Origin of the sequence: Williamsia sterculiae (genome assembly GCF_900156495.1) — a bacterium.
In the GTDB taxonomy this organism is placed as follows: domain Bacteria; phylum Actinomycetota; class Actinomycetes; order Mycobacteriales; family Mycobacteriaceae; genus Williamsia_B; species Williamsia_B sterculiae.
The window spans coordinates 460,753-518,423 of record NZ_FTNT01000002.1; the positions used below are offsets into that span (position 1 = coordinate 460,753).

Consider the following 57,671-nt stretch of genomic DNA (forward strand, 5'->3'; position numbering starts at 1 on the left):
CTTGAGCATGGCCGGCGGTCTGCCGGCCACCGACCTGATCCCGTCCGATCGGATCGCCGAGGCGGCGTCCCGGGTGATCTCCGAGGCGTCGGCGTTGCAGTACACGGTCAGCGCGGGCGTCCGCCCGTTACGAGAGGTCGTCGCCGACCGTGACGGCACCCACCCGGAGCGGGTGCTGATCACCCATGGTTCACAGCAGGCGTTGTTCTTGTCGGCGCAGGCGCTGCTCGACCCGGGCGATACGGTGATCGTCGACGATCCCGTGTATGTCGGTGCGCTGCAGGTGTTCCAGTCGGTGCGCGCCGAGATCGTCGCGCTGCCGATCACCGCTGAGGGGACTGACGTCGACCGTCTGGAGCGGTTGCTCAGCGACGGGGTGCGACCGCGAATCGTGCACACGGTCAGCAATTTCCACAATCCCGCCGGGGTGACCGCGTCGGCGCGGACACGTCGGCGACTTGCCGAACTGGCCGCCGACCACGGTTTCTGGATCATCGAGGACGACCCGTACGGACAGTTGCGCTTCGCCGGGAGGTCGATGGACCCGATACCCGGCGACCGGGTGATCCGACTGGGGTCGGCCTCGAAGATCCTCGCCCCTGCGCTCCGGGTCGGTTGGCTGCAGGCATCACCGGACGTGGTGGAGCTGGTGGAATTGCTCCGCCAGGGAGCGGATCTGTGTGGATCGACCTTCGCCCAACTGATGACCGCGGATCTGTTGGGGGACAGCGACTTCATGACCGCGCACGTCAGCGATCTCCGACGCGAATACGCTCGGCGGGCCGCAGCGCTCACCGGTGCCTTACGTACCGATCTGGGCGCCGTCTGTGGGGTCGAGTTCATCGAGCCGGAGGGCGGCATGTTCTGCTGGCTGCGTCTACCCGGCCTCGACACCGCGATCCTTCTGGACCATGCGGTCCGCGCAGGGGTGGCGTTCGTGCCCGGAGCCGCATTCGCCGTGGACGCAGGTCTCGGGGACCGTCTGCGACTGAGCTTCGCCACCTTGTCCCCGGATCAACTGACCGAGGCCGTGCGCCGCCTGGCGACGGCGGTGCACGACCTCGGGCGTGGCTGATGCGGCACACCCACCCGAAAACCGCAGCAGATCCGATCTCCCGCAGTTGTCGTGTTCTCCCGCCGAAGCATCGCCAGGAAGTCGGTGAAACTGCGGGAAACTATTCGGCTGAGCGCGTCAGCGGGTGACGACGACGATCCAGGTGCGACCGGAGTAGAAGCCCCACTGGTGACGCTTGACGTCGAAGTGCGGGGTGACGCGGACACCGCGGTAGACGAACGGGCCGTAATTGGGACGATGTACCACGATCTGTTGCTGCACGGGTGCGCGATGGATGTTCTGCTGTGCGTGGGGTGCCGGCTGCGGCGCGGCCGACGCGGTCGCGGTACCCAATCCCAGTGCGGTCCCGGCCATCGCTCCAGCCACCACGACCGACATCGCGAACTTCTTCATTGTCACGGTCTTCTCCCTGTACCCAGTTGTCCTGCACCCGGTGTCATCATCGGGTTGCGGCTACGGCGCTTTCCGAGCCAGTAGGAAAAGTACGGATGATTCCTGTCAGAAGGATCGGCGAAACACTGTGCGGGAACTGTCAATAGAATGCTGCGAGTGCGGTGGACGGACGCTGCGGAAACGCTGCGCTTCAGTGCTCTGAGTCAGGCCAGGTCGAAGCTGTGTCCGACCGCGGTGTCCCATCCGTCGAACAACTCGTCGCGACGTCCGGTGGACATCTCGGGTTCCCACGTCCGGTCCTCGGCCCAGTTGGCCCGGATCTCGTCCTCGGACTCCCAGTAGCCCACGGCGAGCCCCGCCGCGTAGGCGGCACCGAGGGCGGTGGTCTCGTTGACCACCGGTCGCACCACCGGAACCCCGAGGATGTCGGATTGGAACTGCATCAACAGGTCGTTGACGACCATCCCGCCGTCGACCTTGAGAATTTCCAGCTCCACCCCGGAATCGGCTTGCATTGCCTCGATCACCTCGCGTGTCTGGTACGCGCTGGCCTCCAACGCCGCCCGCGCCAGGTGACGGCGATCGGCGAAACGGGTGAGTCCGACGACCACCCCACGGGCGTCGGGCCGCCAACGAGGCGCGAACAGCCCAGAGAAGGCCGGGACGAAATACACCCCGCCGTTGTCCTCCACCTCGGCGGCGAGATCCTCGACCTGCGATGCGCTGCTGATGATCCCGAGATTGTCGCGTAGCCACTGCACAAGCGAGCCGGTGACGGCGATGGATCCTTCCAACGCGTACACCGGTGCGTCGTCACCGATGCGATAACAGATGGTGGTGAGCAGTCCGTGTTCGCTGAACACGGGGTCCGTTCCGGTGTTCAGCAGCAGGAAGTTCCCGGTCCCGTAGGTGTTCTTCGCCTCACCGGGGGAGAGGCAGGCCTGGCCGAAGGTGGCCGCTTGCTGGTCACCGAGGATCCCCGAGACGGGTACACCGGCCAGTACCCCCCGTTCGCGGACGTGTCCGTAGACGTCCGACGAACTGCGGATCTCGGGCAGCAGGGCCTGCGGGACACCCATCTCCGCGCAGATGTCGGGGTCCCACTGCAGGGTCCGGATGTCCATCAGCATCGTCCGGGAGGCATTGGTCACGTCGGTGATGTGCAGGCCACCGTCCGAGCCGCCCGTCATGTTCCACAGCACCCAGGTGTCCATCGTGCCGAAACACAGATCTCCCGCCTCGGCACGGTCGGCGAGCCCGTCCACCTCGTCGAGCAACCAGCGGATCTTCGGGCCGGCGAAGTAGGTCGACAACGGCAGGCCGGTGCGTTCGCGGTATCGGTCGTCGCCGGCGTCGCCACCCAGACGTCTGCACAGGTCGGCGGTCCGGGTGTCCTGCCAGACGATGGCGTTGTGCACCGGCTTGCCGGTGGTGCGGTCCCAAATCAGGGTGGTCTCGCGTTGATTGGTCACCCCACAGGCGACGACGTCGGCCGGGGTGAGATCGGCGGACGCCAGTGCGGCGGCCACGACCCGTCGGGTGTTCCGCCAGATCTCCTCGGCATCGTGTTCCACCCAGCCCGCGCGGGGGAAGATCTGCCGGTGCTCGAGCTGTTCGCTGCTCACGGGACGTCCGTCGTGCCCGAAGATCATGCATCGGGTCGACGTCGTGCCCTGGTCGATGGCTGCCACGAAACCGTCCGGGGTGCTCACAGCCTCCGAGTCTGGCATGTCCAGGCGTACGCCCGGCCGGAATCGCGGCGTCCCGCGTCCGGAGCTACCGACGGGTAACCTGGGCGTCGGCAGCAGAGGAGGTGTTCGACGTCGTGCCCGTTCAGCATGACCGTGAATTCGACCCGGACCGACCCGCCGACATGGGGCCGCTCTACCGCGCGGAGGCCTGGCGTCGGCTCGGCGATGAGACGTTCGACATCGTGGTGATCGGCGGCGGTGTGGTGGGCGTGGGGAGCGCCCTCGACGCAGCCACCCGGGGTCTGCGGGTCGCGCTGGTGGAAGCCCGCGACATCGCGTCGGGAACGTCGAGCCGGTCGTCGAAGATGTTCCACGGGGGACTCCGGTACCTGGAGCAACTCGAGTTCGGACTGGTGCGCGAGGCCCTGCGGGAGCGTGAGCTCTCGCTCAGCGTGTTGGCCCCGCATCTGGTCAAGCCGTTGCCGTTCCTGTACCCGCTGACCCATCGGTACTGGGAGCGACCGTACGTGGCGGCCGGCATCTTCCTCTACGACACCATGGGTGGGGCCAAATCCGTTCCTGGACAACAGCATGTGACCCGGTCGGGAGCGTTGCGGGCGGCACCGGCGTTGAAACGCACCGCGTTGATCGGCGGTATCCGCTATCACGACACGGTCGTCGACGATGCCCGGCACACTCTCACTGTCGCCCGCACGGCGGCCAATTACGGTGCGGTGGTGCGATCTTCAACGCAGGTGACCGGATTTCTGCGGGAGGCCGACCGGGTCAGCGGGGTTCGCGTCCTCGATACCGAGTCCGGAGAGACCACCGAGGTGCGCGCCCACTGCGTGATCAACGCCGCTGGAGTCTGGACCGATGAGGTTCAGGCGCTGTCGAAGACCCGTGGTCAGTTCCGGGTCCGAGCGTCCAAGGGCGTGCACATCGTGGTGCCCCGCGATCGCATCGTCAGCGAGACCGCGATCATCCTGCGGACCAGCAGTTCGGTGCTCTTCGTCATTCCGTGGGAGACCCATTGGATCATCGGGACCACGGACACCGACTGGAACCTTGATCTGGCCCATCCGGCGGCGACCCGGGCCGACATCGACTACATCCTGGACCGGGTGAATGAGGTGCTGGTCAGCCCGATCACCCATGAGGACATCGAGGGTGTGTACGCGGGGTTGCGGCCGCTGCTGGCCGGTGAGAGCGAGGCCACCTCGAAGCTCAGTCGTGAGCACGCGGTGGCCGAGGTCGCGCCCGGTCTGGTGTCGATCGCCGGTGGGAAGTACACCACGTATCGGGTGATGGCCGCAGACGCGGTGGACGCCACCACCGACTTCATTCCCACGCGTGTCGCCCCGTCGATCACCGAGAGGGTGCCACTGGTGGGTGCGGACGGCTACTTCGCCCTGATCAACCAGTGCGAACACCTCGGTGAGCGATATGGACTGCATCCCTATCGGATCCGACGACTTCTCAATCGGTACGGCTCGCTGATCGACGACGTGCTCGGGCACGCTGCTGACGATCCCTCACTGTTGCGACCGCTGGCCGCGGCCCCGCAGTACCTGCGGGTGGAGGTGGTGTACGCGGCGTTGAACGAGGCGGCGCTGCACGTGGAGGACATCCTCGCTCGCCGTACGCGGATCTCCATCGAATACCCCGATCGCGGGATGAACTGCGTTCAAGAGGTCGCCGATCTCGTTGCGCCGCTGCTCGGTTGGAGACCGGAGCAGGCGGAGTTCGAGGTGCGGACGTATCGCGAGCGGGTGGAGGCCGAGATCGCTTCCCAACGACAACCCGATGACGCATCGGCCGATGCGTTGCGCGCGTCGGCCCCGGAGTTCCGTGCGGAGATCCTGGAGCCGGTGCCGGTTCCGGACTGACCGGGCGGGGTGTCCAGCGGCGCCTCCCGGTGGGTGGGGCGCCGCTGGCTTCGTCTGTGTCAGGCCGGCAGCAGTGACGGGAAGGCGATGGCGGCGTCGGCGAACGCGCCGATCCGATGCTGGAGGTAGAACCCCAGTCTCAGGTGGCGGTCGGATTCGTGACCGGGTACTTGCTCGTAGGTCTTCGGATCGATCGGGTAGACGATGTCACCCAACAGGTCTGCTTTGCCTGGCACGTTGTAGGAGGCGAACAGGGCCGGCAGTGGGAAGCCGATGATGGCATACTTGGGTGCCGCCGGATTCCCAGCACGGAGTGAGGTCACGCGTTGCAGCACCATCCCGTTGCCGTAGGGGGTCGGGGCGATATCTTGATACACCTGCACCCCGGCACCGAACGCGGCGGCGTAGGTGATGTCGTCGAGCTGACTGACCTGGTGAACCACAGTCGGTGCGACGGGTGCAGCGGTGGCGGTAGCTGCGGCGGTGGTACCGGCCAGCCCCGCGATCATGGCCGCGGCGGCCGCGCCGGCCACCCGCAGACCGATCGTCGTCACAGATTTCATGTGTTCCTCCCGCTGGATAGCGATAACGTAAGTTACGACAACTATCGTCTCGGTGCGCCGAGACGTTTAACGTCGGTGTGATTGCCGACAGGGCGAGTCCAATCGGTCGTCGCAACCCTGGGTTGGTCAAACAGCTGTACTTGCTCGGCGAAGACCGCCGCCGGGGTCGTCAGCCCAGGACCGCGGAGCTGTCGTCGGCGCGGTCAACCGCATGACGTCAGAGTCGGTGTAGCGCCATTGCAGACCTGGATGCGGTCGTCCCTCGTGTGCGATGACGCGCACACCCTCAGGCCACCCGGTCAGTTCGTCAACTCACGCCCCTGCTGATCGGTCCCGTCGCTGTCGTGGGGCTGCCGGGAGGGCTCAGAAATAGCCGTTGGCCGGGAGGGCCGTCTCGTTGACCAGCAGGTCACCGATCGCGATCGCCTTGTACGAGGTCGGATTGTGCAGGGTGATGGTCCTGATGTTGCGCCAGTGCCGATCCAGATTGCGGGTGCGACTGGCTGCGGAGGCACCGCCGACGTCGAACAGCGATGTCGCCGCGGGGAGCGCGACCCGATCGACGTGCACCTTCACCCGGGCGGCCGCGAGTGATGCCTGCTCGAACAGGTCGGTATCGATGACGCCGTCCCGCGCACAGGCGAACGCGCGCTCCACATCCTGCGCCGCCGATCGCACCGCCGCCCGGGCCACCGTTGCCGCGGCGTCGACCTCACCGATCGTCTGGAGGAGCACCGGATCGTGTCGTGGTTCAGCGGCGGGCGCATGGTCGAAAGTGCGGATACGGCCGCGGACGAGTTCGACCGCATCGTCGGTCACCGACTGCAGGATCCCGGTGATCAGGGCCTGCAGGAAGAGCTGCAGCAGCGGACCGTCGTTGGCGACCGGCGGGGCGTCGGTGGCCGCCGTGGCAGTCAGCGACAGCACGTCGGTGGGTCTCACCACCACGTCGACGAGCTCGGTCGATCCGGTACCCGTGCGATGTTGACCGATTCCGTCCCAGTCGTCGAGAACGCGCACCCCCGCACGATCGAGCGGGACGACGACGCGGGCCACCGATTCGTCGAGTGCGGCTTGTACGGCGACGTAGTCGGCGAATGCCGTTCCGGTGCTGTAGAACTTCTCACCCGTCAGCAACCATCCATCGCCGACCGGCCCGTCGTGCACGGTTCGCAGTCGAGTGGCGAACCGTCGTGTACCGGCCGTGCCGCGACGCTCGCTGGAGGCATTGCCGAAGATCTTCCCGTGGGCGATCTCGGTACTCCAGCGTTCGCGCACAGGTCCGTCGGGGAGACGCTTGATCTGCTCGACGAACCAGAAGTGTGCGCGCAGGATATGGGCGACGATGGGGTCGGCATGGGCGAGATCGACAATGAAGTCGAGGAGTTCCACCACATCCGCGTCGCCTCCGCCGTGGGCGGCGTCGAGCGACAGCGCCGTGAGCCCGGCGTCTCGGAGCAACTGGATCTGCTCGTGCGGATCCTTCCCGCGACGCTCCCGCTCCGCTGCCCCCTCACCGATCTCGCCGAGTACCGCACTGCGATCGGCGACGATGCGGGTCGCCGCCGTCATGCGGTGGCGCCCTCGAGTGACTCGGCGAAGGCCCCGCGATATCGCGCCGCGGGATGTGTGTCCGGCAGTCGATCGCGCCCGGTCAGCTTTCCCCGAGTGGTCCCCGGGACGTACTCACGGCGAGCCAAACCACGGTCCCGCAGTACCGGCAACACGTGGTCGGCGAACTCGACGTAGCTGTTCGGGATGGTCGCGTTGATCACGTTGATCCCACCCACACCGGCGTCACGCCACTCGTCGAGCCGGTCGGCGATCTGCTCGGGAGTACCGACCACCCGCCCAGAGCGACTGCGCAACTGGGCGAGATCCCGCACCGTCGGTTCCCGGTCCGGCACCGACTCGCGCAACCAGATCAAGGTGCTCTGTGTGCCCTGCGTCTCGATGTCCCCGATGGGTGTGTCGAGGTCGTAATGACCGAGGTCCACCCCGAGACCGCCCGCCGAGTGAGCGATGATGGTCGCCGGGTCGATGAGTTCGTCGAGTTCGGCCGCCTTGCGGGCTGCCTCCGCCTCAGTACTGCCGACCACGAACGACAACCCCTGGAAGAACGTCAGATCCCGCGGATCACGTCCCGCCTCGGCGGTCAGCCTGCGGGTGTCGTCGATCAATGCCCGTGCCGCAGCCGGGTTGGGCGACACGATGAACTGCGCCTCGGCGTTACGCGCCGCGAAACGCCGTCCGGTCGGCGACGAGCCCGCTTGGAACAGCACCGGAGTCCGCTGCGGCGAAGGCGAGACCAGGTGCGGACCCTCGACCCGGTAGTGCTCGCCGACGTGATTGATCTTGTGCACCTTGTCGAAATCGGCGTGGATCCCGGACTTCTTGTCCTGGATCAACGCCCCGTCCTCCCAGGATCCCTCCCACAGCTTGTAGACGACGTCGACGTATTCGTCGGCCCACGCGTAACGGTCGTCGTGGCGGGTGATGCCGTCGTGGCCGAAGTTCCGCCAGGCGTTGCTCGACAGGCTGGTCACGATGTTCCACGCGATTCGCCCTCGGGAGGCGTGGTCGAGGGTGGAGATCTTGCGCGCGAAGTCGAAAGGGTGTTCCTGCAGGATGGAACTGGTGATCGCGATGCCGAGATTCTCGGTGTGCGAGGCCAGCGCCGATGCGATCACCAGAGGGTCGTTGCTGGGGATCTGCAACCCGGAGTCCACGAACTTCTTCCAGTCACCCTGGTAGTCGTCGTAGAGGCCGACCACATCGGCGAAGAAGATGAAGTCGAAGACCGCGTCCTCCAAAACCTTTGCCAGCTCGATCCAGTGCTCCAGTGAGTTGAAGTCGGTCTGTCGTGCCTCCGGTGCACGCCACGCACCGTGCAGGATGTGCGAGGTCGTGTTCATGACGAAAGCGGAGAAACGCAGCGGTTCGGACATGCGCGTGACGTTACGACGGACATGTCGTCCGATGTCGACTTGAAATCACCTTGAGGTCAAGCGATGACCGCGGGTGGTGGCTGTCTCTACGGTGAGCCGGTCCTCCCCACCCCCCTTTTTTTCGGTCAAGGAGTCTGCGTGTCGTCTCTCGTTCGACGTGGATCATCGGTGGCTCTGTTGCCGGTGCTCGGTGTGGTGATCTGCGCGATGCTGCTAGCGGCCTGCAGTCGGCCCGAGATCGGCGACGGCCGGTCGACCGGGGTCGCCGCCCGCGCGGGTGAGGTCACCACCGGTGGTGTCATCGAATACGGTCACGAGCAGGAGCCACCCTGCGTGCACGGCGGGTGGGTGCAGAACGCCTATCTGGCGCGGCAATACCTCGACAACCTGGTTTCCCTCGCCGACGACGGAACGGTGGTGCCCTGGTTGGCGACGAGCTGGGAGATCTCACCCGACCGTCGCACCTACACGTTCCACTTGAAACCGGGGGTCAAGTTCACCGACGGCACCGATCTCGATGCGGCCGCGGTGAAGACCAACATCGCTGGTTACCTCGATCCGGCGAATCCCAACGGAACCGTTGTCTCCTACATCGGACAATATTTCGCCTCCGACGAGGCCGTGGACAAGCTCACCTACCGGTTGCACCTGAAGGCTCCGTACACCCCGTTGCTGACCGTCCTGTCCCAGGGATACTTCGGAATTCAGTCCCCGAAGGCGTTGGCCCGGGGGGCGAAGGCGAACTGCTCACAGCCGGTCGGGTCGGGTCCGTTCCGGATCGAGCGCTGGGATCGCAATCGCAGCATCACGTTCGTCCGCAACCCCGACTACAACTCGGCGCCGGCCAACGCGAAACACCAGGGCCCCGCCTACGTCGACAAGGTGATCTGGAAATTCCTGAAAGATCCGGTGCTGCGCTACGGTTCGCTGACCAGCGGATCGTCCGACGTGATCTACAACGTGCCCGCCATCAACTGGGCGGATGCGACGAGGCGCTTCCAGACCGAGCAGTACATCACGCCCGGGCGGCCCAACGCGATCACACTGAACGTCGCGCACGCGCCGTTCGACGACGAGCGCGTCCGTCAGGCGTTGGCTTACGCGGCCGACCGTCGTAAGTCCGTGCAGACCGCGTACCTCGGGGTGGTGCCCTACAACGCCAACGGCGCCCTGAGCCAGACCACCCCGGATTACGACCCGACCGCCGGTGATTACCCGCACGACCCGGCCAAGGCCGCCGAGCTGCTCGACTCGGCCGGTTGGGGCACCCGCGATTCCGCCGGGATCCGCGTACGCGACGGACATCGGTTGACCGCGCGGGTGGTGTATCCGGCGGATGCCATCATCGGACCGGAGGGCGCGGGCATCCTGCAGGATGTGGCCGCGCAGGCCCGGCAGGTCGGATTCGACCTGCAGCTCGTACCCGCGACGCAGAGCGCCTATTTCGGTGGCAACTACAGCAAGGCGGATACCTATGACGCCTATGTGGGGTACTGGACCAGCCCCACCCCTGGTCTGCTGTACATCAACTGGCGGCAACGCCTGACGCCCAGTCCGAACCCGTACAACACGGCCTTCTACAACGATGCGCACTTGCAGGGCGTGATCGAACAGGCCAATTCCGCGGCCGATCCCGCCGAGGCGGCGTCGCTGTATTCCGACGCCCAACACATCATCGGCGACAAGGCGCTCGCGATCGGTCTCTACACGCAGACGACGTCGTTGGCCACCCGACCCGGTCTGCACGACGTCTGGATCGAGAAATCCCAAGGCGAACCCGTGTTCGCGGATGCGAGGTTCGTACGATGACCGTGAGTGAGGTCACCAGCTCGCCGACCGCCGAAGCATCGGGGCCACGAAGATCTCCGACGGTCACGCAGCGTCGGTCGCTCGCGCGGTGGGCGGGCAGGGTCGGATCGGCAGTCTTCGTGCTCTGGGCGGCAGCGTCCATCACTTTCTTGCTGCAGATCCTGGCCCCCGGTGACCGCGCGACGCTGTTGCTGAACCTGTCGTCGGGATTGAGTCGGGAACGGACAGCCGACGAGACCGCCCCGGTGAACGCACAATACGGTTTCACCGATTCGATCTGGCGGCAGTACCTGCACTATCTCAGCGGTCTGGTGCGAGGAGACCTCGGCACCTCGTATCAGTTGCAACAACCGGTCACCGAGGTCATCGCCGCACAGATCGGCCCGACGCTGATCCTGACGTTCAGCGCGCTCGTCGTGGCGTGGTTGTTGGTGTTGTTCATGACCACGTTGACCGCGGGCCGCCGTGGGCCCTGGGGTGCGGTCGGATCGCTGATCGAGACGATCAGCGCCGGACTGCCGCAGTACTGGCTCGGATCAATTCTGCTCGTCGTCTTCGCCATCGGATTGGGTTGGTTCCCGGTGGAGAGCGGTACCGGGTTGCGGGGTCTGGTGTTGCCGGTGTTGACCTTGGCGATACCGCTGGCCGGCTTTCTCGGGCAGGTCGCCCGCGACGAGTTCACCCGCGCGCTCGACCAACCGTTCGTGTTGACCGCGCGCAGCAGGGGGCTCGGAGACATCGCCGTGCGATCACGACATGTGTTACGACACTCCGTCATCCCCGCGATCACCGTATCCGGTTGGGCCGTCGGCGCGCTGTTGTCCAGCGCCGTGATCGCCGAAACAGTGTTCGCGCGGGCGGGTATCGGTCAGACGCTGGTCACCGCGGCCACCTCACGCGACGTCCCGCTGGTCAGTGGCATCGTGCTCGTCGTGGCCCTGGTCTACACCGTCGCCAATCTGCTGGTGGACGCCCTCTACACCGCCATCGACCCCAGGATCGAGGTCCCGTGACCGTCACCGAGAACCCCACTGACCGAGCGTCGTCCTTCTCGACACTGCTCTCCACGTTGAGGACACGCAATCCGGTGCCGTCGGAGGACCGACGACGCCTGCCGTCGGCGGGGGTGGTCGCCGCCGCGATCGTCGTCCTGTTGCTCCTGGTGGCCGTGATCGCCCCCTCCGTGCTGGCGCCCTACGATCCGTTCGCCATCGACCTCGACTCGACCCTGGCACCACCGAGTTGGGCTCACCTGTTCGGCACCGACCTCAGTGGGCGTGACCTGCTCAGTCGCGTCATCTACGGCACCCGTGAGTCGCTCGGTATCGGATTGGCTGCCGTGGGTGTCGCCGCGGCTCTCGCGGTCGTGTTAGGCATCGCCGCCGGGCTGTCCGGCCGGATCGCCCGCGTCCTGGCCAACCGGTGGATCGAGATCATGTTCGCGTTTCCCACCGTGCTGCTGGGTCTGTTGCTCGTGTCGGTGTTCGGCCCGGGCGCGGTGACCCTGATCTTCGCGATCGGGATCGGCATCGCACCCGGGTACGCCCGCATCGTGCGTGGACAGGTACTGGCGGTGCGCACGGCTCCGTACATCGAGGCGGCCACCGCCATCGGGCACTCGCGCACTCGGATCCTGCTGCAGCACATCGCCCCCAACTCGCTGCGGCCGATGATCGTGACCGTGACCCTGGGCGTGGGACAGGCGATCATCTGGGCATCGGGTCTGGCCTACCTGGGCCTCGGCGTGGCACCGCCGGCACCGGAGTGGGGTGCGTTGCTCGATGCCGGACGCACCTACATCACCGCAGCGTGGTGGGTCGAGGTCTTCCCCGGTCTGGTCGTGGTGGTGGTGGCGTTGGCGTTCACGACGCTTGGTCGGCATCTGGGTGTGCGTCTGGGCGGTGTGGCGCGATGACCGCCCCGCTGGTCGACGTCCGCGGACTCCGGGTGTCCTTCGCAGGCCATGAGATCGTCAAGGGTGTCTCGTTGTCGGTGGCCGCGGGTGAATGCCTGGCCATCGTGGGGGAGTCCGGCTCGGGAAAGTCGGTGACCGCGCGCACATTGATCGGTCTCACCGGCGAGGGAGCCGAGATCTCCGCCGAGGCGATCGAACTCGACGGTCGGTCGCTGCTCGGTCTCGGTGACCGGCAATGGCAGGACATCCGTGGTCGGGAGATCGGGTTCGTGCTACAGGATGCGCTGGTGTCGTTGGACCAGTTGCGCACCGTGGGCAGCGAGATAGGCGAGGCGTTGACGGTCAACGCCTCTCGCGACGATGGGCGACGCCGACGTCGGCAGCGCGACGGCCGGGTTGTCGAGTTGCTGCATCTGGTCGGGGTTCCCGAACCCGAGGTGCGAGCGCGACAGCGGCCACACGAGCTGTCGGGCGGGCTGCGGCAACGTGCTCTGATCGCCTCCGCGCTGGCCCGCGACCCGAAGCTGTTGATCGCCGACGAGCCGACCACCGCCCTGGACGCCACAGTCCAGGCGCAGATCCTCGACGTCCTGCGCGAGGCCAAGGAACGCGGCAACGGACTCATCCTGATCTCCCACGATCTCGCGGTGGTGGGGGAGCTCGCCGACCGGGTGGCGGTGATGCGGGCGGGTGAGGTGGTCGAGTACGGACCCGCCCGCGAGATCCTCACCAGACCGCGGCACGAGTACACGCAATCGCTGCTCGACGCGGTGCCGTCGCGGGCGTCGAAGGGGACACTTCTCACCACGGGTGCCGAGCTGCCCGCCGTCGCGACCCCCGACACGTCGACACCGCCGGTGCTCCGGGCCGTGGATCTGCGAAAGTCTTTCCGAGGCAAACGGTCCGTGGAGCACGCCGCCGTCCGTGGGGTGAGCTTCGACCTGCAGGCAGGTCGCACCCTGGGGATCGTGGGTGAGTCCGGGTCGGGCAAGACGACCACCGCGCGCATGGTGTTGGGGCTGACCCCGCCGGACGCGGGGGCGGTGGAACTCGACGGTGAACCGTGGAGCGCGCTGACCGACGCCCAGCGGCGGTCCCGCCGCAGCAGAATCTCGGTGGTGTACCAGGATCCGTTGAGTTCCTTCGATCCGCGGTGGACCGTGGAGCGGATTCTGCTCGACGCGGTGCAGGTGGCCGGTGTGCGCGGGGCCGCCGCGCGGCAGAAGGTGTCGGAGCTGCTGGATCACGTGGGTCTGTCCGATGCATTTCGCGACCGGCACCCGTTGAAACTGTCCGGGGGGCAACGCCAGCGGGTGGCGATCGCGCGAGCGCTGGCTCCGAACCCGTCGGTGATCGTCTGCGACGAGCCAGTGTCGGCCCTCGATGTGTCCATCCAGGCGCGCATCCTCGATCTGCTGGCCACACTGCAGGCAGAGACCGGGGTGGCGTTGCTGTTCATCTCCCACGATCTCGGCGTCATCCACCACATCAGTGACGACATCCTGGTGATGCGCGACGGGGAGGTGGTCGAGTCGGGGACGGCCGACGACGTGTTCGAACGGCCCCAGCACCCATACACCCAGGAGCTGTTGGCGGCGGTGCCGAAAGTGGTGGTCTGAAGCATGTTGCGGACGAGCGAGTCTCGTCAGCGATGACTGTCATACCCCGTCTCTATAATCGAACACATGAGCGAGAGTCGTTGGGCGGGTGGGTCCCCGGTAGTCTTGGGGCTGCTCGGTGACGTGTCCGGTGTTCCGGTCAACGACCTGCTCGCGGAGATGGTGCATGCCACGGCGGGGCTGTCGTTTCTGGAGTGGCAGCGCTACCGCATTGCCGCCGAGTTGGATTCCCAGTTGGTCGGTGACGAGGTGCTCACCGACTACCGGATGATCGATTCGACCGCCTTGTGCGCCACCCGTATCGCCACCGTGTTGTCGATCAGCCAGGTGGCTGCGGAGAGGTTGTTGGCGCGGGCGGTCGCGTTGCGGGATCGGTTACCGCAGGTGTTGTTGTGTCTGCGGGACGGGAAGGTCGCCCCGCACCATATCCGGACGATCGTGTCCCGCACCGACCTGATCACCGACCCGCAGATCGCGGCCACCGTGGACCGGGAGATCGCGGCCTGTTTGCGCCGTCGGGGGTCGTGGTCGACGAACCGGTTGCGGGACATGGTGGACCGGATTGTGTACACCCACGACCCGGATGGTGTGCGGGAGCGGCGTCGGGTCGCGAGGGACGCCCGGTCGTTTTGGACGGAGAACGGTGCCGATGGCATGGGTGTGGTGGGTGCGTCGATGACTGTGGAGAACACGTTGTTGTTCGCGCAACGGGTGCACGCCGCCGCCGACCACGTCTGCAAGGAAGATCCGCGGACCAAGGCGGCACGCAGGTCGGATGCGTTGGTCGCGTTGACCACCGGTGCGACGTGGGAATGCTTGTGCGGTGACGCCGACTGCACCGCCGCCCACGGGTGGGACACCACCACGGCGTCGGGGCCGGCCACCACTGCGGTGATTCATGTGGTCACCGACCAGACCACACTCAGCACCGACCACGATGGTCGGCCGGGTTTCATGCCCGGGTACGGGGTCATCGGTCCGGATCACATCCGCGATCTCGCGGGACACCCGGACACGGTCATCCGACCCATCCCCACGTCTGCACCGGCAGCGCAACCCGCAGACCCGTACCGGCCGTCGGCCGCGTTGGCCCGGTTTCTGTGGATGCGGGATCAGTACTGTGTGTGGCCCGGATGTGACCAGCCCGCGATGCGATGCGACGGCGACCATGTCACCGAATACGAGCACGACAACCCGTCACAAGGCGGTCAGACCACCCCGGCGGACATGAACTCCAAATGCCCGTTCCACCATGGGGTGAAAACGTTCACCGAGTTCCTCGACGACCAGACCATCGACGACCTGGGCCACCCCGAAGTCACGGTCACCACCCCCGAAGGGTTCACCGTCGACGGACCCGCCAACACCGGTGTCGATCTGCACCCGCACCTCGGTGACATCGAATTCACCGCCCCACCCAACGGGCCACCACCACCCACACCTGAGCAACCGACCAGACGCCGACCCCGCCTGGAAGACAAACACGCCCGACGCCGCCACGAACGCGAACGCAACCGCCGAGCCAGGGACGACGATGACGAGTACGACCCACCACCGTTCTAACCGCTGGAGTCAGGCGTCTATGTGGTCCACCGCCTGGCAGAGCAGGCCGTCGGAACCCATCTCGGCGAGGTAGCTGCGCAGCGCCGCAACACGACGCTCGGCTTCCGCCACCAGAGCGTCGGTGATCCGGCCCCAGTCATCGGGAGCCGGATGAGTGGGCAGGTCATCGAACAGTTCGGTGATCTCCCGCACCGTCAGACCGACTCGCTGCGCCAACTTGGCGACCTTGATCCGGCAGGCCGCCGAATCGTCGAATCTGCGCTGATTGCCGGTATTTCGGCGAGCATGGATGATCCCGTGGGACTCGTAGAAGCGGACTGCCGACGGCGCGACGCCGGCCTCGTCGGCGACGTCACCGACGGTGCGGGCGAAGTCGGCGTCCTGGGCAACTGTGGTCGGCGACATGGATCCAGGGTGACACGCCCGGGGGTTGACTTCAACAATTGTTCAACCTGAAGCATCGACGCCATGAGTGAGAACACGACACTGATCAACCTGCTGGTCGTGGTGGCCAGCGTCCGCACCGACCGCGTGGGTCACCTGATCGGGAGGTGGGTCGGTGACCGGGTACGAGACAGCCTCGGTGATTCCGCCGTCGTCCGCGATGTCGACCTCCGGGAGGTCGCGCTGCCCGCCGACGCCGAGTTGGTGCCGGGTGGTGGAGCGTCGACGCCGGTGAGCGAGCGCGTCGCCGAAGCCGACGGATTCGTCATCGTCACACCCGAGTACAACCACGCCTACCCGGCCGCGCTCAAGCGCTTCATCGATTGGCATTACGCCGAATGGCAGTTCAAGGCGGCCACCGTGGTCCCCTATGGAGTGCAAGGAGGTCTGTTGGCGGGTGAGTTCCTCCGTCCGGTTCTCGCAGAACTGTCGGTGGTCACCACCCGACGGATGGTGGGGTTACGTGCGCCCTGGGCACGGATCGGCACGTCCGATGATGGCCGCGCGCGGTTCGATGCCGACGATGGAGAACGACGCGGGGTACGCGACGCCGTCGGCGAACTTGCGTGGTGGTCGGAGACGCTCCGTGACGCACGGACCCGACGGCCGTTCACGCCGGCGGGCTGAGATGGGGCCGGCTGCCGTCGAACCCGCCACTCAGCTCTGACACCGCGGGCAGTAATAGAGGACGCGGTCCTCGGAGTTGTCGTCCCCGAGGAAGGTCCGTTCGATCGGCGTTCGACACCGCAGACAGGGTCGGCCGCCACGACCGTAGACCCAGCTCTGCTGCCCACGGCGCGTGTTACCGGTGGTGGTGCGTACGGTGCGGTCCTTGTTGGCGACCAACAAGCGCTGACAGAGGTCGACCATCGCGGGCACGTCCACCTCGCCGACCGGGCGTGCCGGTCGCACGCCGCGGAGGAAACAGGCTTCACAGCGGTACACGTTGCCCACCCCGGCCATCAGGTGCTGGTCGAGCAATGCGGTCCCGATGGGGCGGTCGGGGTCACGCGTCAGGTTGGTCACCGCCGCGGCCGCATCGAATGCGGGGTCGAGCAGATCGGGGCCGAGGTAGGAGAGCTCGGTATCGGGGTCCGGGATCCATTCGCACACACCGAGCTCGAAACCCACCGCTTCCCAGCCGTCGGTGCGCAGCACGATCCTGGCCTGATGGCCCGGCCGCCGCCACCGGGTTCCCAGGGGGTGCACCATCCACGCCCCCTCCATCTTCAGATGGGAGTGGATGGCGTGATCGCCGACGTCGATGAGCAGATGTTTGCCGATGGACCGGACCGCGTCGACCCGACGACCGGTCAGGTCGACCAACGCGTATCGCGGGACCCGGAACTGGCTGTAGCGCAGCACCTGACCCTCGAACCGGCGCCGGATCCGGGCCGCAGCCTGATAGACCGTGTCTCCTTCGGGCATCAGCGACCGAGGCCACGTAGGCGGATCCCGCGTGGTGTTGCGGTGAACCCCGCGTCGACCAGCGCCGCGGCAAACGGGGTGCCGAACACCGGGTCACCGTCGACCCGCTCCACCTGTAGTCGTGCGACCCGGCCGCTGGTCACGGTCGCCGCCAGCGCAGCCGCGGACGCGGCCAGATCGTCTGTGTCGTCGGAGAACAGCAGCACGGTCTTGCCCCCGCGCTCGACGAAGACCACCAACCGGCCGTCGACCGACACCACCAGCGCGCCCGGCTTGCGACCCGGGCGATGGCCCTCGGTACCGGGCCAGGCCAGCGCGGCCCCGAACGGGTTGGCCGGGTCGGTCGCGGCGAGAACAGTGGCCACCGGGTGTTCGGGGATCTCGGTCTGCGCGCGGAGGTCGTCCACGGTGTTGGGCGCGCCGAACTGCGCGCCGCCCAACCCGTCGACGTAGTACCCGCGACGGACCTTGCCGCTGTCCTCGAATCCGGTCATGGCCTTGTATACACGGGCGAAACCACCGGTGACCTGTTCCAGGGTCACCGCGCCTTTGGTCACCACCCCGTAGCGTTCCAGCAGTTGTTCGCAGAGGCCGTGGATCGCGACCGTCGAGTCGTCCATCTCGGCGGGTAGCGCAAACCACCGTCCGCCCGCGGTCGGCGGGACGGGTGCGGTGCTGGTGGTGTGTTCGGCCAGATAGCGGGTGCTGAGTCGGTGCGCGCGCAACCGCGGTGGACGACCACGCCGTGACCGATGGGCGGGCGATGATCGTGGCCCGGCGGTCCGGCGTGGCGACAGCACGGCGCGCAGCGGACTGAGGGTGTCGTTGGAGACCTGCCCGGCCCAGGTCAGATCCCACAGCACCTGTTCGAGGTCGCCGTCCGGCGGCGGCGTCGCCACGCCGTCGGTGTCGCGACTCAGCACACCCGAGAGCTGACGGAAGTAGAAGGCGCCCCCGTGGCGAAGGTGCTCTATCACCGCATGGTGCAGCTCGGTCATGTCGATCTCGATCTTCTCGGGCAGGGTCAACGGGGCCAGATCGGCCGGGTGCAGGCTGACCCAACCGTCGGACTGGCTGATACGACCGTGCCCGGCCCAGACCACCTCACCGGCCGCGGTCAACTCGTCGAGCATCGCCGGGGTGTAGTCGCTGACCCTCGCGGGCAGGATCAACGACTCCCACGCACTGGCCGGGGCCGAGAAGCCGGCCAACTGATCGATGACCGTGGCCACCCCGTCCACGCCGCGCAGGCGTCCCGACGAGGAGATGTGTTGCCAGTCCGCGAGGAAACGCGCGTAGGTGTCCTCCGAGACGGGGGCGATCTCGGCTCGACTGGCCGCCAGCGACATCCGGCGGATCTGGCCGAGGACCTCGGTGTTGCACCACTGTTCCTCCGGTGCCGCGGTGTCGGCGGGGGTCGGTCGGAAGTCGCCCTCCACCACGCGCCGTTCGGTGGCCAATCGCGCCAGCGTGTCCCGCACCACCGCGACCCCCATGCCGAGGTGAGACGCGACCTCGCTCGCGGTGAACGGGCCGTGGGTGCGGGCGTACTGGCTCACCAGGTCACCCACCGGATCGGGTACCGGCTCGGTGAACGCGCTGGGGACCCCGATCGGCGCGGGGATGCCGAGCGCGTCGCGGAGGCGTCCGGTGTCCTCGACCGCGGCCCACCACGCCCGACCCTGGTGCCCCACCGAGATCACCCGGCCCGCCGCCCGCAGATCGGTGAGCAGCGGGAGCGGGTCGTCGCCGGTGGGCGGCACCGGATCGGCGGTGAAGCGGGCGCGGATCTGTTGGTCGGTGAGTGGTCCGAGCCAACTCAACAGGTCGGCGAGACCTTCGGTGTCGTGCGCGCGTCGATCCGGATCCAGGCGTTGCAACCGGGACTCGACCTGCTCGATGACGCCGGGGTCGAGGAGCTCACGTAGATCCACCCGACCGAGCAACTGGGCCAGCAGGGCGGTGTCCAGCGACAGCGCCGCGGCTCGACGCTCGGCCAACGGCGCATCGTCGGAGTACATGAACGCGCCGACATAGCCGAAGAGGAGCGACGCGGCCAGCGGCGACGGTGTGGCGGTCTCGGTCTCGACGATGCGGACACGCCGGGTGGAGATGGCCGTGAGCAGATCCGTCAGTGCAGGGAGGTCGTAGACGTCCTGCAGACATTCCCGTAGCGCTTCCAGGATGATCGGGAACTGTGGGTACTTCGCCGCGACGGAGAGCAGTTGGGAACTGCGCTGGCGCTGCTGCCACAGTGGCGCCCGACGGCCGGGATTGCGACGGGGGAGAAGTAGCGCGCGGGCCGCGCACTCGCGGAAGCGGGAGGCGAACAGCGCCGAGCCACCCAGTTCGGTGGTGACGATCTCGTCGATCTCACCGGGGTCGATGACGAACAGGTCGGCGCCCGGTGGTTGATCGTCGGTGTCGGGCAGGCGCACGATGATGCCGTCATCCGACGCGGTGGTCGCGCCGTCGAGTCCCAGGGTGTCGCGTAGACGGGCCCCGATCGCCGACGCCCACGGTGCGTGCACGCGTAACCCGTAGGGCGAGTGCAGGATCACCCGCCAGTCACCGAGTTCGTCGCGAAACCGCTCGATGACCAGGGTGCGATCGGTGGGCACCTGACCGGTGGCCTCGCGCTGCTCGGTGATCAGCGTCGCGAGATTGTCCCTGGCGTACTCCGACAGGCCGAGTTCCTCGGCGTACCTGTTCAACACGGCACCGTCGACCATCTCACCGACCATCTTGCCGATCGCGGCACCCAGTTCCGCGGGCCTGCCGACGGCGTCACCGATCCAGAACGGCAACCGACCCGGCTGACCGAATGCCGGTGACACCAGTACCCGGTCGGCGGTGATCTCCTCGATCCGCCAACTGGTTGCGCCCAGCGCGAACACGTCACCCACCCGGGACTCGTAGACCATCTCCTCGTCGAGTTCACCGACACGGGTTGCTTTCTCGCCGACCATGAACACCCCGAACAGCCCGCGGTCGGGGATCGATCCGCCTGAGGTGACGGCGAGGCGCTGGGCACCCGGTCGCCCGGTGAGGGTGCCCGCGTCGCGGTCCCACACCACACGTGGGCGGAGTTCGGCGAACTCGTCGGACGGATAGCGGCCGGAGATGAGATCCAGGGTGGCCTCGTAGGCCGACCGCGGGAGATTGCGGTAGGGCATGGATCGCCGGACGGTCGCGTACCACTGGTCCACGTCGAGGACGTCGATCGCGCTCGCGGCAATGGTCTGTTGGGCCAGGATGTCCAACGGGTTGGCAGGTACGCTGATCTCCTCGATGAGCCCGTCGCGCATCCGCGACACCGCGACCGTGCAGTGGATGAGGTCGGCCCGGTGTTTGGGGAACAACACCCCCTGGCTGATCTCACCGACCTGGTGGCCGGCCCGCCCGATGCGCTGCAACCCGCTGGCCACCGACGGTGGCGTCTCCACCTGCACCACCAGATCGACCGCACCCATGTCGATTCCGAGTTCCAGCGAACTGGTCGCGACCACGCACCGCAATCGACCGCTCTTGAGGTCGTCCTCGATGAGCGCCCGCTGCTCCTTGCTCACCGACCCGTGATGCGCGCGTGCGAGTACCGCCTCGGCGCCCTTGCTCGCTCCGCTGCCCATGACCAGGGCCGGTGCGCCGCCGGCCACCCGTGGATTGGACTGTTGTTCGGCTGGTTCACCGACCCGTTCGGCGTGGATCTCGTTGAGCCGAGCCGTCAGGCGTTCCGCGAGACGACGCGAGTTGGCGAAGACGATGGTCGATCGGTTCTTCTCGACGAGGTCGACGATGCCCGCTTCGACATAGGGCCACAACGACCCCGCGGTGGGCACGGCGTCGTCGAACTCGTCCGCCCCCGGTGGCGCCGGAGGCGGTGGGATGTTCGCCATGTCGGGGACGGGCACGTCGACACTGAGGTCGAAGGTCTTGGCCGCGGGTGGGTTCACCACCCGATACGGCCGTGACCCGGCCAGGAACTCCGCCACGCGTTCCGGCGGGCGCACCGTCGCCGACAGTCCGATCCGCTGAGCGGGTCGATCCAGCAGATCGTCGAGCCGCTCGAGCGACACCGCGAGATGGGTGCCCCGTTTGGTGGTGGCCACCGCGTGCACCTCGTCGATGATCACCGTGTGCACCGCGGTGAGGGTCTCGCGCGCCGCGGAGGTGAGCATCAGGAACAGCGACTCGGGAGTGGTGATGAGGATGTCCGGGGGATCGCGAAGCAATTGGCGGCGGGTTGCGGCGGGGGTGTCCCCGGACCGCACGCCGACGGTGATCTCCGGTGCGGGCAGATCGAGTTGCTGGGCGGCACGGGTCAGGCCGGTCAGCGGGGCGCGCAGGTTGCGTTCCACGTCGACCGCCAGCGCCTTGAGCGGGGAGACGTACAGCACATGGGTACCGCCGGCCCGGTCCTGCCCGGAGGCTTTGTCGACCATCAGCCTGTCCAGCGCCCACAAGAAGGCCGACAGGGTCTTACCGGACCCGGTAGGTGCCACGACCAGCGTGTTGTCGCCGTCGGCGATGGCGTCCCAGGCCCCGGCCTGCGCGGGTGTGGGGGCGGCGAACGCGCCGGTGAACCAGGCGCGGGTGGGCTCGGTAAACCGATCCAGGACGCGCCGGGCCTGCGGCTCGGGGTCGCGGGGGTCGGACATTCCTCCATGATCACCCACGGGTACGACACGGGCGCGCACCGGTGGCGTTGACGCTGGTGGTCGTCGGCCCTACGGTCGGCGACATGCGGGTCATCTCCGCGGCACGGACCGGTCCCAACCCCGCGCTGCGTTTCGGGGCGGTGCACGACGGGATCGATCAGCGCGGCCGGGCCGACTGTTCCCGGTTGCGTGCGTCCTGGACCCCCGACGGCCATGCCGGGCGGGTGCTGTGCGGGCCGGAGACATCGGTGGTGCAGACCGCCGCGGAACTCGGCTTCGCCGCCGAGACAGTGCCGGGATTGCGCACCCTGGACCTCGGTGACTGGTCCGATCGACGTCCCGACGAACTCGAGCCGGCAGTGTTGGGATCCTGGTTCGCCGATCCGGATGCCACACCTCACCGTGGCGAGAGCGTCCGCGACTTCGTCGAGCGGCTACAGGGACTGTCGCTGCCCGCGGAGGTCGCGACGATCGTGGTCGCGAAGCCGGTCGCGCAGGCGTTGCGCCTACTCGCCGACGGTGGTGACCCCACCGGGTTCTTCGCCGTCGAGGTGCAGCCGCTGCAGGTGTTGACCCTGGACGTCACCAGTTGAGTAGTCACACCCATGCGGGAGACCCGTCGGGACTGCGAGTCTCGTACGCATGGCTTCCACCAAGGTTCCCCAGACCCACACCACCGCCGCGTTCTTCCTGCAGTCCGCCATCGCCTTCGGCGTCGGACTGGTCACCGCGTGTGTCGGCATCGCCTATCTCCCCATCGATCCCTGGCAGCGGGCTTTTCTGGCGATCTCCCTGTTGTTCCTGACCACCAGCACCTTCACCCTGGCCAAGGTGGTCCGGGACAAGCAGGACGAGGACACCGTGCGGGTGCGCATCGACGAGGCGCGCATCGATCGGTTGATGGCCGAACACGATCCATTCAGCTCGGTCGCCTGACCGACGGCAGAGCTCGCCACACGCGGACCGGGTTCATCGGGATCTGGTACACGCGACCACCGGTCGCGTTCGCGATGGCGTTGCCCAGTGCCGCGGCCACCGGGTTGTACGGTGCCTCACTCATGGACTTGGCGCCGAACGGGCCGAGACTGTCGTAGGTGTCGGCGAAGTACACCTCGGTGATGGGCACGTCGGCGATCTGCGGTATGTGGTAGTTGCGCAGTACGTCGGTGACCACACGACCCTCCTCGGTGATCATCTCCTCGTACAGCGACGAGCCGATCGCTTGCGCGACACCGCCTTCCACCTGACCGCGGCACTGTTGTGGGTTCATCACCACCCCGGCGTCGGCGGCCTGGATGGACTGGAGCACCCGTACCGCCCCGCTGTCGGTGTCGACGGCCACCCGGAACGCCTGCACGTTGAAGGCCACCGACCGTGGACTCCCGGGCTGGCCGTTCTCGGCGGTGATCCGCCCCCCGGCCAGTGCGGCCACCGACGCCAGGTCGATGAACGCCGAACCCGACTGCACTCCTTGTGGACCCAGAACGCACGACTGGGGGTCCACCTCCAGCGCACGGGCGGCCAGGCCGATGATCTGCGCGCGCAGTCTCTCGCAGGCCGACTGCAGCGCCTTACCCGCCACCACGGTGCCCGCCGAGCCGAACGCACCGGCGTCGTAGGAGACCGCGTCGGTGTCGGCGAACGCCAGACGGATCTGTTGCGGCGGACATCCCAGCACGGTTCCGGCGATCTGCGCCTGCACCGTGGTGGTGCCGTTGCCGAACTCGGCGGTCCCGATCGCCGCGGTGTAGAGCCCGTCGGCATCCAGTTCCACCCGCGCCTCCGCGGTGTGACCGCGTGGCGGGATGGTCGCGATCATCGCCACCGCCATCCCCTCACCGACGACCCAGTTGGCCGCACGAACCAGATCGGCACCGCTGTGCACGCGATCCACCCGTCCGCGTCGCAGGGCCGACTCGGCGAGATCGAGGCATTGGTCGAGACCGTAGCTGCCGTACTCCAGGTCGCCGTCCTCGACCTCCCAGGTGACGAACGGGTCACCGGGACGGATCATGTTGACCCGCCGCAGCTCGAAGGGGTCCATGCCGAGACGGCCGGCCAGCTCGTCGAGGGCCGACTCGATACCGAAAATGGTCTGGCCGAGGCCGTAGCCGCGGAACGCCCCGGACGGGATGTTGTTGGTGTACACCGCTTCCGCATCGACGCGTTTGTTTGGACAGTTGTACACGGAGATGGACTCGCTGCAGGCGTGGAACATGACCCCGGGGCTGTGGCCGCCGTAGGCGCCCGCGTCCGAGAGCAGATCGAGTCCGAGCGCGGTGAGGGTGCCGTCGGGCAGAGCGGCGGCGGTCACCCCCACCCGCATGGGGTGTCGGCACGGTGATCGGGTGAACTCGTCGGTGCGGCTGAACTCGAAGGTGACCGGACGACCGGTCACCAGCAGTGCCAACACGGCCAGATCCTCGGTGACCAATTCCTGTTTGCCGCCGAATCCACCACCCACACGTGCGGCGAACACCCGGATGTCGTCGACCGGTAGATCGAAGATGTGTGCCAGTTCGGCGCGCACGAGGAACGGGACCTGAGTGCTGGAGCGCACGACGATGCGACCCGATTCGTCCCGCCAGACGGTGGCACCGTGGGTCTCGAGGTGGACGTGTTGTACCCGTTGGGTCTGCCAGCTGCCCTCGACCACCGCGCCGCCCGATCGCCGTGCCGCCTCGACACCGGAGGTCACATCGCCCACGCCGCTGTGCAACTCGGCGACCACATTGCGCTGTGGGTCGGCGATCCGCGACGTGGGTGGGTGGTCGGCGTGCAGGAGCGGAGCCCCGGGGGCGCGCGCCTCGTCGGGATCGAAGACGGCGGGAAGCTCCCGATAGGTGACCGTGATCAGCTCCATCGCACGGGCCGCGACGGTGGGGCTGTCGGCGACCACCGCCGCCACCCGCTGGCCGCGGAATCGCATCACCTCGTCGAGGATGAACCCGTCGTCGGGATCGTCGGAGCGGCTGTGGTGGCGTGCGGTCGAGAACGGTACCCCGGGGTCGTCGCGGTGGGTCAGCACCGCCCGCACCCCCGGCAGCGCTCGCGCCGCGGTGGTGTCGATGTCGACGATGCGCGCGCTGGCGTGCGGGCTACCCAGCACCGCGATGTGGCCGACGTCGGCGGGTAGCTCGTCCATCGTGTACTGCTCGGTGCCGGTGACTATGCGGGTGCCCGCGAGCGTCGGCACGGAGCGTCCGGTGGTGGGGCCGATGTCGCCGGGTGCGACCTTCTCGGTTCCCACACGTCCGGAGATGGCGTCGGCGATGGACCGGTAGCCCGTACATCGACACAGGTTGCCCTTGAGGCTGCGAGGGAGATCGTCGCGCTGATCCTCGCTCAGGGTGGATGCGGTGACGACCATTCCCGCAGTGCAGAATCCGCACTGGAAGCCGGCGGCGTCGACGAATCGTTGCTGGACGGGGTGCAGGTTGTCGGGGGTTCCGAGTCCGGACACCGTGGTGACGGTGGCGTCGGTGACCCGCATCGCGGGGATCAGGCACGAGTGGTGCGGCGCGCCGTCGACGATGACGCTGCACGCGCCGCAGTCACCGGCGTCACACCCCTTCTTGACCTCGGGGTGGCCGTTCTCTCGCAGATAGGTCCGCAGACACTGGCCCGGCCGCGGCTCGGCGTCGACGAGGTCACCGTTGACGATCACGATGCCAATTCCCCGACCGCATGACGGACCAACACCCCGGTCATGTGCCTGCGCCAATCCGCTGCACCGTGCGCGTCGGTGTAGTACGCGTCCGGTGGGATCTGCGAATCGACCTGGGTGGCAACCTGGGCGGGATCATCGGACGAGGTGGGCACGACGTACGGGCGCTCGGTGGCGCAGGTCACGGTGACGACCATGCCCTGCTCCGCGGCACGGACCACGACCACGACCGCCGAGCGACCCAGGGGCGACAGCGCGACCTTCCGCAGCGCCGTACGTTGTCGGAGTGCCTGCACCGGGATACGTATCGAACGCAGCACATCCCCGGGGTCGAGGATCGTACGGGCATTGCCCTGCACGAACTCCACCGGGCTGCAACGTGTCTCGGACCCGTCGCGTCGCCAGATCAACAGCTCGGCGTCGAGGGCGGCGCACATCGCGATCATCGCGCCCGCGGGGAAACCCAGACACAGATTGCCGCCCACGGTCGCGTTCTGCCAGATCTTCCAGGAGGCGAGCAGCGCATCGGCGGCCGCGGCGAACAGCGGGGAAGCGAGCCACTCGGACGGGTGATCGCCCGAGATCAATTGCTGCAGCGTGCAGGTGGCGGCGATGAGGAGGCCCTCGTCGTCGACCTCCAGGGGTTCCCAGCGCATACCCCGGAGGTCGACCAGCCGGCGCAGGTGGGGTTGCGGTTCGCTGAGCAACCAGGTACCGCCACCCATGAGCCCGTCACCGGCGCCGAGACCCACCAGGTCCGCTCGGGTGTGCGGGAGGACGTACTGGTCGATGCTGTGCAGATCCACGGTTGTCCGTCAGCCGGCCCTGGCGACCAGGTCGCGGTGAGCGCGGGCCACCCGTCCGGCGATCACCTCGGTGTCGGAGGTGGTGACCACCCCGTCGTCGACGATGTGTACGCCGTTGATCCAGGATCCGCGGATCGGCGGCACCGCGCCGAGGATCAGGGCCACCACCGGATCGTCGATCCCGGTATGAGAGAGGGTGTTCAGGTCCCACAACACCAGGTCGGCCACCTTGCCGGGTTCGATGGACCCGATGTCCGCCGCACGACCCAGCACCCGGGCCCCGCCGATGGTCGCGAGTTCGAGAGCGGTACGGGTGGTCAGCGCGGTGGGCCCTCCGCGAGCCCGTGCCATGAGCAGTGCCTGGTGCGCCTCCTCGAGCAGACGGGCCGACTCGTTGGATGCGGCGCCGTCGACTCCGAGGCCGACCGGAACGCCCGCGGCCACCAGCTCACGCGTACGGCAGATCCGGTTGCCGAGGCGGGCGTTGGAGGTGGGGCAGTGCGCGATACCGGTGGCGGTGGATGACAGTCGGGCGATCTCGTCGTCGGCGAACTCGATGCCGTGGGCGAACCAGACGTCGGGCCCGACCCAGTCGACCGACTCCATGTACTCCAACGGTGTCATCCCGAAGTGTTCGGCGCAGTAGGTGTTCTCGTCCGGGCTCTCGGCCAGGTGGGTGTGCAACCGCACGTCGAGTTCGCGAGCCTGGATCGCGGACTCGCGCAGCAGGTCGGTGGAGACGGAGAACGGTGAGCACGGCGCGAGGGCTATCCGGACCATGGCGTCGGGGGCGGGGTCGTGCCACGACGACACCGCCGTTGCACCCGCCGACAGGATCTCGTCGATGGTCTGCACGACGGAATCCGGTGGGAGGCCGCCGTCTTTCTCCGAGAGATCCATCGATCCACGGGTGGGGTGGAAGCGGATGCCCAGTTCGCGGGCCGCGGCGATCTCGGCACCCAGCAGGTCACCGCCCTCGGCCGGGAACACGTAGTGATGGTCGGTGGTGGTGGTACAGCCGCTCAACACCAAATGGCTGAGACCGCCCAGGGCGGCGACGTTGACGGCGTCCTCGTCGATCCCGGCCCAGATGGGGTACAGGGTGACGAGCCACTCGAACAGCGTGTGATCGGCGGCCAGTCCGCGGGTGATCCACTGGTACAGGTGGTGGTGGGTGTTGACCAAGCCGGGGGTGAGCACGCAGCCACGGCCATCGACGATCCGCGCGTCGGCGCGAACATCGTCAGCGAGGCGTCCGGGCTGTACGTGGGTGATGCGGGTGCCCTCGAAGCGCACACTGGCGTCCGACAGTTCGCGTCGTTGCGCGTCGACGGTCAGTACTGCTGCGTTCTCTATGACGACCGGGACGTCTGACATCCCACCACCGTACGTCCGACACGGTGGGTCGGCATGTCGGCGTCAGGCGCCGATCGCCGCACCCAGCTTGGGCCAACTCCGGTGCAGTTGGTCCCGCCAGTACAACCACGAGTGGGTTCCGGTCACCGGGTAGTCGAAGGTGGCGGGGATGCCGAGTGTGTTCATCCGTCCCTGCAGCTGGTGGGTGCAGGCGTTGGTCGCGGCCTCGATGATGCCACCGAGGACGACCTGGTCGACGAGGTCGCCGAGGTCGGTGGTCGCGGTGGGGGTGTCGTACCGACCGGGGAGACCGGTGGCCGCGGAGATCCAGTACGTGGGACCGCGCAACCGGGCGGCGTTGAGCACCGGGTCGTGGTCCCGCCACCCGGCGGAACCGTAAGGGCCCCACATGTTCTGCGGATCAGCGTTTCCTCGCCCGCCGACAACCGCGCGGACGTAGGCCTCACCCTGTGGTGAGGTGACCGATGCGCAGCCGCTGTAGGAGCCGACGGCCTGGAACCGCCCGGGGTGGTCGACCACCAGGTTCAACACCGCCGTCGCCGAGGTGGAGATGCCGGCGACGGCGTTGCGCCCGTTTGTGGCCAGTGTCTTGTCGATGATGGGCGGGAGCTCGGTGCCCAGGAATGTCGACCACTTGTTACGCCCACGGGTGGGGTCGTCGGAGACCCAGTCGGTGTAGTACGAGTAGGCGCCGAGCTCCGGGGTCACCACGTTGACGTTCTTGTCGGCGAAGAACTGCACCACGTCGGTGCGCTTGCGCCAGGTGGCGGCATCCTCACCGCCGCCCGCACCGTTGAGCAGGTACAGGGTGGGGTGGGGGCGGGACGTGTCCGCGGGCAACAACACCGACAGCGGGATGTCGCGGTTCATCGATGCGGAATGGACGACCAGTGACACCTGTTGGCGACCCGCCGGTGCACTGCTGACCAGCCGGGTGCCGTCCGGGGTGGCTGCGTGCGGTTCCGAATCGGCCAGTGCGGGAGCGGCGGCCAGGGTCAACGCGGTGATGACACCGGCGAGCACTGCGCCGGTGAGTGTGACGCGAGCACGCCTGACGGACAATCGGTGTTGAATCACAATTGTCACTCCTGTCGCTTCAGTAACACGATGGAGTGCACGTTATCGGGTGTTCACGTCCCCGTGCCAGGGGCGGGTTGTGTTGTCGCAGGTGACGGGACCGCCCGTCGCCGTTCTGCAACCATGGCGAGACCTCGTCGATGCGATGCGGCCTGCGGCCGCGGGCGTTCAGACCAACCAGGCCAGCTGCGGGGTCCACGCGGGACCCGATGGCGGCGCGTCGTCGCGGGTGACGGTGGCCTGGATCAGGCCGTACGGGCGGTCGTCGGCGTTGAAGACCTCGTTGTGGTTCTCCAGGCCGAACGGCGCGAGGTCGTAGACGAAGTGGTGCTTGTTGGGCGCCGACAGACGCATCTCGGCGATGGTGTCGTAGCGCTCCAGCACCGCCTTGCCGATCTCGTAGAGCGTCTGCTGCAGGGCGAGTGACTGCACCGTCGCGAATCGGTCGACGATCAACTCGAGCACACCTGCGTACACGGCGTCCCAGTCGACGTCGGTGGTGGTGAATCTCCACTTGGCATCCAGCGCGGTGGCCATCACCCGGTCGGTGGTCGGTTCGAGCACGGTGTACTCGTCCACCAGGAAGTCGTGGAACTCCGATCCCGTCGACTTGAGGATGGTGAAGTCCTTGAGTCCCCCCACGACCCAGATCTGTTGTTCGTCACCGGTGCCCTCCACGGTGACGTCGGCGGTGCGGATCGCGGGTCCCTTGCGGATCCAAGTGTGATCGTGTTCGGCGCCGCCGACGACGGCCCGCTCCCACGCGTACTCCTCGATCTCCAGGCGGGCGCCGCCGACCGGCTCGTAGTCGTCGACGAAGTGTCGAGCGAGGTCGAGGCCGTACTGCTCGATGCTCGCGATGCCCTTCTCCTTGGCGTACGCGTAGGCAGTCTGCTTCTGGGTGTCGGTGGGCAGCACCGCGCGCTGGTCGCCGTGGGTGTGAGCTGCCGCGAAGTCACCGCGCAAGGCGCTGCTGACGTTGACGTCCTTGATCTCGTGACGGGGTAGGTCACGGTAGATGCGGACCACGCGGATCTCGGCCTTGCCGTACTGGTTCTCGCCCAGGACTATCGCCATCGACGATCTCACTTCCTCTCACAGGGATGGATGGGGTGTCAGCTACCGCGGTAGGTGGAATAGGCGTACGGGCTGAGCAACAGGGGAACGTGATGGTGGCGAGCCGGGTCGCGCACCGTGAACACGATGACCACCTCCGGGTAGAATCCATCGATCCCGTTGGCGGAGAACCACTCTCCGGTGTCGAAGGTGAGTCGGTGATCACCGGGGGTCATCGTCACGCCGAAATCCGGGATCCGGCCGTCGTCGTCGGTGTCCACGGCCACCGGTGCGGCGCCGTCGGAAGGTTGCAGCGTGACCGTCAGTCCGACGACGGGCGCTCCGCGCACGGCGTCGAGAACGTGGGTGCTCAGTCCGCTCATAGGTCGACGACCTGGAACTCCGCGGCCGGCGTCAACATCTGCTGCAGCCGTTTGCGATTGATCTTCCCCAACTCCATCCGCATCACCCGACGTTCGGTCATCGGATCATTGTGCATGCGTTCGGTGAGGATCCCGAGCAGTTCGTCGGCGGGTCTGCCGTCGGCGAACACCAGGTACACGTGACCGAACTTCTCCTCGTAGGCCTGATTGCACCGGCGCAGTTCGGCCAACACGGTGTCAGCGGCCCCCGACACCCCCGACTGCTCGCGTGCCGAGGCGGGGTTGTCCGGCCGGTCGCCGATACGGGGGTGGCCGTCCAGGGCCTCGTCGAGGTCGGCCTCGGTGAGCTCGGCCAGGATGAGGTCGGCCCGGTTGAGCAGGGCCGCGTCGTCGGCGAAGGGGCGTGCGGCAGCCACCCGGACCGCCCAGTTGGAGGATGAGCAGACGTCGTAGAGGGCGCTGATCGCCTGCCGTTGGGTGAGTTCGTTGAAGCTCGTGACACCTCGCCAGTCGACGCGTCGCAACAGATCTCCTTCTCAGCTGGTGAACTCGTGGTACCGGCCGAATCGCGCCGCGGCGATGGGGTTCGCGTCGGCCACCAGCTCGTCGAAACGATAGTTGACGATCTTGGCGATCTCGATGAGTGCGAAGGCGCGCTCGCTGCGCTCCGAGTTGTCCATCCGCGCCGCGCCGTTGCGCACCACCCGCTCGAAACGTTCGGCCTCCCAGGCGCAGATCACCAACGGGAACCCGAAGTGCTGACGATATTCGGTGGCCAGGGTGACCAGATCGGTGTGATCCTCCTCCTCGAGGTGGGCCAGGGCCTTGTGGTCCACCGCGGTGGGCAGACCCGACTCGTTCTCCGCACCGAGGTCGGGGAACGCCCGGATCAGGGCGAGTTGTTCGGCGTCGTCGCCGGTCAGCATCGCCTCCTGGAAGGCGCTGCGCAGATCGTGGACGTCGGCGAACGGGCGCTGTTCGAAGGCGCTGTCGAGAACCCAGTCGACACCCTGCACCACCTCGCCGAAGGTGGACCGGAACTCGTCCCTGGTCATCGAGTTCACCTCGTCGAGATGGATCGAGCCCCGTCCGGCGACGGCGGGTCCGTGGCTGCCCACGTGGAAGAACAGGATGTTGAGCAGGATCGCGGTGATCGCGCCCATGGTGATGCCCGTGCTGAACGGGATCTGCAGTACGCCGGGGACGGCCTCGTCGACCCCGGGGATCGCAGGCACGTCGACCTTGGCGCCGCCGGAGATGACGGTGGTGGGGGTGGCGGACTGTGAGAACTGCACGTACAGCGCGACCGCGAAGGACGTGCTGGCGATGATGAGGTTGCGGTGATCGGTGAAGTCGACCGTGGTCAGCGTCTGGATGCCGACGATCGCGACGGTGGCGAACATGATGAGCGCGGCGCCGCCGAGCACCGGGGCGGGGATCGACTCCACCACCTTGGCCGTCTTGGGCAGCACCCCGAGCACGATCATGATGCCGCCGGCGGCGGCGACCACCCAGCGGCTCTTGACGCCGGTGAGGCGGACCAGACCGACGTTCTCGGAGAATGCCGTGTAGGGGAACGAGTTGAACGATCCACCGATGATGGTGGCCACCCCGTCGGCCCGCACCGTCGCGGCGATGTCCTCCTTGCGGATCCGCTTGCCGACGATCTCACCGGTGGCGAACACCGAACCCGTGGACTCCACGGCCGTCACCAGGAGCACGACGATCAACGAGACGATGGCAACGATGTCGAAGCGGGGCCAGCCGAAGGCGAACGGTGGTGTGAACCCGACCCAGCTCGCCTCTCCGACCCCGGCGAAGGTGGTGTCACCGGCGATGAAAGCGACCACTGTGCCCACCACCAGACCCAACAGCACCGCGATGGTGGCCAGGAATCCACGCAGGAACCGCTGCATCAGCACGATGATCGCGATGGTGCCGATGCAGTACATCACCCAGCGGCCGTTACCGGAGTCGTGCAGGTGGCTGCTGGGATCGGTGACCGCGTCGCCTGCGCCGACGGGGATCAGACAGATCCCGATGATCGCGATCAGTGATCCGGTCACCACGGGTGGGAAGAAGCGGATCAGCTTCGCGAAGAAGGGGGCGATGAGAAAGGTGAACACCCCGGCGGCGATCACCGCGCCGTAGACGGTCTGCAGCCCCACCCGGCCACCGCCGTGGTCGTTGGCGATCTTGATGACCGGCGCCAGGGTGGCGAAGGTGATCCCCTGCAGCAGCGGCAGTCGCACGCCGATCTTCCAGATGCCGACCGCCTGCAGCAGCGAGGCGATGCCGCAGGTGAAGAGGTCTGCGGTGATGAGCATCGTCAGTGCCTGCGCATCGAGGTTGATCGCGCGCGCGATCAGCAGCGGCACTAGTACGGCGCCGGCGTAGAACGCGATGACGTGCTGCAACCCCAGGGTGAACAAGCGGCCGACCGGGGGTACCTGGTCGACCGGGTGGCCGACCGTTCGGCGGCTGGACTTCTTCGGTGTGTCGGTGCTCATGTGACGATGTGACCTCGGACTCGGGAGCGGAGTGGGTGTGGGAGAAATGATGGACCCCCCGAGAGGTCACCGCGAGCGGTGTGGCGGCGATATATCCGACGTAGCGGACACTCGGGACGTCGGCGGACGTGCATCCTGTGCACATGCTGTGTGGGCCGGGTGTGGAGGTGAGGGACGATGACACGGGGTGTGCGCCGCGGTGTGACGACGCCGCATCCGGTGGTGGGCGTGGTGCTGGCGGCGGGTGCGGGAACCCGCTACGGCATGCCCAAAATACTTGCTGCCGAGGGTGATTGGTTGCACAGTGCGGTGCGCGCGCTACATGACGGGGGGTGTGAGCGGGTACTGGTGACACGCGGCGCCGCCACGCCGCCGGTGCCGACGGATGTCGAGCCGGTGGACGTCGAGGACTGGGCGACGGGACTGTCGGCCTCGGTGGCCGCGGGCCTGCGGGCGGCCCGCGACGGTGGACCGGTCGCCGGTGTGGTTTTACACGTTGTTGACGTGCCGGATACATCCGCCGCCGTGGTGGCGCGCGTGTTGTCGGTCGCTGCTGCCGACCCTGACGCACTGGTGCGCGCCACCTTCCACCGGAACCCGGGCCACCCGGTGTACATCGGGGCGCGCCACATCGACGCGGTGACGGCCACGCTGACCGGAGACCGGGGTGCGGGGCGCTACCTGAACGCGTCTCCGGCCACCCGCGACATCGAATGCGGCGACCTCGCGACCGGAGTGGACCACGACCGTCCCGTCCCGGGACAATCGGGTGCCTGAGGCGGAGTTCAGGGCAGCGGTGTCAGGCCCAGTGCCCCACCGACGAATCGCCGCACCGGGGGCAACGACGCCGCCAGGGCGACCTCGTGTCCGGTGCGGGCGGTGCCGGTGACGTCGGCGTGTGTGTCGTCGACGGGACGGGCCTCGATGAGTGCGACGAGCTCGCCGGTTGTCGGTTCGCAGACGGCCCAGCTCAGGTGGGTCTCCTCGGCCCAGCCGTGAGCGGTGTCGGTGACGAAGGCCGGGTCGACGACGCCGAGATCGGCCAGTGCCGGTCTGTCGTCGACGCGGTCATCGGCGCGCAGAGCTCGCAGATACCATGCGCCGGCGTTGATCTCGACCGGCTCCATCAGTATTGATCCGGTGTCGTGGTCACTTCAGTTCGAGGAGCACCGTGCCCTGGGTGACTGCCGCACCCGGCTCCACGGCCAGACCGGAGACGGTGCCGTCCTTGTGCGCGACCACCGGGTTCTCCATCTTCATCGCCTCCAGGACGACGACCAGGTCACCCGCGGCGACCTCCTGCCCCTCCTCGACGGCCACTTTGACCACGGTGCCCTGCATGGGTGCGGCGACCGAGTCGCCGGACACCGCCGCCGCACCACCCTTCGTGCGGGTGCGGGGCTTGGGCTTCTTGCGGATCGCGCCGTTGCTGCTGCCGCCGTTGCCACCACCGCCGAGTGCGAGATCACCGGGCAACGAGACCTCGACGCGGCGTCCACCGACCTCGACGACGACCTGCTGGCGCGGAGCCGACTCGTCCTCGTCGATGGGCGCACCCCCCGCGTAGGGCTCGAGGGTGTTGTCCCAGTCGGTCTCGATCCACTTGGTGTAGACGTCGAAGGTCTCTTCACCGGTCTCCGGATCGACCCGGCCGATGAAGGCGGGATGACGCACGATGTGTCGGTCGAAGGGCAGTACGGTGGCCAGCCCTTCCACCTCGAACTCGTCGAGGGCGCGACGGGCGCGTTCGATGGCCTGCTCGCGGTTCTCGCCGGTCACGATGAGTTTGGCGAGCATGGAGTCGAACTGTCCGCCGATGACGTCACCTTGCACCACGCCGGAATCCACCCGGACCCCCGGACCCGCGGGCTCGCGGTAGACGGTGATCGGACCGGGGGCGGGCAGGAAGTTGCGGCCCGGATCCTCCCCGTTGATGCGGAACTCGATGGAGTGGCCGCGGGGCTCGGGATCCTCGGACAGTTCGAGCTTCTCACCCGCGGCGATGCGGAACTGCTGGCGCACCAGGTCGATGCCGGCGGTCTCCTCGGTGACCGGGTGCTCCACCTGCAGACGGGTGTTCACCTCGAGAAACGAGACCAGACCGTCGGCACCCACCAGGAACTCCACGGTCCCCGCGCCGTAGTAACCGGCCTCCCGGCAGATCGCCTTGGCCGAGGAGTGGATGCGGTCGCGCTGTTCGCGGGTCAGGAACGGCGCGGGCGCCTCCTCGACGAGCTTCTGGAAACGACGCTGCAGCGAACAGTCACGGGTACCGGCGACCACCACGTTGCCGTGCTGGTCGGCGATGACCTGCGCCTCGACGTGGCGGGCCTTGTCGAGATAGCGCTCGACGAAGCACTCGCCACGACCGAAGGCGGCGACGGCCTCGCGGGTGGCCGACTCGAACAGGGCCGGGATCTCCTCGATGGTGTACGCGACCTTCATCCCGCGGCCGCCACCGCCGAACGCCGCCTTGATCGCCACCGGTACGCCGTACTCCTCGGCGAACGCGACCACCTCGTCGGCGTCGGCGGCCGGATCCTTGCTGCCCGGGGCCATCGGCGCCTCGGCGCGCAGGGCGATGTGACGCGCGGTGACCTTGTCACCGAGGTCGCGGATCGACTGCGGGGAGGGACCGATCCAGGTCAGTCCGGCGTCGATGACGGCTTGGGCGAAGTCGGCGTTCTCGGACAGGAAGCCGTACCCCGGGTGAACGGCGTCGGCCCCGGACTTCTTCGCGGCATCGATGATCTTGTCGATGGCCAGGTAGGACTCGGCAGAGGTCTGACCGCCGAGAGCGAATGCCTCATCGGCGAGCTTCACGAACTGTGCCTCGGCGTCGGGCTCGGCGTACACCGCCACACTGGTCAGACCAGCGTCCTTCGCGGCGCGGATCACGCGGACCGCGATCTCCCCACGGTTGGCGATGAGGACCTTGCTGAGCACGGTGCTTGGCTGAGTTGGCACTGATTCTCCTGTGAAGTGTGACACGGGTTTCTCCGTCCCCGGTGGCGTGGGATGCCGCACACTCGTGGAGTGTAAACAGGCGCCCCATGCGTGATCACCCTAGCCCACCGAGCGATCGTTCGGGGGCAGGTGTCGGGCCGGGGACGGTGCCGTAGGTGCTGTTCTCGCCGATCTGCCGGATGACCTCCGCGAACGCCGCCAGAAAGCGGCTGACCTGGGTGTAGGCGTCACCGTTCGCATCGTCGGCGGGGACGACGTCATGGGCCGGGAAACGGGCCGAGATGCGCAGCCCGGACGGTGTGCGGTTGACCCAGAGGTAGACCTCGTCGGGGGAGTAGTTGTGGCTCCGTAACACCCGCGCCGCTCCGGCGTCGGCGGCGTCCGCGCCCGGGGCGAATCGGGTGTCGATGAACGAGACGACGAACTTGGGGTCACTGCGGTGACCGAGCAACTCGGCGACGCGCAGGAACGGCAGTCCGGCGGCGATGCGGGACGACCGCAGTTCGGTGGTGGCCCGGGTGATGACCTGGTCGAAGGTGTTCAGATCGGTGGTGTCGAGGCGGAACGGCGACACGGCGACGAACCACCCCAGCGCGGTCAGCCAGGCCGCGTCGTTGCGGGTGTGACGCGGTATGACACATCGGAACTCCGGCTCTCCGCGTTCTTCTCGGTAGGCCAGCGCGAGCGCGGACAGCACGCCGGCGAACAAGCTGCCGCCCGCGGCCGAGCACACCGCGGTGAAGCGGTTGGTCTCCCCGTCGTCGAGAAGCCTGCTGGTCAACGACGACTGGTGCCGGGTCTCGGTGTCGGTCACCTCGTCGGCGTTCACCGCGGTGGACCCATCGGTGGTCGGTGACCGGAAGAAGTCGGGGAGCCGACCGCCGGCGTCGCGCAGATAGCGCTCCCAAGCCTGCACCGCGGGGTCGTCGATGTCGGCGACCTCGGCCAGCCGGCGCTCGTGCGCACTGAAGTCGACGTAACTGCCCACCGGCATCAGGGCGGGTGTGGTGCGGTCGCGGGCCGCGCGGTACAGCGCGGTGAGCTCGTGTTGGGCGAGGATCAGCGAGTACCCGTCGACCAACGAGTGGTCGGCCGCGAACAGCAGGGTGAAGCTGCGTTCGCGGGCGACGGTGGCGAAGTGGTAAGCGGGCCAGGCCAGCGGAGCGGTGGCCCGGTCGAAGGTCCCGGCGATCTGGTCGAGGAGTGGTCCGGACTCGGTGTACCAACCGATACGGCCCATCCTCAACCGGACCGATCCGGGCATGGTGCTCAGCCGCACCGGTCCGGAGTGCTTGAGCACGACGTGACTGCGCAGCACCTCGTGCCGGTCGATCCAGGAGGTCAGGGCGGATCGGATGGCCGGGACGGACATGGGTTCGTCGAACTCGATGGCCAGACCCAGCCAGGACTCACGGCCGCCCTCGCGGTGCGTGCGCCAGCGGTACTCCAACGCTCCACGCAGGTGCTGTTCGTGGTTGTAGGAGGTGGGCCGTGAGTCCGACGACCACGCGCCGAGGCCGCCCTCGGTGTGGGCCGACCACTCGACCAGAGCACCGGGTTCGATGGTCTGGTCCATCATCTGGATGAACTCCACGGGTCAGGTCGGCCCGGTGGCGCCGGTCTGATCGCGCACCTGGACTTTGATGCGGGCCAGCATGGCCGTCATCCCGCGCAGCCGCAGCGGGCTGACCACGTCGTCGAGGTGCAGGTCGTGCGGGAAGTCCGCGGGTACGGCGACGATGTCCGCCGCCGAGGCCCCGTCGAGGCCCTGATGCAGGATCGACGCGAACCCACGGGTGGTGGGCGCCTCGGGTGGCGCGCTGAAGTACAGGTGCACCGCCGCGGGATCGTGGGCGTCCACCGAGAGGAAGAGCGGGGACTGACACTCCGGGACCGGCTCCATGGCGGCGGTCTGCAAAGACTCCGGCAGTTCCGGCAACTCACGGGAGAACTCGACCAACAGCTGCACGCGGTCGGCATCCGACAGTGCGGCGAAGTCGTCGACGATCTCGGCGAGGGCGGGTGGCATCGACATCAGGCGGGCGGATCCCCGGGCTCGGCGCCGACCGCGATGGGCGCGCGGACGGTGTTGCCCCACTCGGTCCAGGAACCGTCGTAGTTGCGCACCCGATCGAAACCCAACAGATGGGTCAGCACGAACCAGGTATGCGACGAGCGTTCGCCGATGCGGCAGTAGGCGATGGTTGCCGTGGTCGGATCCAGTGCACCGTAGATCTCGTCCAGCTCGGCGCGCGGTCGGAAGCGACCATCGCCGGCAGCGGCCTTGGCCCACGGGATCGACTGCGCGGTGGGGATGTGACCGCCGCGCAATGCTCCCTCGTCGGGGTAGTCGGGCATGTGCGTGCGTTCGCCGGTGTACTCGAGCGGCGAACGCACGTCGATCAATGGTTCGCTGCCGATGACGTCGGCCACCTGCGACGCGAATGCACGGATCCGGCTGTCGTCACGGCGGACCAAGGGGTACTCCGACCGCGGGTACTGGGGCACCTCGAAAGAGGTCTCCCGATCCTCGGCGAACCAGGCGTCGCGGCCCCCGTCGAGCAACCGCACGTCCTCGTGACCGAAGAGCGTGAACACCCACAGCGCGTACGCCGCCCACCAGTTGGATTTGTCGCCGTAGATCACCACCGTGTCGTCACGGGTGATCCCTTTGCTGCGCATCAGCTCGGCGAACTGCTCACCATCGATGTAGTCACGGGTGACCGGATCGTTGAGGTTGAGGTGCCAGTCGATCTTCTGCGCGGTCGGAATGTGGCCGATGTCGTAGAGCAGCACGTCCTCGTCGGACTCGACGATCTTCAGACCGGGAACGCCCAGATGCGCACTGAGCCACTCGGTGGTCACCAGGCGCTCGGGGTGCGCGTACTGCGCGAAGCGGGGATTGGGATCGGTCTCGATGCTCAATGCTCGTACTCCGGGTTCGCTGTGGACGCTCGACGAGGAGAACGTCGCGTTCTCCCTCATGAAGAATAGTGCCAACCCGAACCGTGTCACCGATGAGCAGCGGGTGCGGCCGATTCAACCGGCGCGGTGACCCGCCGGGGTCGCGTCGGTGCCCACCCGGTCCGGTACCGCCCTCTCCGTCGGCGACACCGCCAGCCCGCGGACGAGATCGATCAGGTCGTCCACCACGGCGGTGACCACCGACCGCGCGGTCGGCGTGTCCGGATGACGGGTACGGAGATGAACACCGGTGTGATCGCGCCAGAACCACATCTGCAGCGTGTCGGCCCGACCGTCGCTGGAGACGTGGTGTGCGTCGAGACGTTCCGGCAGGTCGAACCGGCGATAGTCCAGGTACGAGACCATGAAGACGTCGTGGCGTGGCTTGCGTAGTCGGTGCCCGAAGGTGCGGTACACCGTCGACAATTCGACCTCGCCGAGCGGCAACGCATCGTGCAGGGTCTCAGTGGCCGAGCGGACGGCGTACTCGACCGCGCGCGCCGGGTCGACACAGGGGTCCGCGACGCCGTCGCATCCTCCCGTCAGGATCAGCGGAGCGTTGGCGACGAACCAGCCGACCGATCGTGACCAGCGGTCGTCGCGCCGGGTGTGTACCGGGATGACGAGCGGGAGACGGCTCGGCCCACCCAGGCGACGGGTGGCCACGGCCAACGCCGCGAGCAAGGCCGGATAGCAGCGGATGGGTCCGGCGAGGTCGGTGGCCGGCGTCGTCAGGGCCCAGGCCTCGGCGGCCGACAACACGGTGTCGACGCGGATGCGCGCGGGTGCGAACTCGCCGGGCGCCACCCCGAGGTCGAGGGGGTACTGCGGGATCGTCCAATCCGCGGCGGCCAGGAAGTCCCCCCAGGCGACGACCCGCGGATCATCCTCCGCCGGTTCGTCGGCGACAGCGACGTCGGCCTGCTGGTCGAGAAAACCGCCGGCGGCCGTCAACGGATCACCGGCGCAGGCCGTCCGGACGTCCTCCACGATGACCGCCAGCGAATGGGCGTCGATGTAGCAGTGGTCGAAGGCGCAGACGACCGTGCTGGTGGCGCCGTGGTCCACGGCCGCGAGGAGGTGCGACCCCGGTGTCAGCGCGCTGCATCCACCGATCACCGCGTCGCCGATCCGGGCCTTGGCGCCGTCCGGGTCGGGGACGTCGACGGCGGTGGGTTCGTGCACGGTGAGCGCGGATGGGGGACAGAGTCGACGCTGCGGTACACCGTCGTCGAGGACGAACCAGGCGCGCAACACCTCGTGGTGGCGGAGCACCGCCTCGAAGGCCGCACGCAGGATCGGCAGCTCGCCGGAGTCGATCTCGAAGGTGACGGCGAGCCAGCCCGAACCACCGGCAGCCACGGCGTCGAGATGGAAACGCTCGTTCTCCGACGGGCCGACCGGGTGCGCCTCGCCGTCGCCGTCGATGCGCACCGGCCAGCGATACAGTCGCCCGGCTCCGACGTCGAGATTGTCGAGGGTGGTCAGCCTCATCGCTGCACCGTCACGACTCGGCGCCGTGTCCGGCGACGATCTCGGTGACCCGCTGATGGAAGGTGCCCACCGACTCCGCGGCGGTCGGGTTGTCCGGATACAGCGACATCAGTCGCAGACCATCGGCGTCGCGGTTGATCCACAGATTCGCGTTGCGCGTTCGTCCGAGACCGGGGAGCAACCGGCCCGTCGCCATCTCCGGATTGTCGATTCCCGGCAATCGGCGCAGGTCGAAGTACGACACCATCTGCGGGGTGCCGTCGTCGAGCACCACGTCGCCCGTTGCGGCGAGCAGTCCGAGCACCGTGTGCACCGGCACGGTGTTGAGGTCCTTGGCCGTGCGTACCGCTTCGGTGGCCACCGCGACGAGGGCGTCCATGTCGACGGGGTCATCCGTGTCGGCCGGGCCATCGGTGTCCGGGTGGTCCACCCGGAAGGAGATGGGGGCGAAGTTGCAGAGCCATCCCTGGGTCGCGAGCTCGGTCTTGTCCCGCGTGGACATCACGGTCGCCACGAAATACTGCGGGTCACCGGTCATCTCGTATTCGGCCAGGGCCATGGCGGCGAAGATCAACCCGAGCAACGAACCGCTGTGCTCACGTGCGCGCAGTTCGGCCGCCGCGGTCTGCTCGGCGGTGGCCATCGGACGGTCGACGACGGCTGCGGGCGCGGTCTGCGCGCCGGTCAATTCGAGGTCCAGCGGACTACGGGGGATGGTGCGGTCGTGCAGACGCAGGATCTCGCGCCAGCGCTGCACCCGGGGATCGTCGGCCGACAGTGTCGCCGTGGCGTCGGACTCCTCGACGATGTGGAGCAGGTGGCTGCGCGCCGGTAGCAGCTCCGGCGCCGGACCGCCGCGGTGCGCCCGGTAGCGGGCGAAGATCTCACCGAGGGCGAGAATGCTGGAGATGCCGTCGGTGTGCGAGTGGTCGATGATCACGTAGAAGCCGTAGGACGTGCCCGCATCGATGGCCCCCACGGCCAGACCCGGCAACCGGTCGTGGACCGCTTCGCCCGCCATCCGCTCGTACAGGTAGTCGAGCAATCGCCCGTGATCGGAGGGTGCGTCTCCCACGGGCACCGGCGTCATCGTCACCGCGTCCGCCGCCGCGAGGTGCCGGACGACAGTTGCTCCGTCGACGTCGAACCAGCACCGCAACTCGTCGTGCGCGGCGATGAAGTCGGTGATCGCCGCGGCCATGGAGTCGCGATCCAACGGCTCCGGCAGATCTGTGGTCGACATGACCGTCGCCCGATGTGGTTCGCCGGCAGTACGTTTGGCGGCTGCCGCGATCAGATGGTCGCGTTGCAGCGGCGACGGCGGGACCGGGCTGGTCTCGTCGCGAGCACCGTGGCGGGCGTCGGTGACCGGTCGCCATTCAACGAGCTCACCTGCTACGGGATGCCAGTCCTGTAGCGTTCCGGCTCTCACCGAGTGCTGCTCTCCGCCTGCGCGGTCGCGAGGTCGGACGGGGCGAAGGTGGTGTCGCCGTCGCGGACCACCTCGAGCAACACATCGGTGAACACGCGCAGGAAGCGGTGCACATAGTCGGCGTCGCTGCGGCCGGCGGGGAATCGGGCCGACAGGTTGGTACCGGTGGGGATCCGGTTGATCCAGAAGTAGACCTCGTCGGCGGCGGGGCTGGCGCTACGCAACACCCGGGCGTTCTGCGCGTTCCACTGATCCGCCCCCTCCGCGCCCCGCAGGTCGATGTAGGAGACCACGAACTGTGGTGGTGTCCGGTGCCCGATCAGGTGCGCGATGGGGTGAAAGGGGACGGTCCCGAGATCCTTGTACTCCTTGGCGCACTGGGCGATGGGGCCGATGGCGGTGCCGAAGGTGGATGCCGCACCGGGGCGCAGATGCACGGGGACCAGCCCGACGAACCATCCGGCCGCCTCACCCCACTGCAGTTCGGTACGGGTGTGGACCGGGCTGACGAATCGGAGGTCGCCTGCTCCGGCGAGGCGGTCGGCGGCTATCGACAACGCGGTGTACACGCCGGCCTGCATATTCGATCCATGCGCTTTGCACGCCCTGTGGAACCGTTCGGTCTGGTCCGCGTCGAGCACCCAGGTCGACAGACTCGCCTGGAATGCGGGGTCCTCGCCCTGGATGGTGGACTCGAGGTCGTCCGGCCGCGTGTCCTGTGGGCGGGGGAACGCCGGCATGGGATCGGGCTGGGTGCGGGATTCGCTGTGCGAGCACAGGAAGTCCACCCAGCGACTCACGGCCTCGGCGTCGGAGTCGAGTTGCGCACCCGCGGCTCGCTCGGCGTGGCTGAAGTCGAGGTAGCTGCCGAAGGTGGCCAACGAGTCGTCGCGGCCCAACAACTCGGCCTCGTAGAGCCGGGTGAGTTCCTTGATCGCGAAGACCTGCGTGTAGGCATCCATCACCGTGTGGTCGGCGCCGAAGACCAGCAAGAAGGAATGGTCCCGGGTATCGGGCTCCACGGTCACCGCCAGGCAGTGCGGCCACTGCAACGGGGTGATCCTGGTGTTGAAGAATTCGTTGATCCGTTGATAGACCGCGCTGCTGCTCGACACGGAGGCGTCGCGGACGGCATCGATGCGCACCGCGTCCGCGCCGATGATCCGACGGCCGAAGTCGTCGGCGGTGCCGTCGAGACCCGGCAGGTCGAGGTGGGTGACCGTCGACCGGAACGCCTCGTGTCGCGCGTACCAGCGCACCAGTGTCCGGCTCATCGCGTCGGCGTCCAACGGATGGTCGACGGTGAACGCGGTGCCGATCCAGTGGCTGTACCAGTCGTCGCCGACATCTCGTGCACGTGCGGCGTGCTCGAGGTGCGCGTAGGACAACTTCCGGTGGTCGTCGGTCCAGTCGGCGGCGTCGGCGGTGGGGGTCCACTCGGTCACGATCCCGGCGGGAAGCGGGTAGTCGGCGAGTTCGGTGTACTCCATACGAAAGACCCCTCACTGTCGGTGGTTGGGTGGCGACGTCGCCGGCGGTGGTGGGTGTTCCGAGCCGGATGTCGACACTCGGGGGCGTCAGCTGATCGATCTACCACGCTGCCGCACGCGATGAGGATAACGCCAATCGGAGTTCCGATGCCGAGGAGGAAATCACCCCGGCCCTGTGAATTTCATCTCGGTCTGAGCGGTGTCGAAGGATCGCAATTGCTCATTGAGCGATATGTAGTCCCCGGGAAATCACCGGCCAACTCTTGTGTAATTGGTCGTTCCAATAGGGCCACGAATGGGTGCCGGTGCTTTCGAAGTCGAAGGTGGCAGGAATGCGACGGGATGCCAGGTCGTCGGCGAGCAGATGTGTGCAGTAGTCGGCCCCGGCCTCGATGGCGCCACCGAGTAGCAGCCGATCGGCCGGGTTGGAGTTTCCCGGGTATCCGGGCTGGTCGTAGCGGCCGGGAAGGCCGGTGCCCACCGAGACGTAGACAGCGGTCCCGCGGAGCCCGGACGCTTGATTGAGCACGTCATGTGCGGCCCAGTCGGGGTCGCCCGGAGGTCCCCACATGTTGTTCGCGTCGCCGCCGAACGCCGCGACGACACTCCTTGGCACCCCCTGCGCGACGAGGTCGGTGGTGGAGTAGCAACCGCTGTAGGACCCGACCGCGCTGAAGAAACCGGGATTGCGCGCGGCCAGGGTGAGTGCGGACCCCGCCCCCATCGACAGACCTGCGATACCGCGAATGCCGTTGCCGGAGAATTGCTTGTCCAACAGAGGAGGCAATTCCTTGGTCAGGAAGGTCTCCCAGCGATAGCGCCCGAGCTTCGGGTCGTCGCGTTGCCAGTCCGTGTAATAACTTCCGTTACCCGCGAGGGGGAGTGCGACGGTGACGTTCTTGGAGCGGAAGAAACTGGACGCGTCGGACTTGCGCAGCCACATGCTGTTGGTCGGGTCCTCCTCACCGAGGCCGCTGAGCATGGTCAACACGGGCCGCGGTCCCCGGTCCACCGACGGGGTGAGCACCTGCACCTTGATGGTCTTGGCCATGGATGCCGAATGGACGTACACACCCCACTGGGTGGGCCCCTCCGACACCACCCGTTCGATGGTCGACGGCGCGGCCGGAGCAGCTTGGGCGGGGGTGACGGTGCCGACGATCAGGCTGATGAATGCCGCGGTCAGCGTGATCGACATCACATGAAAACGTCCGAGATGCCGGAAGTGGAAGTGCTCCACAAAGCGAACCTTTCGCCGCGGTGGCTGCATCGGGGATTCCTTTACGTGAGGTGGAGCACAGTGTGGCACGACAGCGGGAATTCACAATATTCAGGCGGCTACCCGTGACGTTGTCAGCAGGCGAGGGATTCGAGAACATCCACCACCGACCGCACCGCATCGGCTGGTGGAATCAACGTCGGTGCAAATGTTCGTGCGCGCCCCGCCGTCACCGGATCGAGAGTACGGCGCAACACGGTATCGATCACGTCGGGGTGATCGAGCCGTCCGATACGGCAGGTCGCGCCGAGGCCCCGATCGACGACGGCGCGACCCCACATCGGCTGGTCGGCGCTGAAGCTCGCGATCAACATCGGAATCCCCGCGCGCAGGCAGGCGCCGGTGGTCCCGGCCCCGCCGTGATGGACAGCGGCGGCACACGCAGGCAACACCGTCGTGTGATCCACGGAGCGCGCCAGGTAGACGTCGTCGTCGCTCCCGTCGAACAGCGACACCGCGGCGTCGTGATTCGGGCCGGCGCAGACCAGTGCCCGCCGCCCCCTGTCGCGTAACCGTTCGACGAGTGCGCCGTACGTTCGCCGGGGGTCGGGCAGCGGCATGCTGCCGAATCCGACGTACACCGGCGGCGGTCCGGCGGTCAACCAGCTCATGAGCCGGCTGTCGTCGTCGGGGTGGCCACCGGCGCCGAGGAAACCGGTCATCGGGCGGCGATCGCCCCACTCCCGCCGGAGGTCGGGGAAGAGGACCGGGTCATAGGCCTGGATCTCGGGAGTGCCTGCTTCGCGCGACCGGTCCCCGAGGGGCCTGCGCGCACGCGGCATGCCGAGCCGGGACCGCAACGTGTCGTCACCCCGGCGGGCCGAGAGTTGCCAGTACGCCAGATCGACGAGGCGCCACAACGCGGCGGTGACCAGGGGGAGTCCGGCCATTCGGTCGAGCACCGGAACCGGTAGCGGCACGCTGCGGTTGGGTCGTATGGGGCAGAAATGCAGCGGCACGAACGCCGCCCCACGGCTTTCGGCGACAGTCGCACCACGTTCCTGCCCGAGCGGACCGGTCATCACGATGGACGTACCGTCGGCCATCTCCAACAGTCGGTCGTCCATCGTGGTGGCACCGAATTCGGCGATCTGGCGCACCGCGCGCGAGCGGGTGCGGGGATTGCGGGACCTCAGGTCGCGGGTGATCACCGTCGATCTCAACAACTCGTCGGTGTCCGGTGCGAACGGCACCGCGTCCACCCCCTCGGTGCGCGCGAAGGCCACCAGGTTCTCCGGCACCCCGACGGTGACGCGGTGTCCGCGCCCGGCCAGCGCGCGAGCGACCACCAGACCGGGCACCACGTCGCCCCGGCTGCCGTTGAAGGCGAGCACGACGTTCGACGGACTCACGGGTGGCGCCGGCTTGTCACCGGTGTGCCCACCACTGCTGTGGTCACCACTGCTGGGGCCGCAGCGACCATCGAGCGAATTCGTCACGGACCATGCCGGGCAGGATGTCGCGGCCGAGGGCGTCGGGGTCCAGACCGATGACCGACACGGTGGTGGTGGCGCCCGCGTCGTCGATCCAGGCGGCGACACCGCCGCGCAGGTCGCGCAGCCGCTGTACGTCGACGGACTGCGTGGTCGAGCGGGTCACGACGGCGTCGGCCCGCGCGGGATCCCCGAGTCCGCTGAACTGCGGTCCGAGCGACCCCAGGTTGGACGCCAGGGCCAACGGGGTGGTCGCGTGTCGATTCAACGCCAACACCGTCCTGTCGCCGAGCGCCTGCATCAGCGGCTGCAACCGGACGAAGCTGCTCGGGGCGTCGGTGCCGCGGGTGAACACCTCCTTGGCCAGCCGTCGCACGGTCGCGAGGTCGTGTTGGCGTACCGCGCTCGCGGGGAGGTCCAGAGCCAACCCGACGCTGGCGTTCGCCCGCGGGTCGTCGGTGGAGCGGGTGGACATGGGGATGGAGATGCGCACGGTGTCGGTCCAGGTGGCCCGACCCGCGGCGACGAGAATCCCGACGACCATCGCCATGAACAGGGCGTTGCCGGTGCCACCGGCTTTCGTGGCGGCCGCGTTCCATTCGACGGTGGGCAGGCTCATGACGCACATCGGAGCAGGTCGGCCCGTGGCGGAGTCCGTCGTGGCGGGGTCCGGGGGGACCACCCGACTGGTGCGGGCGGTGACGGCGGCCGGGACATCGGGGCCGGACGCTGTGCGGCGTTCCCGCAGGGTGTCGGTCGCGAGCGCCGCGAGGCCACGACCGATGACCGCCGCCTGACCGACACCGTCGCGGAGGTCCTCGATGGGTGACGGACGATGGTCGCTGAGGTACGAGGTGGGCGCGATGTCGTCGCGGATGCTCCGTAGCGCCGCCTCGACCGCACCGACCACCTGGGCGCCGTCGCCTACTGCGTGTGCGCTGCACAGCGAGACGACCCCGCCCACCTCCGCTCGGACGGCCGATCGCAATTCCCACACCGGCCCGTCGGTCAGGTCGAAGCGGGTGGATGCGGCGGCGTCCATCCAGGCCGCGAGACCGTCGTCGGGCACCGGCAGCGGGTCGGCGAGGTGGCGACCCGATCGACCACCCGCCGGGGTCCAGCGGTCGCGGGCCAGCGGCACCCGACTGCGGCGCAAGAGTCTGTCCAACGCGCCCCGGCGCAACGCTGCGGCAAGCCGGTCCAACTCCTCGGCGGACGGGGCGGTGCGCAGCCGCCACACGATCTGGTTGATGACCGGCACGCCCAGTGCCCGGTCCATCCGGACGAAGAGGTCGTCGTCGGGAGTGGTGCGCAGCACCTGTGCGCCGGTGGTCACAGGCGCCGGAGGTAGGTGCGGACGGTGAGGGGGGCGAGGATGGCGATCAGCAGTACCGAACCGAGCAACGCCCAGCCGACGTGCACGTTGACCACTCCTTCGTTGGCCAGTCCCCGTGCCGCACCCACCAGCTGTGAGATCGGGTTGACCTCGGCGACGGGACGCATCCACCCCGGCATCGTCTGGGTGGGGACGAACGCGTTGGAGGTGAACCCGAGCGCGGTGAGGAACAGTGCGGACACGCCCTGCACCGCCGCGGCTTTGGTGAAGAGCACGCCCAGCAGCGCGAACAGCCAGCTCAACGCGAACGCCGAGAACACCACCAGCACCACGGCGACGGTCACGCCGGGCACGCTGTGCGGCCGGTACCCCATCACGATCCCCACCCCGAGGGTGATGGACACCGCGAGCAGGTACCGCAGGATGGACGCGACCAGGATGCCGGAGAGCGGCGCGAGCCGGGAGATGGGCAGCGACACGAACCGGTCGAAGACGCCGCGGTCGATGTCCTCGCGCAACTGCATCCCGACGACCACGGTGGAGGTGATGGTGACGTTGACCATGACCCCGGGAACCAGCAACGGGAGGTAGTCACCGACCCGCCCGGCGATCGCCCCACCGAAGATCCCCGCGAACATCACGGTGAACACCACCGGCACGACGATGACGTCGACGAGGTGTTGCGGGGTGTGCTTGAACTTCAGCAGGCCGCGACGCGCCATGGTCGCGGTGTCGGCGAGGGTCTTGCGCACACCGATGTGGGTGATCACCTCGGCCATCGGGATCGAAGCGAAAGGATCGGCGACCTCGGGCCGATGCATCCGGGTGGTGTCCCCGCTCGTCGTCATACCTGTCGTCCTCACGCGGGACGCCTCTCGTTGGTCTGGGCCCCGTCGCCGGTCAGGGCCCCGTCACCGGTCAGGGCCCCGTCACCGGTCAGGGCCAGGAAGACGTCGTCGAGCGACGGGGTGTGGACGCCGAACTCCTCGACATCGACCTGTCGTTGACAGAGCGCGCTGATCACCTGGGCGGCCCGGGCCGAGTCGGGGACCGGCGCGGTGAGCGAACCGGTGCGCGAGTCGACGTCGACGGTGAAGTCGAGCAGGTCGCGGATCGTCCGGGTGGCGAGGTCGGCCTGTGTCGGATCACCGAGGCGTACCGACAACGCGAAGCTGCCGACCTTCTTCTTCAGCGACTCCGGGGTGCCCTGACCGACCACCCGGCCGTTGTCGATCACGACCAGTTGGTCGGCCAGCGCATCGGCCTCGTCGAGGTATTGCGTCGTGAGCACCACCGTGGTGCCCGCGGCGACCACGCTGCGGACGATGTCCCACAGTTGTGCCCGGGTGCGCGGGTCCAGCCCGGTGGTCGGCTCGTCGAGGAACAGCAGCGCCGGTCGGCGGATCATGCTGGCCGCGAGGTCGAGCCGGCGGCGCATCCCGCCGGAGTAGTGACGCAGCGGTCGGTTGCCGGCAGCGCTCAGCCCGAACTGGTCGATGAGGTCGCGGGCCCGGCGGCGGGCCTGCGATCCACGCTGGCCGAGGAGTCGTCCGTAGATCTCCAGGTTTTCCGCGGCGGTCAGATCGTTGTCCACCGACGCGGACTGACCGGTCAGGGAGATGAGCGAGCGGACCGCGGTCGAGTCGCTCACCACGTCGTGGCCGAGCACGCTGATCCGGCCCGCGTCGGGACGCAGGAGGGTCGACATCATCCGGACCGTGGTCGTCTTGCCCGCGCCGTTGGGGCCGAGAAGGCCGCACACGATGCCCCGCGGGACGTCGAAGTCGATGCCGTCCACCGCACGATGGCTGCCGAACGACTTGGTCAGGCCGCGCACCTCTACGGCGAGCGGTGAGTACGCGTCTCTCGCGGCCACCGAAGTCACGGGTTACAGGCTAACGGCAGGTGTACGGGCGCACCGCTCGGTGTGGTGGGGTCACACCGCCGGCTGTATGCGGGATGGATCACACCGCCGACCCCGCCCACAGGTCGGGCACCGCGACCCCGACGTCGGCGAGTAGGCGGCGGACCAACGGCAGCGAGATCCCGATGACCGACGACGGGTCACCGCCGACGCCATCGACAAACCAGCCGCCGAGTCCGTCGAGGGTGAACGCTCCGGCCACGTGCAAGGGCTCTCCGGTCGCGACATAGGCATCGATGGTGGCGTCGTCGACGGGGGCGAAGGAAACGGTGGTGCGTCCGACCCCGCCCGCGGTGCGGGAGGTGGCGTCCGGTCCGGCGTCACGGATGAGGTGGTGGCCGGTGAGGAGTTCGGCCCGACGTCCGCGCATCCGCCGCCACTGCTCACGGGCCCGGTCGGGAGTGTGCGGTTTGCCGAGTAGTGCGCCGTCGAACAACAGCATCGAGTCACAGCCGACGACCACGGTGTCGAGGTCGGTGCCGTCCTGACGGACCCGCCGCGCCACCTCCTCGGCCTTGGCGCGGGCCAGTGCCTGCACCGTGGTCGGGGCATCGGTGCCGTCGGGCAGCGCGGCGACCACCGCGTCCTCGTCGACGTCGGAGACCACGACCCGCGGCGACACCCCGGCGGCCCGCAGCACCCGCAGCCGGGCGGGCGACGCCGATCCGAGGATCAGACGGACGGGGGCGACGGGACCGGGCACCGGCCGGTCGTCAGAAACCGCGGCCGTAGCCGGCGTTGAGGAACACATTCGGCGACAACCCGTCGCCGTTGCGCAGCCGCGACTCCGCCGAACCCCACAGGTCGCGCGGCGGCTTGGGCGGTTCCGGGGCCGTGGACGACGCGGCGGCCGCGATCACGCTGACCAGCGCGGCGACCTCCTCGTCGGACGGATTGCCCCGCACCACGCGCAGGAACGGCGCGGCCGCCGGGGCGTCGGGGGTCGCGGTCTGCTCCGAGCCCGCGGCGATGTCGGAGCTCTCGGCGTGGTCGGGGCTCATAGCGGGATGTTCCCATGCTTCTTCGGCGGCAGATTCACCATCTTGCGCTCCAGCAGGCGCAGCGCGGTGGCGATCTGCCCGCGGGTGTGTGACGGGGGGATGACCGCGTCGACGTAACCGCGCTCGGCGGCGACGTACGGGTTGACCAGGGTGTCCTCGTACTCCTGCTGGAGCTGCAATCGCAGGGCGTCCACGTCCTCACCCTTCTCCGCGGCCTCCTTGAGCTGCGAGCGGTAGACGAATCCGACGGCGCCGGACGCGCCCATCACGGCGATCTGGGCGGTCGGCCAGGCCAGGTTCACATCGGCACCCATGTGCTTGGAACCCATGACGTCGTAGGCGCCGCCGTAGGCCTTACGGGTGATGACGGTGATCTTGCCGACGGTGGCCTCACCGTAGGCGTAGAGCAGCTTGGCGCCACGGCGGATGATGCCGTTGTATTCCTGCTCGGTGCCCGGCAGGAACCCCGGCACGTCCACGAGGGTGATGATCGGGATGTTGAAGCAGTCGCAGGTGCGGACGAAGCGCGCCGCCTTCTCGGAGGCGTTGATGTCCAGGCAGCCGGCGAACTGGGTGGGCTGATTGGCCACGATGCCGACGCTGCGCCCGTCGACCCGGCCGAAGCCGACGACGATGTTGCCCGCGCGGCCCTCTTGCACCTCGAGGAAGTCGTCGTCGTCCAGGATCCGCCGGATGACCTCGTGCATGTCGTACGGCTGGTTCGGCGAATCCGGGATGAGCGTGTCGAGTTCGAGATCTTCGTCGGTGAGGGTGTCCTCGATCGAACCGGCGGCGGGTTCGTCCACCGGCAACCGGGGAGCCTCGGCGCGGTTGTTGCTGGGCAGGTAGCCGAGCAGGTCGCGGACGTAGTCGAGCGCGTCCGCCTCGTCGGAGGCCACGTAGTGGGCAACACCCGACTTGGCCATGTGGGTGTGCGCCCCACCGAGATCCTCCATGGTGACGTCCTCGCCGGTGACCGTCTTGATGACGTCGGGGCCCGTGACGAACATCTGGCTGCTCTTGTCGACCATGATGGTGAAGTCCGTGAGTGCGGGGGAGTAGACGTGACCGCCGGCCGCGGCACCCAGGATGAGCGAGATCTGCGGGATGACGCCCGACGCGCGGACGTTGCGGTGGAAGATCTCGCCGTACAGCCCGAGCGAGACCACACCCTCCTGGATGCGGGCGCCGGCGCCGTCGTTGATGCCGATGAGTGGTCGGCCGGTCTTGATGGCCAGATCCATCACCTTGACGATCTTCTCGCCGTAGACCTCACCGAGGCTGCCGCCGAAGACGGTGGCGTCCTGGCTGAACACGCAGACCTCGCGGCCGTCGACGGTGCCGTAACCGACCACCACACCGTCGCCGAGTGGACGGCGCTGAGCGAGTCCGAAATTGGTGCTGCGATGCCGGGCCAGCGCGTCGAGTTCGACGAACGAGCCCTCGTCGAGCAGATAGGTGATGCGTTCGCGCGCGGTCTGCTTCCCCCGCCCGTGAGTCTTCTCGACCGCTGACTCGCCGACCGGGTGCTTGGTCTCCTCGAGCCGATTGCGCAGGTCCGCGAGCTTCCCCGCGGTCGTGTGGATGTCGGGAGTGCCGTCGGCACCGGTCGACGCAGTAGTCATGGTCTCTGATGCTAACCACGATGGTGACGTGATAGGCGCGCGGGGCGAATGCGAGGGAACTCTCACATTTCGGCGGCGGTCGCGCACGCGGCCGACGGTGGCATCAGCGGGGGCGGCGCGGACTACGCTGACGCCCATGCCCGAACGCCTGCCCCTGGACGCCGACCGACTCCGCTCCGAGGTGCTGGACGGGCCGCGCTGGCGCGAACTGCGGGTCGTCGAGACCACCGGTTCGACCAACGCCGACCTCGCCGCGGCGGTCGCGGACGGCGACATCCGCGACACCGTGCTGCTCGCCGAGACCCAGACCGCCGGTCGCGGACGACACGACCGGATGTGGTCGAGTCCGCCGCGCGCGCAGCTGGCGATGTCGGTCGCCGTGGACACCGCCGGCGGTCCGGCGCGGATCGGCTGGCTGCCGCTGCTGACGGGAGTGGCGGTGGCGCGCGCGCTGTCGCACACCACCGGAGTAGGGGCGTCGCTGAAGTGGCCCAACGACGTGCTCGTCGACGCCGATGGTGAGCCGCGGAAGGTTGCGGGGATCCTGGCGGAACTGGTCCACGACGGGACCGGGCCGGTCGCCGTCGTCGGGATCGGCGTCAACACCGGTCTGACGGCCGACGAGTTGCCCGTGCCCACCGCGACGTCTCTGCAGTTGGTCACCGGCGCCGCGATCGACCGGGACGCGGTGGCGACGGCCGTGTTGACCGAGCTGGCCGACCAACTGTCGCGCTGGCCGCACGAGGTGGAAGCTGTCGCCGCCGACTACCGCGCGCTGTGCTCGACCGTCGGGCACCGGGTGCGGGTCGAGTTGCCCGGCGACAGGGAACTCCTGGGCATCGCCACCGACGTGGATGCCGAGGGCCGGATGGTGGTACGCGGAGACGACGGCGCCGACCACGCGGTCGCGGCGGGCGACGTCACGCATCTGCGCAGGATCGACTGAAGGGTCGGGCCGAGTCGGGCCGTCAGCGCCGTCCTACGATGCTCTTCGCGCCGACCGCGCGGATCAGCACCAGAATCGGCACCCCGATCACGACGTGTTCGACCGCGGTGCTGATACCCACCCAGATCTCGCTGGACAGGGCCAGCGGTACCACCACCGCGGCGGCGATGAGCAGGCCGACGATCCAGGTGTAGAACTGGTTCGGCGACGGGGTGGTCAGTTGTAGCAGGTACCAGAGCGCTCCGCCGGCGAGCGCGCACAGCACGGCGACCACCGCGAACCAGTACTCGTCCTGGGCCATCGGGTTCCAGACGCCGAGTTTGCCCATCTCGGTGATCCGCTCGGAGATGATGCGGATCACCCAGGCGACCAGCCATGCGGCGAGCGCGGTGACGATGGCCGAGGCGATCACCCCACCCGCATACAGGCCGGCGTTGATCTGCGGCCCTCGGCGCGGCGGCTTCTGCGGGGCCTGCTGCGGCGGGGGTGCGTACCGCGGATCCTGGTCGTAGGCGGGCTGCTGGTAGTACTGACCGCCGCCGGGGTACCCGTAGCGGTCGTCGGGGTGGCCATACGGGTCACGTTCGTAACGGGCGGTCCGCGGGTCGCGGTCGCGCGGATCATCGGAATACACGGGCGTCATCACCTCCGTCGAACGCCTCGGGTCGACCGCGAGTGTACTGACGCGAGGGTGCCCGGTGGCCCATGACGGGCGGTCGACACGAGATCGGCGGCGAGTCGTGACCTGCGGCGGATGGACTACCGTCATGGGAGTGGGCTACCCGGAGAACATGCTGGTCGACGGCGAAAGGATCGTCGTGCACAGCCATCCCCACTGGAAGTGTCTGGTGGTCCCGGTCGTCCTGTTCCTGGTCGCCACCGCCGTGGCCGGACTGGCCGCGGGTGCGACCACTCGCTCGTCGATGGACCCGACCGCACAGCTGGCGGTGGGGATGGTCATCCTGGCGGTCTGGCTCGCGGTGACTATGTGGTTCTTCGTGCGCCCGCTGATCGGCTGGCGCACCACGCACTTCGTGCTCACCGACCGTCGCGTCACCCGCCGCGACGGTCTGTTGTCGCGGTCCGGGGTCGACATCCCGGTGCAACGCATCAGCTCTGTGGAGTTCCGGCACGGGGTCCTCGACCGGATGCTGCGCACCGGCACGCTGGTGATCGAGTCGGTGGCCGACGATCCGCTGGCCTTCGAGTCCGTCCCACACATACGGAAGGTGCACGCATTGCTCCATCAGGAGGTTGGGGTCAGGTGACCGGAGAGGTGCGCGACGAGTCGATCCACAACCCACCCGCGGGAGATGCCCCCGCCCAGAGCCCACCCGTGCCCGCCCGATCCGCGCACACCGAGGTGCTGCTCGCCGAGGACGACGAGGCGATCGCCAGCCCACTGGCCCGGGCGCTGACCCGTGAGGGTTACGGATGTGAGGTGGTGACCACCGGGACGGCCGCGCTGCGGAGAGCTCAGGACCCACGCTTCGAACTGCTGGTCCTCGACCTCGGGTTACCGGAGATGGACGGTCTGGAGGTGTGCAGGCAACTGCGGCAGGTACGTCCGCAACTCGCGGTGCTGATGCTGACCGCACGCACCGACGAGGTGGACTTCGTCGTCGGGCTCGACGCCGGCGCCGACGACTACGTGGGCAAACCCTTCCGGTTGGCCGAACTGCTGGCCCGCGTCCGCGCCCTGCTGCGCCGCAAGGTCTCCGACGTGGTGCTCGAGGCAGGCGACCTGCAGCTCGACACCCGCGGTCGTCGCGTGTTGGTCGGGGGCCGGGACACCACCCTGGCCAACCGCGAGTTCGACCTGCTGCGGTTCCTGATGGAACGACCCGGTCAGGTGGTCAGCCGCGAGGAGATCCTCACCGAGGTGTGGGGGTCGGCGGATCTGCGGTCGTCGAAGACCCTGGACATGCACGTGTCCTGGTTGCGGCGCAAGATCGGCGACGACCAGCCCGATCGCACGAAGCGCATCGTCACCGTCCGCGGGGTCGGCTTCCGCTTCGATCCGGACTAGACGCCGTGCGTCGGACCATCCTGCGCTCGACCATCGCGGTGGTGTTGGCCATCGGACTGATGCTGGGGATCCCGCTGTCGGTGATGGCGTGGTGGTGGGTGGAACGCAGCACCGACCGCGAGTTGGCCCAGCGGTTGGAGTCGGCGGCGCCGGTGTTGGTGGCCGACGCCGAGGACGGGGTGGTGGACCATCTCGACACCGACTCGCTCGCCGCGCTGATCCCGGCACGGGGCTGGATGGTCGTCCGGTATCCCACCGCGAACGAACCCGGGGGGTCGGCCCGGATGGGCGAGACCGACATCGGCCGCCCGGAATCCGGACCGTCGCAGTCTCGCACCATCGACCTCGGGCGGGAAGGTCGTATCACCCTCCACGTCAACATCGAACGCCAACGTCGGGATCAGTGGGCCGCGGTGGGCGCGGTGACGACACTGGTGTTGCTGTCGGTGCTGGCCGGGATCGTGGTCGCGCTGGCCATCTCGGCGCGGTTGACCCGACCGCTCAGTGATCTCGCGGATCGGGCGTCGCGGATGGCCGGCGGCGACCTGCGTACCGGCTGGACCCGCTATGACATCGCCGAACTCGATCAGGTCGCGGGGGCGATGTCGTTGGCCAACCAGGAGATCGCGATGCGCCTCGAACGTGAGGGTCGCATCGTCGGCGACGTCTCGCATCAGTTGCGTAGTCGACTGACCGCGATCCAGTTACGCCTCGACGAACTGGCCATGCATCCGGACCCGGACGTGGTTGCCGAGGCTGACGCGGCGTTGTCGCAGGTGGAGCGGCTCAGTGAGGATCTCGACGGGTTGATCGCGGCATCCCGCGAGTCCGACTCGGCGGCCACCGAACCGATCCCGGTGCGACCGGTGATCGAGACGGTGGTCGACGACTTCTCCGCGGCCTTCACCGCACGGTCGCGTCGGGTCACCGCCGACGTCGACGGTGACGGGATGGCCTGGACGTCGCCGAGCCGATTGCGGGAAGCGGTCAGCGTGCTGCTGGACAACGCGTTGCGCCATGGCGCGGGGAACTGCCGGGTGGAGGTACGCGACCTGTCGGCCGAGACGGTGCGTATCAGCGTCGCCGACGAGGGGCCGGGGGTTCCGGACAGCGTCGCCCCGCACATCTTCCGGCGCGGGTTCTCGTCCCAGGGTTCGAGTGGGGTGGGACTGCCGTTGGCCCGGGCGTTGGTGGAGGCCGACGCGGGACGACTGGAACTCAGCTCCCGGCGGCCCGCGGTGTTCACCATCGTGCTGCCGGCCGCAGGTGCGGCCCGGCCGGTCGCGCGGGCGGTCAGCGAGCCGCGCTGACCGGGTACGGCGCGGCGTCAGGAATGGCCGAGCTCCTCGTCGGCGAGCTCCTCGGTGGTCGGGTGCAGATCGGTCGACCCGGCCTCACCGCCGTGTAGCTGGTCCTCGGGGAACGCGAACCTGCGCAGTGCCCAGAATCGGAAGGCCATCTGCAGCACGTTGCCGATGAGGTAGCCGAGCACGAAGTCGAGGACGACCTGCTCGGAGACGCTGACGTTGTGCCGGACATCGAAGACGTTGTTGGCCACCCACAGCGGCGCCGCCTGCAGTACCACCCCGATCCCGCTGATCACGAAGAACAGCAGTGCCTCGTGGTGACGTTCGCGGCCGCCGCGGTTCTTGAACGCCCACTCGCGGTTGAGCACATAGCTGAGGATGGTCGCGATGACACCCGAGATGACCTTGGCGATGACCGGTTTGCTCTCCAGGATCGTCAGGCTGAGCGGATAGAAGATGGCCATGTCGACGACGAAGGTGGTGCCGCCGACGAGAGCGAACTTGATGAGTTCGTGGTGGCGCATCATCACGCGCCGGAGCGGACCGGGCGTGCGGGCCATCAGCCCGTCGATGAACGACACAAGCCAAGAGTGTACGAAACGGGGGCCTCGAGGTGTGGCAGGTGCCACCGACGCCGGTCCCGGTGGAGTGATCTGTGACACCATCGTGCGTATGGCAACCCCGTCGTTCTCGCCGTACATCAGCTTTCCCGGAAACGCCCACGAGGCCTTCGACCACTACGCCGATCTCTTCGGCGGCACCCTGGATCTGCGGACCTATGGATCCATCGGCGACACCTCCGGATTCCCGTTCGAACCGCCCGCCGACGCGGTCGCGCACGCCCAGTTGACGGGCGGTCTGGTGACGCTCGCGGGCGGGGACGCGATCGGCGACGACGTCGGCGGGGGAGCGTCGGCATTGGCGAGTGACCACTACTCGTTCATCATCGGACCAGACTCGGTCGGGTCCGCCCGCGACCTGATCGATCGTGTGGTGTCCGCGGGGGGCGAGAAGGTGATGCCGTTCGAGGTCGCGCCGTGGGGCGATCACTACGGCCAGGTTCGGGACCGGTTCGGAGTGGTGTGGCAGATCGTGGTCCCCGGAGACGATCAGCCGGGCTGATCGCCGTCGGACACGGCGGCGCGCTGCTGGGCACACCGGACACCACGGTGCGGTACCAGGCATGGAACGATGACCTGTCGTGAACGACGTACCGACAGGCGCAGGCGGGGACCCGGAGTCCGTGGCGGTGGGTGAGCCGAGGCCGGTGCTCCGAGACAGCGCCGACCAGCGGTCGATGCCCACGGTCGCGATGGTCGGCGGTGGGCAGCTGGCCCGGATGACCCAGCAGGCCGCGATCGGCCTGGGCCAGTGCCTGCGGGTGTTGGCCACCTCGCAGGACGACCCGGCCGCGCAGGTGAGTCCGGACGTGGTGGTGGGCTCGCACACCGACCTCGAGGCGCTGCGCACGGCGGCCCGTGGGGCGGCGGCGCTGACCTTCGACCACGAGGGCGCACCGGTGGAGCACCTGCGGACTCTGCAGGACGAGGGTGTCGTGGTGCTGCCGCCCCCA

51 protein-coding genes (2 of these 51 only partly in view) are annotated in these 57,671 nt (G+C 68.1%); 17 read left to right on the top strand and 34 right to left on the bottom strand.

Translation table 11 applies throughout. From position 1 onward, the window contains the following. A protein-coding gene (locus tag BW971_RS04965) for an aminotransferase-like domain-containing protein (RefSeq protein WP_076477443.1) crosses the window boundary here: on the top strand, nt 1–1,075 show its 3' portion. The gene continues 95 nt to the left of window position 1, outside the view; only the last 1,075 of its 1,170 coding nucleotides appear in the window; its start codon lies off the left edge, out of view; its stop codon occupies nt 1,073–1,075. Nucleotides 1,076–1,192: 117 nt separating this feature from the next. Here the strand turns inward: BW971_RS04965 and BW971_RS04970 are convergent, their stop codons facing one another. Together BW971_RS04970 and glpK are read right to left on the bottom strand one after the other, a co-directional pair. Further along, nucleotides 1,193–1,474, bottom strand: coding sequence for a hypothetical protein (locus BW971_RS04970; protein ID WP_143690199.1), 282 nt, complete (start codon nt 1,472–1,474; stop codon nt 1,193–1,195). Between the two features lie 197 nt (nt 1,475–1,671). Continuing rightward, nucleotides 1,672–3,159: a glycerol kinase GlpK gene (gene glpK / locus BW971_RS04975; RefSeq protein ID WP_076477446.1), complete on the bottom strand. Its 1,488-nt coding sequence runs from the start codon at nt 3,157–3,159 to the stop codon at nt 1,672–1,674. 182 nt (nt 3,160–3,341) lie between these two features. Between glpK and glpD the strand changes: the two genes are divergently transcribed. Continuing rightward, a complete protein-coding gene (gene glpD, locus BW971_RS04980) occupies nt 3,342–5,048 on the top strand; it encodes a glycerol-3-phosphate dehydrogenase (RefSeq protein WP_076477448.1) in 1,707 nt (568 codons plus the stop codon). Between the two features lie 59 nt (nt 5,049–5,107). Here the strand turns inward: glpD and BW971_RS04985 are convergent, their stop codons facing one another. The 3 genes from BW971_RS04985 to BW971_RS04995 all read right to left on the bottom strand — a co-directional run bounded on the left by BW971_RS04985 (nt 5,108) and on the right by BW971_RS04995 (nt 8,559). Continuing rightward, entirely contained in the window at nt 5,108–5,611 is a 504-nt protein-coding gene (locus BW971_RS04985; protein WP_143690200.1) for a hypothetical protein, read from the bottom strand. Nucleotides 5,612–5,974: 363 nt separating this feature from the next. After that, nucleotides 5,975–7,183: an acyl-CoA dehydrogenase family protein gene (locus tag BW971_RS04990; RefSeq protein ID WP_076477075.1), complete on the bottom strand. Its 1,209-nt coding sequence runs from the start codon at nt 7,181–7,183 to the stop codon at nt 5,975–5,977. After that, on the bottom strand, nt 7,180–8,559 hold the full coding sequence (locus tag BW971_RS04995) for an LLM class flavin-dependent oxidoreductase (RefSeq protein WP_076477077.1): 1,380 nt from the start codon (nt 8,557–8,559) through the stop codon (nt 7,180–7,182). Before BW971_RS04995 ends, BW971_RS04990 begins: the two co-directional genes overlap by 4 nt. 138 nt (nt 8,560–8,697) lie before the next feature. On the opposite strand from BW971_RS04995, the gene BW971_RS05000 reads away from it, so the two are divergent. From BW971_RS05000 to BW971_RS05020, 5 genes are all read left to right on the top strand, one after another. Further along, nucleotides 8,698–10,368: an ABC transporter substrate-binding protein gene (locus BW971_RS05000; protein ID WP_076477079.1), complete on the top strand. Its 1,671-nt coding sequence runs from the start codon at nt 8,698–8,700 to the stop codon at nt 10,366–10,368. Then, on the top strand, nt 10,365–11,381 hold the full coding sequence (locus BW971_RS05005; RefSeq protein WP_076477081.1) for an ABC transporter permease: 1,017 nt from the start codon (nt 10,365–10,367) through the stop codon (nt 11,379–11,381). The genes BW971_RS05000 and BW971_RS05005 overlap by 4 nt, the downstream gene beginning before the upstream one ends. Beyond that, nucleotides 11,378–12,283: an ABC transporter permease gene (locus BW971_RS05010; RefSeq protein ID WP_076477083.1), complete on the top strand. Its 906-nt coding sequence runs from the start codon at nt 11,378–11,380 to the stop codon at nt 12,281–12,283. The genes BW971_RS05005 and BW971_RS05010 overlap by 4 nt, the downstream gene beginning before the upstream one ends. Next, nucleotides 12,280–13,902: a dipeptide ABC transporter ATP-binding protein gene (locus BW971_RS05015; protein ID WP_076477085.1), complete on the top strand. Its 1,623-nt coding sequence runs from the start codon at nt 12,280–12,282 to the stop codon at nt 13,900–13,902. The genes BW971_RS05010 and BW971_RS05015 overlap by 4 nt, the downstream gene beginning before the upstream one ends. Before the next feature lie 66 nt (nt 13,903–13,968). Next, nucleotides 13,969–15,465 (top strand): DUF222 domain-containing protein, encoded by a 1,497-nt coding sequence (locus tag BW971_RS05020; RefSeq protein ID WP_076477087.1) that lies wholly within the window; start codon nt 13,969–13,971, stop codon nt 15,463–15,465. A gap of 9 nt (nt 15,466–15,474) precedes the next feature. Here BW971_RS05020 and BW971_RS05025 read toward each other — a convergent pair whose 3' ends face one another. Further along, the gene (locus BW971_RS05025) at nt 15,475–15,870 is read right to left on the bottom strand and encodes a MerR family transcriptional regulator (RefSeq protein WP_076477089.1); all 396 of its coding nucleotides are present in this window, start codon (nt 15,868–15,870) and stop codon (nt 15,475–15,477) included. 63 nt (nt 15,871–15,933) lie between these two features. Here BW971_RS05025 and BW971_RS05030 point away from each other — a divergent pair, with 63 nt between their 5' ends. Beyond that, nucleotides 15,934–16,536 (top strand): NADPH-dependent FMN reductase, encoded by a 603-nt coding sequence (locus tag BW971_RS05030; protein WP_076477091.1) that lies wholly within the window; start codon nt 15,934–15,936, stop codon nt 16,534–16,536. Nucleotides 16,537–16,566: 30 nt separating this feature from the next. On the opposite strand, the gene BW971_RS05035 is transcribed toward BW971_RS05030, so the two are convergent. Further along, complete coding sequence (locus tag BW971_RS05035; protein WP_076477093.1) at nt 16,567–17,337, bottom strand: Fpg/Nei family DNA glycosylase; 771 nt, start codon at nt 17,335–17,337, stop codon at nt 16,567–16,569. Then, a complete protein-coding gene (locus BW971_RS05040) occupies nt 17,337–21,995 on the bottom strand; it encodes an ATP-dependent helicase (protein WP_076477095.1) in 4,659 nt (1,552 codons plus the stop codon). The genes BW971_RS05035 and BW971_RS05040 overlap by 1 nt, the downstream gene beginning before the upstream one ends. An 83-nt stretch (nt 21,996–22,078) precedes the next feature. Between BW971_RS05040 and BW971_RS05045 the strand changes: the two genes are divergently transcribed. After that, entirely contained in the window at nt 22,079–22,588 is a 510-nt protein-coding gene (locus BW971_RS05045) for a histidine phosphatase family protein (RefSeq protein WP_076477450.1), read from the top strand. Nucleotides 22,589–22,637: 49 nt separating this feature from the next. Then, complete coding sequence (locus BW971_RS05050) at nt 22,638–22,931, top strand: YiaA/YiaB family inner membrane protein (RefSeq protein WP_076477097.1); 294 nt, start codon at nt 22,638–22,640, stop codon at nt 22,929–22,931. On the opposite strand, the gene BW971_RS05055 is transcribed toward BW971_RS05050, so the two are convergent. From BW971_RS05055 to BW971_RS05090, 8 genes are all read right to left on the bottom strand, one after another. Further along, nucleotides 22,915–25,662, bottom strand: a complete 2,748-nt coding sequence (locus BW971_RS05055) for a molybdopterin-dependent oxidoreductase (RefSeq protein ID WP_076477099.1) — start codon at nt 25,660–25,662, stop codon at nt 22,915–22,917. The genes BW971_RS05050 and BW971_RS05055 overlap by 17 nt on opposite strands. After that, nucleotides 25,659–26,468, bottom strand: coding sequence for an FAD binding domain-containing protein (locus BW971_RS05060; RefSeq protein WP_076477101.1), 810 nt, complete (start codon nt 26,466–26,468; stop codon nt 25,659–25,661). Before BW971_RS05060 ends, BW971_RS05055 begins: the two co-directional genes overlap by 4 nt. A 9-nt stretch (nt 26,469–26,477) precedes the next feature. Next, complete coding sequence (locus BW971_RS05065; RefSeq protein WP_076477103.1) at nt 26,478–27,845, bottom strand: 8-oxoguanine deaminase; 1,368 nt, start codon at nt 27,843–27,845, stop codon at nt 26,478–26,480. A gap of 42 nt (nt 27,846–27,887) precedes the next feature. Then, on the bottom strand, nt 27,888–28,907 hold the full coding sequence (locus BW971_RS05070; RefSeq protein WP_234974234.1) for an alpha/beta hydrolase: 1,020 nt from the start codon (nt 28,905–28,907) through the stop codon (nt 27,888–27,890). Nucleotides 28,908–29,090: 183 nt separating this feature from the next. Beyond that, a complete protein-coding gene (pucL, locus tag BW971_RS05075; protein WP_076477105.1) occupies nt 29,091–29,999 on the bottom strand; it encodes a factor-independent urate hydroxylase in 909 nt (302 codons plus the stop codon). Nucleotides 30,000–30,037: 38 nt separating this feature from the next. Further along, nucleotides 30,038–30,361: a hydroxyisourate hydrolase gene (uraH, locus tag BW971_RS05080; RefSeq protein ID WP_076477107.1), complete on the bottom strand. Its 324-nt coding sequence runs from the start codon at nt 30,359–30,361 to the stop codon at nt 30,038–30,040. Then, nucleotides 30,358–30,885 carry a 2-oxo-4-hydroxy-4-carboxy-5-ureidoimidazoline decarboxylase gene (uraD, locus tag BW971_RS05085; RefSeq protein ID WP_076477109.1) on the bottom strand — a complete coding sequence of 176 codons (528 nt, stop codon included), beginning with the start codon at nt 30,883–30,885 and terminating at the stop codon, nt 30,358–30,360. Before uraD ends, uraH begins: the two co-directional genes overlap by 4 nt. Nucleotides 30,886–30,897: 12 nt before the next feature. Beyond that, nucleotides 30,898–32,871: a solute carrier family 23 protein gene (locus tag BW971_RS05090; protein WP_076477111.1), complete on the bottom strand. Its 1,974-nt coding sequence runs from the start codon at nt 32,869–32,871 to the stop codon at nt 30,898–30,900. 177 nt (nt 32,872–33,048) lie between these two features. Between BW971_RS05090 and BW971_RS05095 the strand changes: the two genes are divergently transcribed. After that, nucleotides 33,049–33,648, top strand: coding sequence for a nucleotidyltransferase family protein (locus tag BW971_RS05095; RefSeq protein WP_076477113.1), 600 nt, complete (start codon nt 33,049–33,051; stop codon nt 33,646–33,648). Between the two features lie 8 nt (nt 33,649–33,656). Here BW971_RS05095 and BW971_RS05100 read toward each other — a convergent pair whose 3' ends face one another. The 16 genes from BW971_RS05100 to BW971_RS05175 form a co-directional block, all read right to left on the bottom strand. After that, nucleotides 33,657–33,998: a hypothetical protein gene (locus tag BW971_RS05100; protein WP_076477115.1), complete on the bottom strand. Its 342-nt coding sequence runs from the start codon at nt 33,996–33,998 to the stop codon at nt 33,657–33,659. Nucleotides 33,999–34,020: 22 nt separating this feature from the next. Beyond that, a complete protein-coding gene (locus BW971_RS05105; protein WP_076477117.1) occupies nt 34,021–35,838 on the bottom strand; it encodes an acetyl/propionyl/methylcrotonyl-CoA carboxylase subunit alpha in 1,818 nt (605 codons plus the stop codon). Between the two features lie 94 nt (nt 35,839–35,932). Further along, complete coding sequence (locus tag BW971_RS05110) at nt 35,933–37,432, bottom strand: condensation domain-containing protein (RefSeq protein ID WP_076477118.1); 1,500 nt, start codon at nt 37,430–37,432, stop codon at nt 35,933–35,935. 3 nt (nt 37,433–37,435) lie between these two features. Beyond that, nucleotides 37,436–37,873: a SufE family protein gene (locus tag BW971_RS05115; protein WP_076477120.1), complete on the bottom strand. Its 438-nt coding sequence runs from the start codon at nt 37,871–37,873 to the stop codon at nt 37,436–37,438. Continuing rightward, nucleotides 37,873–38,763, bottom strand: a complete 891-nt coding sequence (locus BW971_RS05120) for a sulfurtransferase (RefSeq protein ID WP_076477454.1) — start codon at nt 38,761–38,763, stop codon at nt 37,873–37,875. The genes BW971_RS05115 and BW971_RS05120 overlap by 1 nt, the downstream gene beginning before the upstream one ends. A gap of 114 nt (nt 38,764–38,877) precedes the next feature. After that, on the bottom strand, nt 38,878–40,296 hold the full coding sequence (locus BW971_RS05125; RefSeq protein WP_076477122.1) for a condensation domain-containing protein: 1,419 nt from the start codon (nt 40,294–40,296) through the stop codon (nt 38,878–38,880). 10 nt (nt 40,297–40,306) lie between these two features. Further along, nucleotides 40,307–41,728: a condensation domain-containing protein gene (locus tag BW971_RS05130; RefSeq protein WP_076477123.1), complete on the bottom strand. Its 1,422-nt coding sequence runs from the start codon at nt 41,726–41,728 to the stop codon at nt 40,307–40,309. Then, nucleotides 41,725–43,218, bottom strand: a complete 1,494-nt coding sequence (locus BW971_RS05135; RefSeq protein ID WP_076477125.1) for a condensation domain-containing protein — start codon at nt 43,216–43,218, stop codon at nt 41,725–41,727. The genes BW971_RS05130 and BW971_RS05135 overlap by 4 nt, the downstream gene beginning before the upstream one ends. A 220-nt stretch (nt 43,219–43,438) precedes the next feature. Further along, complete coding sequence (locus BW971_RS05140; RefSeq protein ID WP_076477126.1) at nt 43,439–44,416, bottom strand: alpha/beta hydrolase; 978 nt, start codon at nt 44,414–44,416, stop codon at nt 43,439–43,441. A 155-nt stretch (nt 44,417–44,571) separates the two neighbouring features. Beyond that, nucleotides 44,572–45,849 (bottom strand): glycosyltransferase, encoded by a 1,278-nt coding sequence (locus BW971_RS05145; protein WP_143690201.1) that lies wholly within the window; start codon nt 45,847–45,849, stop codon nt 44,572–44,574. Nucleotides 45,850–45,892: 43 nt separating this feature from the next. Then, the gene (locus BW971_RS05150) at nt 45,893–47,266 is read right to left on the bottom strand and encodes a hypothetical protein (RefSeq protein WP_076477128.1); all 1,374 of its coding nucleotides are present in this window, start codon (nt 47,264–47,266) and stop codon (nt 45,893–45,895) included. Beyond that, the gene (locus tag BW971_RS05155) at nt 47,263–48,114 is read right to left on the bottom strand and encodes an ABC transporter permease (RefSeq protein ID WP_076477129.1); all 852 of its coding nucleotides are present in this window, start codon (nt 48,112–48,114) and stop codon (nt 47,263–47,265) included. The genes BW971_RS05150 and BW971_RS05155 overlap by 4 nt, the downstream gene beginning before the upstream one ends. Before the next feature lie 11 nt (nt 48,115–48,125). Further along, complete coding sequence (locus BW971_RS05160; RefSeq protein ID WP_234974235.1) at nt 48,126–49,151, bottom strand: ATP-binding cassette domain-containing protein; 1,026 nt, start codon at nt 49,149–49,151, stop codon at nt 48,126–48,128. Nucleotides 49,152–49,230: 79 nt separating this feature from the next. Further along, nucleotides 49,231–49,893 carry a Maf family protein gene (locus BW971_RS05165; RefSeq protein WP_234974236.1) on the bottom strand — a complete coding sequence of 221 codons (663 nt, stop codon included), beginning with the start codon at nt 49,891–49,893 and terminating at the stop codon, nt 49,231–49,233. Nucleotides 49,894–49,903: 10 nt separating this feature from the next. After that, nucleotides 49,904–50,191 (bottom strand): acyl-CoA carboxylase subunit epsilon, encoded by a 288-nt coding sequence (locus BW971_RS05170; RefSeq protein ID WP_076477134.1) that lies wholly within the window; start codon nt 50,189–50,191, stop codon nt 49,904–49,906. Continuing rightward, nucleotides 50,188–51,816, bottom strand: a complete 1,629-nt coding sequence (locus BW971_RS05175; protein ID WP_076477136.1) for an acyl-CoA carboxylase subunit beta — start codon at nt 51,814–51,816, stop codon at nt 50,188–50,190. The genes BW971_RS05170 and BW971_RS05175 overlap by 4 nt, the downstream gene beginning before the upstream one ends. A 136-nt stretch (nt 51,817–51,952) precedes the next feature. On the opposite strand from BW971_RS05175, the gene BW971_RS05180 reads away from it, so the two are divergent. After that, nucleotides 51,953–52,762, top strand: a complete 810-nt coding sequence (locus BW971_RS05180) for a biotin--[acetyl-CoA-carboxylase] ligase (RefSeq protein ID WP_076477138.1) — start codon at nt 51,953–51,955, stop codon at nt 52,760–52,762. 22 nt (nt 52,763–52,784) lie between these two features. On the opposite strand, the gene BW971_RS05185 is transcribed toward BW971_RS05180, so the two are convergent. Continuing rightward, nucleotides 52,785–53,396: a DUF6069 family protein gene (locus BW971_RS05185; RefSeq protein WP_407701194.1), complete on the bottom strand. Its 612-nt coding sequence runs from the start codon at nt 53,394–53,396 to the stop codon at nt 52,785–52,787. 133 nt (nt 53,397–53,529) lie between these two features. Here BW971_RS05185 and BW971_RS05190 point away from each other — a divergent pair, with 133 nt between their 5' ends. The 3 genes from BW971_RS05190 (at nt 53,530) to BW971_RS05200 (ending at nt 56,101) form a co-directional block, all read left to right on the top strand. Beyond that, nucleotides 53,530–54,030 carry a PH domain-containing protein gene (locus tag BW971_RS05190; RefSeq protein ID WP_234974237.1) on the top strand — a complete coding sequence of 167 codons (501 nt, stop codon included), beginning with the start codon at nt 53,530–53,532 and terminating at the stop codon, nt 54,028–54,030. 68 nt (nt 54,031–54,098) lie between these two features. Beyond that, nucleotides 54,099–54,791 carry a response regulator transcription factor gene (locus BW971_RS05195; RefSeq protein WP_076477458.1) on the top strand — a complete coding sequence of 231 codons (693 nt, stop codon included), beginning with the start codon at nt 54,099–54,101 and terminating at the stop codon, nt 54,789–54,791. 5 nt (nt 54,792–54,796) lie between these two features. Continuing rightward, complete coding sequence (locus BW971_RS05200; RefSeq protein ID WP_076477144.1) at nt 54,797–56,101, top strand: sensor histidine kinase; 1,305 nt, start codon at nt 54,797–54,799, stop codon at nt 56,099–56,101. Between the two features lie 17 nt (nt 56,102–56,118). On the opposite strand, the gene BW971_RS05205 is transcribed toward BW971_RS05200, so the two are convergent. Next, nucleotides 56,119–56,679 carry a GtrA family protein gene (locus tag BW971_RS05205; RefSeq protein ID WP_200799354.1) on the bottom strand — a complete coding sequence of 187 codons (561 nt, stop codon included), beginning with the start codon at nt 56,677–56,679 and terminating at the stop codon, nt 56,119–56,121. A gap of 91 nt (nt 56,680–56,770) precedes the next feature. On the opposite strand from BW971_RS05205, the gene BW971_RS05210 reads away from it, so the two are divergent. Further along, nucleotides 56,771–57,220, top strand: coding sequence for a VOC family protein (locus tag BW971_RS05210; RefSeq protein ID WP_076477464.1), 450 nt, complete (start codon nt 56,771–56,773; stop codon nt 57,218–57,220). Nucleotides 57,221–57,395: 175 nt separating this feature from the next. Next, nucleotides 57,396–57,671, top strand: partial view of a 5-(carboxyamino)imidazole ribonucleotide synthase gene (locus BW971_RS05215; protein WP_083709315.1) — the beginning only. Its footprint extends 945 nt past the window's final position; 276 of the gene's 1,221 nt are visible here — the first part of the coding sequence; the start codon lies at nt 57,396–57,398; its stop codon lies beyond the right edge, outside the window.

Bases quoted from the DNA above. Each gene is read 5' to 3' on its own strand.
- glpD (WP_076477448.1), top strand. From the start codon at position 3,342: ATGGGGCCGCTCTACCGCGCGGAGGCCTGGCGTCGGCTCGGCGATGAG.
- BW971_RS04985 (WP_143690200.1), bottom strand. From the start codon at position 5,611: ATGAAATCTGTGACGACGATCGGTCTGCGGGTGGCCGGCGCGGCCGCC.
- BW971_RS04990 (WP_076477075.1), bottom strand. From the start codon at position 7,183: ATGACGGCGGCGACCCGCATCGTCGCCGATCGCAGTGCGGTACTCGGC.
- BW971_RS04995 (WP_076477077.1), bottom strand. From the start codon at position 8,559: ATGTCCGAACCGCTGCGTTTCTCCGCTTTCGTCATGAACACGACCTCG.
- BW971_RS05005 (WP_076477081.1), top strand. From the start codon at position 10,365: ATGACCGTGAGTGAGGTCACCAGCTCGCCGACCGCCGAAGCATCGGGG.
- BW971_RS05015 (WP_076477085.1), top strand. From the start codon at position 12,280: ATGACCGCCCCGCTGGTCGACGTCCGCGGACTCCGGGTGTCCTTCGCA.
- BW971_RS05020 (WP_076477087.1), top strand. From the start codon at position 13,969: ATGAGCGAGAGTCGTTGGGCGGGTGGGTCCCCGGTAGTCTTGGGGCTG.
- BW971_RS05025 (WP_076477089.1), bottom strand. From the start codon at position 15,870: ATGTCGCCGACCACAGTTGCCCAGGACGCCGACTTCGCCCGCACCGTC.
- BW971_RS05030 (WP_076477091.1), top strand. From the start codon at position 15,934: ATGAGTGAGAACACGACACTGATCAACCTGCTGGTCGTGGTGGCCAGC.
- BW971_RS05035 (WP_076477093.1), bottom strand. From the start codon at position 17,337: ATGCCCGAAGGAGACACGGTCTATCAGGCTGCGGCCCGGATCCGGCGC.
- BW971_RS05040 (WP_076477095.1), bottom strand. From the start codon at position 21,995: ATGTCCGACCCCCGCGACCCCGAGCCGCAGGCCCGGCGCGTCCTGGAT.
- BW971_RS05045 (WP_076477450.1), top strand. From the start codon at position 22,079: ATGCGGGTCATCTCCGCGGCACGGACCGGTCCCAACCCCGCGCTGCGT.
- BW971_RS05050 (WP_076477097.1), top strand. From the start codon at position 22,638: ATGGCTTCCACCAAGGTTCCCCAGACCCACACCACCGCCGCGTTCTTC.
- BW971_RS05065 (WP_076477103.1), bottom strand. From the start codon at position 27,845: ATGTCAGACGTCCCGGTCGTCATAGAGAACGCAGCAGTACTGACCGTC.
- pucL (WP_076477105.1), bottom strand. From the start codon at position 29,999: ATGGCGATAGTCCTGGGCGAGAACCAGTACGGCAAGGCCGAGATCCGC.
- uraH (WP_076477107.1), bottom strand. From the start codon at position 30,361: ATGAGCGGACTGAGCACCCACGTTCTCGACGCCGTGCGCGGAGCGCCC.
- BW971_RS05090 (WP_076477111.1), bottom strand. From the start codon at position 32,871: ATGAGCACCGACACACCGAAGAAGTCCAGCCGCCGAACGGTCGGCCAC.
- BW971_RS05095 (WP_076477113.1), top strand. From the start codon at position 33,049: ATGACACGGGGTGTGCGCCGCGGTGTGACGACGCCGCATCCGGTGGTG.
- BW971_RS05100 (WP_076477115.1), bottom strand. From the start codon at position 33,998: ATGGAGCCGGTCGAGATCAACGCCGGCGCATGGTATCTGCGAGCTCTG.
- BW971_RS05115 (WP_076477120.1), bottom strand. From the start codon at position 37,873: ATGTCGATGCCACCCGCCCTCGCCGAGATCGTCGACGACTTCGCCGCA.
- BW971_RS05125 (WP_076477122.1), bottom strand. From the start codon at position 40,296: ATGAGGCTGACCACCCTCGACAATCTCGACGTCGGAGCCGGGCGACTG.
- BW971_RS05135 (WP_076477125.1), bottom strand. From the start codon at position 43,218: ATGGAGTACACCGAACTCGCCGACTACCCGCTTCCCGCCGGGATCGTG.
- BW971_RS05140 (WP_076477126.1), bottom strand. From the start codon at position 44,416: ATGTCGATCACGCTGACCGCGGCATTCATCAGCCTGATCGTCGGCACC.
- BW971_RS05155 (WP_076477129.1), bottom strand. From the start codon at position 48,114: ATGACGACGAGCGGGGACACCACCCGGATGCATCGGCCCGAGGTCGCC.
- BW971_RS05170 (WP_076477134.1), bottom strand. From the start codon at position 50,191: ATGAGCCCCGACCACGCCGAGAGCTCCGACATCGCCGCGGGCTCGGAG.
- BW971_RS05175 (WP_076477136.1), bottom strand. From the start codon at position 51,816: ATGACTACTGCGTCGACCGGTGCCGACGGCACTCCCGACATCCACACG.
- BW971_RS05180 (WP_076477138.1), top strand. From the start codon at position 51,953: ATGCCCGAACGCCTGCCCCTGGACGCCGACCGACTCCGCTCCGAGGTG.
- BW971_RS05190 (WP_234974237.1), top strand. From the start codon at position 53,530: ATGGGAGTGGGCTACCCGGAGAACATGCTGGTCGACGGCGAAAGGATC.
- BW971_RS05210 (WP_076477464.1), top strand. From the start codon at position 56,771: ATGGCAACCCCGTCGTTCTCGCCGTACATCAGCTTTCCCGGAAACGCC.